The sequence below is a fragment of the Sphingomonas antarctica genome, assembly GCF_965137005.1.
GTDB lineage: Bacteria > Pseudomonadota > Alphaproteobacteria > Sphingomonadales > Sphingomonadaceae > Sphingomonas_O > Sphingomonas_O antarctica.
Window position 1 is genome coordinate 1 of sequence record NZ_CBCRXM010000010.1, and the last position, 56483, is coordinate 56483.

The window sequence follows — 56483 nt, forward strand, 5'->3', positions numbered from 1 at the left end:
GCCGCCGAACTTGAAACGCAACGGGCGGGGTTAACCCCGCCCGTTGCTTCACCCGCGCTCATGCGCAACAACACCGGTCTGTCTCTGGTTGCCGCTGGATGAAAGGCGGGGGTCACGTCACCCGCAAATGCCTATATCACATTCGATCTCGGTGCAGCGTACAATCTGGCGTCGTTCGATCTGTTCAACACATCGAACGGATTTAACGGTGATCGCGGCACCGGCACGTTTAGCATCGCTGCTTCTAACAGTCTCGTCAGTGACGGAGCTAACGGGTTCACGCTCGGTGGAACGATTGCTACCATTGCGAGCGGCACGCTAGCCGCTCAACCAACGAACAGCCCGCTCGTCGCACAGACATTCAGCGCGTCGTCGGGAGGGGGCTATCGTTATCTGCAATTTCTCCCCACCAGTGTCGCTTCGCCAAACCAGATCGTGAACGGCATTCAGAACAATTACGGACTGAATGAATTGCGCGTTTTTGGAACAGCGGTCGCCACGGGCGCTGTGCCAGAGCCCGCAGCATGGGCAATGATGCTCGCTGGATTCGGACTTGCGGGAGCAAGTGCTCGTGGCCGCCGCAGGCAGAGCGTGCGCGTCACCTACGCATAATAGATCAGAAACCTGTGGAAGCCACCGATCCACAAGGATCGGTGGCCGTTCGCTCCCTGAAAACTTCGGCAGGTTGTTGCTGTTCGAGGCTAAAAGCTGCCAATCTGCTTTCCACCCACTTCCTGGCGTTCCCGCCACGATCCGCTTTCGCCACAAGCTGACGGTCGTCCAGAGACCCGGTTGCGGTCGTCCGCTCGGCCGCACTGACGCGAAGAAAAAGGGGCCGCGTTTGCACGCGACCCCCACTCCAATTCAAAAAAGATAGTTTAGGCGAACGTGACGTTAACGCGCTGACGACGGCGTATTGCACCGCCCATCAAACCAAAGCCGCCTACCATCAGCGCCCAGCTGGCCGGTTCCGGAACGCCCGGCATCATTGGTGCGTCAAAGCCACTGATGACCACAATTTGGTTGCCGCCGCCATAGGTCGAAAACAAGAAGTCGCCCGTTACCGGATCGATGATCGCGCCTTCGGCCCCACCAAGTCCGGTGAGAAAATCGACGCGCGAACTCACCAATGGGTTGCCCGACGCATCCACTGTGTAAGAGCCAATCGAATTCGTCGAATATTCGCTGAGCAAAAGGCTATTGACGCCGAACCCGGCGTTATTGCCTCCGACATAGGCAATGCCCTCGGGGCCGCGGCCGACTTGCGCCGTCAACGTTGCCGGTCCGAGGTTGAACAGCCCGGTGGAGCCATCGGCGATCAGCCCGACGTCGTAAAAGCCGCCTGCGCTATAGCTTGTGATCTTGAAGCTGCCTGCGCCGCCAAAGCCGGTCGGGACGAACTGTAGCGTTCCGGTCGATGCCGTAATGCCGATCGAACTCAAATTGATGGCGCGGTCTGGCCCGGTGCTACCCGGCAGATACTGGAGGAGCATGTTGTCGGAATAGGTCGTGGCGAACAGCACGCCCGACGGTCCAAACGCGAGTCCGCCATCAATGTTCGGCGCGGTAGCAAAAAGCGATGATGCGCCAGAATAACCGTTAATGTGCCCGCCGCTGTCCCGCGACACACCAATCGAATAGATTGCGCCAGAACCGCCGTTAGCTGCGCCGCCGACGAGCAGCGTATTCGCGTTAAGGAACGTCAGGCCGCCGAGGTTCGCCGGAACAGTGGCCGGCGTGCCAAGCGTCGCGCAAGAATAAAGACCGGCGAACTGCGCACCGAACGTCACACCAGAACCACACGGTGCCGCAATAGCAGGTATGGCGGTTGTTGCGAGCGCGACGGCAAACACGCGGCTTAAGCGACGAGTCGTGATCATGATGAAATTCCCCCGAAAAACCCACCTACCCTGTGACCCCGCGACGCGATAAGCAACCGATCCTGCGGGCTTCCCAGGCATTATCCGTCCTAAAATGGGGCATGCGTAGCGACAGATCTAGAATATGGGCGACGCTGCGCTGAAACTCGGGTTGAGCGTCCGCTTCCCGAGAAATTGTCAAAAAAGCGGCCAGTCCGCTAACCATCTGTGGACGCCCCGAGTGACGCAAGCGGTATTTTGAGTGTCTGGCGCGTAGTCGGATGCTGCCATCTGTTCGGCCTCTGATGCAGCGATGATGGCTGCGGGCCCGTATGGGAGTTCGCGGATCGGAACCACATCACCCTAAGCGTGCTGATGAAGCACGGTGGTTAGCCCTGGTTCTTCCGACCCCGTCTCGCCGACTGTTGTGCCATACTCTCCTTCGACCGACCTACGCCCCGACGACCTCAGGCCCGCCTCGGCTTATGCCGCTGCAGCGACCGGAGCTGTGTAATCCTCGTTCTTCATCAGCAGCGCCAGACAATGCGTGCTGTCTTGTTGGCGAGCGCCACCGTGACGAGCATGCGTGGCTTGCGCGCCATCATCTGCTCGAGCCACGATCCCTTGGGCGCCCCTCGCTTGCTCGCCTGCAGCACCACGGCGCTGCTGCCGATGATCAGCAGCCGCCTGAGCGTTCGCTCGCCCATCTTCGAGATCGACCCGAGCTTCTGCTTGCCGCCGGTCGAGTGCTGCCGCGGCGTGAGCCCGACCCAGGCGGCGAAGTCACGCCCCTTGGCGAACGTGCCCGACGGCGGAGCGAGCGCCAGTATGGCGGTTGCCGTGATCGGGCCGATGCCCGGAATCGTCATCAGCCGGCGTGCAACAGCATCTTCGCGTGAACGGCGAACGATCTCCTTGTCGAGCTCAGCGATCTGACGATCGAGCATCGCCAGGCTCTCGAGCAACACCGTGCAGACCGAACGGACGCCTTCGGGTACAGCCGCCGGATCTGCCAGCAACGCGGCGAGCTTCTCCAGATGCACCAGGCCCTTTGATGCGACCCAGCCGTACTCCGCCATATGACCGCGCAGGGCATTGCTGATCTGGGTTCGCTGCCGCACCAGCAAATCACGACCACGGAACACCATCGCTGCGGCCTGCTGCTCCTCGGTCTTCACTGGTACGAACCGCATGCTCGGTCGCTGGGCCGCCTCGCAGATCGCCTCGGCATCGGCCGCGTCGTTCTTCTGTCGCTTCACGAACGGCTTCACGTAGGCAGGCGCAATCAACCGCACATCATGGCCCAGCTTGAGCAGCTCGCGCGCCCAGTGATGCGCGCCGCCGCACGCCTCCAGCACCACACGACATCGCGGCTGAGCTGCGAAAAACGGCAACAGCTTCGCACGGCTGATCTTCTTGCGAAGAAGCACATGGCCCGACGCATCGACGCCGTGCGCCTGAAAAACATGCTTGGCGATATCCAACCGATTATGCTAACTTCCGACACGGACGCCTCCCTCAAGTGGTGATCAACACCTCCACTCTGGCACATCGATGCCGTCGGGGGGCGTCCACCCCATCACCCAACATCGGACATTCGATTGGGTGTCCTATGAAAGCGTCTAGGTCTCCCGGCCGGTCGCCGGCAACGACAGACTTTTCCGGGATGACCGGAGCCTTTTATATTGCTCAAGCGACTTACCCTCGCGGGAGGCGTTGGCATCGTAAGTTCGATGCTTCAGTTTGGCCTTGTACCGCTCGGGCATTGAGTCGTTGATGAGATCAAAAATATACTGCTCGGAAATCCACTCACTGAGCCACCTTTCACGGCGCTCTGAAGTGCGTGCGCGTTTGTGCAGCGTGGCCATATAGGTCACTTCCTCTTGTGCATCATCGCGACGCTGCAGACGCTTATCCCAATCCTTCTTTTCGCGTTCGTCGAGCGGTCCCTCCGTCCGGACCGCGCCCGTGTGCATGTTGATCACGATATCATCGGGGTGAGGAATCGGCGGAGGCCTTGAAATTCCCTGTTTCTCCCAACGCTCTAGTTCCGCGGTCCATTTCTGCTTGTATTCGAAGGCGTTTTCCATCGTCGTCAGTCGCTCGCTGGACTCTCGCGCTTCAACAGTTCGAACGATCTCGGCTAGCGCAGTTTGGGAGAGGCGACTGCCTTTCATCGCAGAAATCGCGAGGGCCCGCATGGCAGCCTGAATCGCCGGGAGTTCGATTGTCGTGTCGCCCTCCCGGATCCTGACCGGACGGTAGGCTTCCTCCAGAATAAGCTTGTCTGTGGGCTTCAATGCCGGGTCGTACTGTTTTGATCGGTTTTTGCAGCCCTTCGGACGTCCACCGGGGTTGCCGGATTGCCCTTTACGAAACCTGTGCTCCACTGGTGGCCGCCCGTAACCAACAACAAGGTCTGTGCGCGACTTGTCGTCCATCAGCCCGCCTAGTCCGCAAGATGCAGTCCAAGACGCGTCTCGGTCAGCGCTTCGAAAGTATCGTTGGTTGCAGCCAACATAGCGCGCTTGCCGGTGAAGTTTTCCCAGCGGCGCACAATCGTATCGCAATAAAGGGGATCATACTCGATTAACCGCGCCAAACGCCCGGTCTTTTCAGCAGCGATCAACGTCTAGCCTGAGCCGCCAAAGGCATCGAGCACCAGTTCGCCGCGACGCGAGCAATCGCGCAATGCATCAGCAATCATCGCAACCGGCTTTACGGTGGGGTGCATGGCAAGTTCGTCCGAACGAGCAGCGCCGATCGAACTTATGCCGGCATAATCCCACACATTGGTGCGATATCGGCCGGTCTGGCCAAGCCCAAAGCTGTTGGTATGTTCCGCGCTACCGTTCTTGAACACGAACACCAGCTCATGTTTGGAGCGGTAGAAGGCCCCCATCCCGCCATTGGTTTTGTTCCAGACGACGAGGTTTTTCAGCTCGGTAAACGCCTCTTCGCTCGCCGCGAGAAGCTCGCCCATATGCCGCCAATCCATACACACGTATGCGATCGCGCCATCGCGCATAACGCCGGCGATATTGCCCAGCGTGTCTCGCAGAAACCCGGTGAATTGCGCGCGGCTCATCTCTCCGCTGGCGAAAGCAAACTCGCGGTGCTTGACGGTGCCAAGGCCGCAGACATTGCCGTCGATCTTCACGTTATAGGGCGGGTCAGTGAAGACCAGGTCTGCGTGGTCGTCCCCCATAAGCGCCGCAAAGTCGGCCGCGCTTCGGGCGTCGCCACACAATAATCTGTGGCGACCGAGATGCCATAAATCGCCTCGGCGTGTGACTGCCGGGCCTGTGGCAAATGTGACCTGTTCGTCAGGAACATCTGACCCATCGGGATCGGCCTCGCCCGCGTCTTCGATTGCGAGATCGACCTCGGCCAGACTGAACCCGGTCAACTCCACATCGAACTGGAGTTCGACGAGTGCCTGCAACTCGATGGCAAGGATGTCCTTGTCCCACCCTGCATTGAGCGCGAGTTTGTTGTCGGCCAAGACGTAAGCGCGCCGCTCGGTCGCGGAAAGATGCGACAGCGCGAGTGTCGGAACGCTCTTCCACTTGAGCAATTTTGCGGCTTCCACCCTGCCATGACCGGCGATGATCTCGCCGTCGTCGGAAACCAGCACCGGGTTGGTGAACCCAAAGCGCTCGATTGACGATGCAATCTGCCTGACCTGCTTTTTCGAATGCGTCCGAGCGTTGCGCGCATAGGGCTGCAGCGACGTAATTGCCCGCTCGACGATTTGACAGATACCCATAGCGCACCCCGAATCACAAAACCGATTTTGTGCTACTGGACTGAACGGTTGCATTTGTCAATCGTGCGTGTATCCTCACGTTATTATCGAATGAACGGAGCCACGATGAGCTTTGCTCGCAAGCTTTATGACCTGCGCCTGCAGCGCGGCATGTCGCTCCAGAAAGTTGCTGACGCGGTGGAGATCTCGAAGGCGCACGTTTTCAACCTCGAGAAGGGTCTGACGGCCAACCCATCGATGGACCTCGTGGTGAAGCTGGCCGAACTGTTCCGCGTCCGTGTCGCAGATCTCGTTGGAGACAACCCCGACGCCGAGGATCAGCCCGCCGAGATGGTCGCCATGTTTCGCGATCTGAAAAGCCTTGAAGAAAGCGACCGCGATACCATCCGGATGCTCATGGAAACGATGAAGAAGCGTCGGGAACAGCAGGGTTGACAGTCAGCCGGCTGGACCTCGACGGTGTCGGCTCAACAGCCGGCATCGCCGCCCGCATCCACGAGCTTGATCCGGATCTTCCGCTCGATTTTTCCATCGAGGCGCTGTGCAAGCAACTCGACATTGTCGACATCCAACTAACAGATACGACTGCCTTCGAAGCCGCATTAATCATGGACGAACTCAAGGCGGCCGGCTCTATCCTGCTTGCTAAGAGCAGCAATCCGAAGCGCCGCCGGTTTTCGATCGGGCACGAACTTGGCCACTTCCTCATTCCAACGCACATGCCTCGTCGAGGCGAGCCATTTACCTGTTCCCATGCCGACCTTCGGCTTGCTGACACTCGCGACAAGAACCGCCACAAGCAGGTCGAAGCTGAAGCCAACCGATTTGCCGCCCAGCTGCTAATGCCACCAAAACGAGTTCGGGCCAGTCTCACATCACGCGATCCTGACCTCGCCGAAGTCGTCCGGCTTGCCCATGAATTCGGCGTCAGCAAAGAAGCCATGGCACGTAGCTATGCCGAGGCTCACCGCCAGACGTTGGCAGTCATCATCGTGCGCGATGGTCGCATTGAGCGACTGTATCGGCCGGATGACTTTCCATGGGTTGAACCGCGCTGGGGAGATGTCGTCCCAGCAGAATCCATAGCATCGGCTCATCGGTTGTCGCCAGGAGAGATTTCCGAGATGGAAGAGTGCGAGGCAGAGACTTGGCTCGGCTATTCTGGCGCTCGAAAAGTCGAGGTATTGAGCGAGCAGGTGCTTGCCCAGCAATTTGGTTATGCGACCATCCTGCTCCACGCCGAACTTGCAGACGTCGATTGACCGACTGACCTGCAGCTCGCGATCTAACAATTGTAATAACCGTTGTTCGGCGCCCTGAAATCGCTGTTAGCCCAAACCGCTTCCCTGTTGCGCGAGCATAAATTCCCTGTTCCAGCTTTAGGGAATTGCAATCTAAAAATGGCTGATTTGTGAGGTTTTTGAGCGCCGCTACATGTGAGATAGGGCTGAAAAAGATCATTTTCCCTGTAGATTCCCTGCTAAACAGGGAAAAACGGCGCCGAGACCGGTTTGCTGGAGACTGCGCCCCGCACCGCGGGTTTCGGACACCTCGAAACCCCGCGCGGCCCGCCTCGATAAAGTCGCGGACCGGCGCGTTGGCTTTGCCCACGGGCTGCCCTAAGCCGATGCGGTACCGGGGATTGGCAACATGCGGTGGTTCGACACGATGATGGGACACGGGGCGTGGATCGCGCAGCTGTCCGGGCTGCTCCTCACGCTGTCGATGTTCGGTCGCGCGTCGATCCGGACCCGGCTCGCGGTGATCGCTGCCGCGATTGCGGCCTTATGTTACGCCTTGCTCGCCCGCCACATCCCGCCGCTCGCGTTCTGGGCGGCTGTGGTCTTGGCGGTCAGCGCGTTCAAGATCATCGAGATCGAATGGAAGGAACGGCTGACGCGCTTTTCCGTCGCCGACGAACATTTGCGCACGCGTTTGATGACCGGCCTGTCGCGGTCGCATGCCCGGGCGCTGATCGACCGTGGCAATTGGGTCAGCGGCAAGACGGGCGAGCGCCTGTTGACCGAAGGCGAGCCGGTGACCCATCTGTATTTTCTGCACTCCGGCGCGGCGGCGGTGTCTTTCGCCAAGGTCCCCGTCGGCCAGTGCGCGGCGGGCGATTTGATCGGCGACGCCACCGCGATCAGCGGTGCGCCCGCCACGGCGACCGTCAACCTGACCGCGGCGAGTGAATTATGGTGCATCTGGGCCGACGAACTGCGGCACTATGTGGCACTGCATCCGGAGGTTCGCACGGTGCTGGAACGCGGGCTCAACGAAGCGCTGCGCGGTAAATTGTCCAACGCCAATCAGCGTCTGGTCGACGCCGGGAGCAATTGATGCCGGGACCGCTCAACGGCATCCGCATCGTCGAATTCGCCGGCATCGGTCCCGGGCCGTTTTGCGGCATGATGCTTGCCGATCATGGCGCGGAGGTCATCCGAATCGAGCGCCCGGGCGGGCGGCTCGACCCGCGCGATCCGTTGTCGCGCAACCGGCGGTCGATCGTCCTCGATACCAAGAGCGAGGCCGGGCTGACGGTCGCCAAGGCGCTGTGCGCGCGCGCGGACGGGTTGATCGAGGGCTATCGGCCCGGCGTGATGGAGCGGCTGGGGCTCGGGCCGGATGTGCTGCTGGGTGACAATCCCAGGCTGGTTTACGGGCGCATGACCGGATGGGGACAATATGGGCCCTACGCTCAGGCTGCGGGCCACGACATCAATTATATCGCGCTGTCGGGGGTGCTGCACACCATCGGCCGTGCGGACGAACGCCCGGTGCCGCCGGTCAATTATGTCGGCGATTTCGGTGGCGGTGCGATGATGCTGGCGTTCGGCATGGTCAGCGCATTGCTGGCGGTGCGGATGGGCGGACCCGGCCAGGTCATCGACGCGGCGATGACCGACGGGTCTGCCTTGCTCGCGGGGATGAGCTGGTATTTCCACGCCATCGGCCAGAATGCCGACCGCGCGGGCGTCAACATGCTCGATGGCGGCGCGCATTTCTATGACACGTATGAATGTGCGGACGGCAAATTCATTTCGATCGGATCGATCGAGCCGCAATTCTATGGGTTGTTGCGGCAGGCGGCTGGGATTGCCGACGATCCGGCGTTCGACGCGCAGCACGATCGGCTGGCGTGGCCCGATCTCAAGGCGCGACTGACCGCGATCTTCCGGACGCGTCCGCGAGACGAATGGGACGCGGTGATGGCCGAAACCGACATATGTTACGCGCCGGTGCTGGGCATGGGCGAAGCGCCGGGCCATCCGCACAATGTGGCGCGTCAGACATTCGGTGAAGTCGGCGGAGTGTTGCAGCCGATGCCGGCACCGCGTTACTCGGTGACGACCAGCGACACGCCCACCGCGGCGCCGCTGGCGGGCGCCGATACCGCCGCGATCCTCGATGAGCTTGGGTTGTCCGCCGATCTGCTCGGCGCATAGTAAAAGGGCCGCCCGCGTGTGCGGACGGCCCCTTCATTCAGTCGATAGTTGGAGTGCGTTTTAGCGCACCGAACCGCGACGAACCAGATTGACGATCGCCAACAGGACAACCGCACCCAGCAGCGACACGAGGAAGCTGTAGAGCGTCAGCGGCTGGTTGTTGATCGAGCCGCCCGAAAGGATCAGGCCGCCGATGAACGCGCCGATGATGCCGACGATGATGTTGAGGAAAATCCCCTGCTGTCCGTCGGTACGCATGATGATGCTGGCCAGCCAGCCAATGACGCCGCCGATGATCAGCCAAACGATAAGACCCATGTTCCGTCCTCCTGTTCACCGGTGTTCCCTCACCGGCGTTGTGAACAGCAAGACGCGCAAATGCCCCGACTAGTTCCGAAAAAAGTTCGGAAGCGTAACGACAGGGCGCGCCGCAAGTGCGCTAAAACTCAGTATTTCTGCTGTTTTTCGTACAGCTCCTTATAGTGCTGAATTCGCGTCACGCGCAGCCCGGGCATGCCCGATCGTTCGACCGCGCGCTGCCATCCGGCGAATTCTTCCAGCGTCAGGCTATAGCGATTGCACGCGTCGTCGACCGACAACAGGCCGCCGCTGACGGCGGACACCACCTCGGCTTTGCGCCGCACGACCCACCGCGTGGTGCCAGGCGCGGGAAGGCTCGCCAGGGTCAGTGGCTCGCCGAGCGGGCCGATCACCTGTTCGGGCCGAAACTTTTGATTCTCGATCATTGAACCTCTCAAGCCATCGCTTCTACTCCCAAAGGATTAGCGAAAGGCTTTGAACGGTCCCTTCAGCGGCACGGTAAACGCCGCCGTCATCAATATTACCCGTTTTCGGCGCCGAAGCTGAAACTGGCCACGGGCGCGACGCCGCCAGCGGCGGGGCCAGTGAACAACGCGATATGCGGGTCGCCGGCGTCGTTGGCGCGCGTCGCGTGCGAGACGATCCGCACTGTGGGCGTCGTCGCCTGACGCGCGGCCGCGTCGCTGAGCAACGCCGCCAGCGTCCGCCCGGAAGCCGCAGGAAATGTCCCATCCATGAACACTGTTTCGCGGCAAATGGTGAAGAGATCGTAAACCTTCGCTACGATTTTGTTACCGCAGCACAGTCCGCCTATAGGGTGCGGCATGTCGGACCTGTTCCAATTGGGCGATCCAGCCACCAAACGCATCGTCGTCGCGATGTCCGGCGGAGTCGATTCGTCGGTCGTCGCCGCGCTCGCCGCGCAGTCGGGGGCGGAGGTGATCGGCATCACGCTGAGGCTGTACGACGATGCCGGGACACCGCGCCGCGCGGGCAGTTGTTGCGCCGGACAGGATGTCCGCGATGCGCGCACCGTCGCCGACCGGCTGGGCATCCAGCATCATGTTCACGACATGGCGAGCCGGTTTCGCGAGGATGTCATCGACCGTTTTGCCGATGATTACGTCGCGGGGCGGACGCCGATTCCCTGTGTCCGCTGCAATATGGGGGTGAAGTTTCACGACCTGCTGAGCATTGCCCGCGAGCTGGGCGCCGATTGCCTCGCCACCGGGCATTATGTCCGGCGCGTCGGCAGCGAACTGCACCGTGCGGTCGATCCGGCGCGCGATCAGAGCTATTTCCTGTTCCAGACCACCGAAGCACAGCTCGATTATCTGCGCTTTCCGCTGGGTGGGATGGAAAAGGCCGAAGTGCGTCGGCTGGCGGGCGAGGCCGGGCTGATCGTCGCGGGGAAGCCCGACAGCCAGGATATTTGTTTCGTGCCCGATGGCGATTATGCCGGGCTGGTCAGGAAGCTGAGGCCCGAAGCGGCGCGAAGCGGTGACATTGTCGATTTGGAAGGCCGCGTGCTGGGCGGACATGGCGGGATCGCTGGATTCACCATCGGGCAACGGCGCGGGCTGGAGATCGGCGGGCTGGCCGAACCGCTTTACGTCGTGCGGCTCGATGCGCCCGCCAACCGCGTCGTCGTCGGACCGCGTGAGGCGCTGGCGGTGGAGGCGGCGTTGCTCAGCGAGATCAACCTGATCGGGCCGCCGCCCGAGGGTCCGCTGACCGTCAAGGTGCGTTCGCTCGCCAGGCCGGTGCCTGCGGTGTTCGAGGGGAACCGCGTGACCTTTGCCGCGCCCGAATATGGCGTCGCGCCGGGTCAGGCGGCGGTGTTCTACGCCGGTGAGCGGTGCTGGGGCGGCGGCTGGATCGAGGAAACCGTCGCCAGCGACGCACGCCTTGCGGCCTAAAGGTTGAACATCCCCTCGATCACCGTGACGCACTGCCCGCCGAGGATGACGCGATCCCCGGCGAGGCGGCACGCGACGTGCCCGCCGCGCTTGCTCGCCTGATACGCGGAAAAGCTGTCCCGGCCGAGGATCGGTGCCCAATAGGGCGTCATCACCGCATGGGCCGACCCGGTCACGGGGTCTTCGGGAATGTCGAAATAGTCGGTGAAGACGCGGCTGACCACGTCCGTCGCATCGCCGCGCGCGCTGACGATATGGACGAAGGGGCCGAGTGCCTTGATCACGCGACCGTCCGGCTGCGCGGCGCGGACGGCGGCCTCGTCGGCGACGACGACCAGCGCATAGCCCTTGTCGTGCCAAAGCGTGGCGACCGGCTCGACGCCCAGCGCCGCGACGATCTCGGGCATGGGCTTGGGCGTTGGTGTCCAGGCGGGAAGTTCGAGCTCGTAACCTGTGTCAGCGCGGCGCACGGTCAGGATACCGGCCTGACGCGTCGAAAAACTGACCTCGGACCGCTCGGTGATGGTGTTGAGGATGAAATGCCCGCTGGCGAGCGTCGCATGGCCGCATAATGCCACTTCCGCCGCGGGCGTGAACCAGCGCAACTCGTAATCCGCCTCTGCGCCCGACGGGACGATGAAGGCGGTTTCGGACAGGTTATTCTCTTCCGCGATGGCTTGCAGCACATCGTCGTCCAGCCACGCATCGAGCGGCATCACCCCGGCAGGGTTGCCGGTGAAGGGGCGATCGGCGAACGCGTCGATCTGGGCAAAGGCGATTTCGGTCACTGGCCCGTCTCCTCGGCGAGTTCGGTCGGCAATACGCCCTCGCGGTCCACATTGCCCTCGGGATCGAGGTGGATGAGGATTTCGGTGCCGGGAAATTCCTCCTGAAGCCGTTCCTCGACCGCGTCCATCGCGTCGTGCGCCGCGGCGACGGTCAGATTCGGATCGACCCAGACATGGAACTGGACGAAATCTTGCGCGCCGCTGGTGCGGGTGCGAAGGTCATGCAGGCCCGCAAGTTCGGGATGTTTCAGCGCAGCCGCCATAAAGGCTTGTCTCTTCTCCTCCGGCCATTCGCGGTCCATCAGCTGATCGATCGCCTGTGACGACGCGCGCCACGCGCCCCACAACAGCGCGACCGCGATGCCCACGCCGAACAGCGGGTCCGCCCAGCCGATCCCGGCATATTGATCGAGCGCCAGCGCGACGATCACCGCGCCGTTGAGCAGCACGTCGGATTGATAATGGACGTGATCGGCGTGGATCGCGACCGATCCGGTGCGGCGGATCACAGAACGCTGATAGACCAGCAGGACCATCGTCGCGGCCATCGCGACGAGCGACACGCCGATGCCATATTCGGCGTGCGCGGTGGCCTGTCCCTCGATCCAGCGCGAAACCGCCCGCCACAGGATGGCGATGGCGGAGATCGAGATGACGATCACTTGAAATAACGCCGCCAGCGCCTCTGCCTTGCCGTGCCCGAAGCGGTGCTCGCGGTCGGCCGGCATCGCCGCATAGCGCACGCCGTACAACGTCACCGTCGATGCGAGAATGTCGAGCGCAGTATCGGCCAGCGATCCGAGCATCGCCACCGACCCCGTCGCGGCCGACGCCGACAGCTTCAGCGCGAGGAGGAACACCGCCATCGCGATGCTCGCCATCGCCGCGCGGCTGGTCAGGGTGCCGTGGCTTTCGGTCATGGGTTGAGCAACCGCATCGTCCAGGCGTTTGCATTGCGCTCGAACAGTTCGCGGTGGTGCAGCCGCGCGCTCCCGTCCGACCAGAATTCGATGCGCTGTGGGACGACGCGATAGCCCGACCAGTGCGGCGGGCGCGGCACGTCGCCATCGCCGAACCGCGCTTTCACGTCCTCCAGCCGTGTTTCGAGCGTGGCGCGGTCGGGCAGCGTAGCGGATTGGTCGGATGCCCAGGCCCCCAGCCGCGATTCGCGCCCGCGCGAGGCGAAATAGGCGTCGGCCTCGGCGTCGCTGACGGCTTCGACCAGCCCCTCGACCCGCACCTGCCGACGCAGCGACTTCCAGTGGAACAGCAATGCCGCGTGCGGGTTCACCGCCAGCTCCGCTCCCTTGCGGCTATGCTGGTTGGTGTAGAACACGAACCCCGCCTCGCTCAGCCCCTTGAGCAGCACCATTCGCACCGACGGTCGCCCGTCGGCATCGGCGGTCGCCAGCGCCACGGCGTTGGGGTCGTTGGGCTCGCCGACTTCAGCCTCGGCCAGCCAGACGCGAAAGCGGGCGATCGGATCATGTTCGGTCATGCCCCGCCGATAGCCCGCGCACATGCTGCGTTGCAACGCGTCGCGGGATATGGTCATGAAGCGCCAAGGGGACGGCATGAGCAACGCGCGGCCAGCACGGACGACCGACGGCGGCCCGGCAGCCGCCGATCTGCTCGCCAGCTATGCCCGCACCACCCCGCGCCCCGACCTCATCGCCCACGAACCAGACAAAGCGACGTGGGAGATTGCGCTGGGCGAGGCGCTCAATGCAGCGACGCGCGACGGACTGTCGTCGCTGCCGCTGCTGATCGGCGGTGCCGAATGGGCGACGCTGGCCGACGGACTGACGCAGCGCGCCGAACTGCTCGAACTGCTGCTCGACGACATTTACGGTCAGCAACGGCTGACGGGGAACGGCCTCCTGCCCGGCGCCCTGGTGTGCGGCAGCCCCCATTTCCTGCGCCCGCTGGTCGGGATGCGACCGCCGGGCGGGCGACATCTTCACCTCTATGCCGCTGACCTGATCCGCGATGCGCAGGGTCAGTGGCGCGTCGTCGCCGATCATACGCGCACTCCCGCCGGGCTGGGCCGCGCGCTGGCCAATCGGCTGGCGATGTCGCGCGCCATGCCCGAACTGGCCGAGCGGTTGCATATCGAGCGGCTGGCACCGTTCTTCGCCGATTTGCGTGCGGGGATTTCCGCCGCCGCCGAACGCAGCGATCCGCGCATTGCGTTGCTGACGCCGGGGCGCTTCAATCCCGATCACGCCGAACATGCCCAGCTCGCGCGCTACCTCGGGATGCTGCTGGTCGAGGGCGAAGACCTCGCGGTGCATGACGACCGGCTCTACCTCCTGACCATCGAGGGCATGAAACGCGTCGATGCGCTGTGGCGGATGGTCGATCCGCGCTTGGTCGATCCGCTGGCGTTCGACAGCCGGTCGCGCATCGGCGTCCCGGGATTGATCGACGCGATGCAGGCGGACAATCTGGTCGTGGCGAATGCGTTGGGCACCGGCGTGCTCGAATCGCCCGCGCTCGCCGCCTATTTGCCGCGGCTGTCCGTCCGGCTGACCGGCGAGGACCTGCGCCTGTCGAGCGTCGACAGTTACTGGTGCGGTGACGACGCGGCGGCCGGGCCGTGCGCCGATCCGGCTTACGATCACATCACGGCGTTCGAAGGTCCCGCCGTCCGCGCGCTGGACCGCGTGGCGCGCGAACGCGTGGCGCGCGCGACGATGCCGGTGCTGCACGGTGGCGCGCTGACCCCCCGCCCCTTCACCCTGCGCGTGTTCCTGACGCGCGACACCGACAATGTCTGGCGCGTGATGTCCGGCGGGATCGCCCGATTCGACGGCGGGGACGAGGCCGATGTGGCCATTCTGGCCAACGCCCCGGTCGCGCCGGTCAGCCTGCTGACGGCACCCGAGGCACAGCGCATCCGCCGCAATCCCGGCACGCTGCCGGCGCGCATCGCGGACAATATGTTCTGGCTGGGTCGCTATCTCGAACGAACCGAGGGCGTGCTGGCGATCCTGTCGGCCGGATGGGGCCGCAACAGCGATGGCGAGGGAAGCGCGGCGCTCGGCGGACCGCTGCACACGCGGCTGGCGGGACAATTGATCGCCAGCGGTGCGGCGTTGGCCAAGGGCGACGCCTTTGCCATGGCGCTCGACGACCGCGACCGGCCGGGGAGCGCGATCACCCTGTTCGCGCGCGCTTCGGCGATTGCCGAGGATTTGCGCGACCGGTTGCCGATCGAGATGACGCGCCTGCTGCGCCCGAGCGATGTGGCGGCGGGGCGCAATGCGCGGCTGGGGGCACTGGAGACGCGGCTGGCGGCCCTGGCCGGCATGACCGCCGAAACCATGGGCCGCAGCGCCGCCTGGCGGTTCCTCGATGCCGGACGGCGGATCGAACGCGGGGTCAGCGTCTGTCGCCTCGCGCGCGCCTTCGCCGGGGATGCCGATGCGCTCAACCTGCTCCTCCGCCTGACGAGCAACGCCATCGCGTATCGCCAGCGTTATCCGGCGGGCGTCACCGCCGCGACCGCGCTCGACCTGATCCTGCTCGATCCGACAAATCCGCGCGGGGTGGCGTATCAGGTGGCGGCGCTGCGGCGGCATCTGGACCGGCTGCCGCGCCTTGGCGACGACGGCCTGCCCGAAGCGCAACAGGCGGCGGGCGAAGCACTGGCGGCGCGCGTGCTGGCGCTCGACGCCGCGCGGCTCGACGAGGGGCAATTGCTGGGGATCGAGAACGGCCTGTTGTCGCTCGCCGATGCCATCGCGCGCCGCTATTTCCTGCGTGGTGACGAACCGGTGCGCGCCGCAGGGATGACGTTGGCGTGATGTACCGCCTGCGCCACGAGACGCGGTTTACCTACGCCGTGCCGGTGCGTTTTTCGCGCTGCAATCTGCGGCTCAAGCCGATCGCCTGGTCGGGGCAATCGTTGCTCGATCACAGCCTGAGCGTGGAGCCGGGCGGCGAAATCAGCTGGGCACGCGCCGACGCCGCACTCGCCAATGTCAGCCGCCTTTTGGTGACGGAGGCGGTCCGTGAATTGACCATCGTCAGCGAAGCGACGGTGGCGGTAGACCGGCCGATCCCCATGCCCTCCCCCGCCGACCTGACCGTCGCGCAAGTCCGTGACCTCGCCCGTCAGAGCCGCGATATCGATGCGGTCAGCCCGGCGGCGTATCTGTTTCCCTCGCCGATGATTTCGCTCGACGCCGAGATCGCCGACTGGTGCGCCCCGAGCCTTGCCGACGATCGCGGAATCCTCGACGCCGCCATCGATCTGGCGCGGCGGATCCAGACCGAATTCGACTATATCACCGACGCGACCAAGACCGAGACCCCGCCGCTCGAGGCGTTCCGCGCGCGACATGGGGTCTGCCAGGATTTCGCGCAGATCATGATCGCGGGATTGCGCGCGCACTCGCTGCCCGCGGCCTATGTCTCCGGATATATCCGCACCTACCCGCCGCCGGGCGAGGAACGTCTGGTCGGCGCCGATGCGACGCATGCCTGGGTGCTGGTGTGGACCGGGCCGGACAGCGGCTGGGTCGGGGTCGATCCGACCAACGGCATCTGGATGGCGAGCGATCACATCGTCCTGGCCATCGGCCGCGATTATTCGGAAATCGCGCCGGTCGACGGCATCTTCCTGGGGCACGGCGCGCAGTCGATGACGGTGTCGGTCGATGTCGCGCCATTGCTCGATGCGCCATTGCTAGACGCCTCCGTGTTACCTAACTGACACGGCGATGGCGCAAGACCCCTACACAACACTCGGCGTTGCCCGTGGCGCGAGCGAAGCCGACATCAAGAAGGCGTATCGCAAACTCGCCAAGGAGCTGCATCCCGACCGCAACAAGGACAACAAGGCCGCCGCCGACCGGTTCGGCCAGGTCACCAGCGCGTATGATGTGCTGTCGGACAAGGACAAGCGCGGCCGTTTCGATCGCGGCGAGATCGACGGCGAGGGCAACCCCGCCGCGCCGTTCGGTTTCGGCGGCGGGCAGCAGGGCGGCTTTCGCGGCGCACCCGGCGGATTTGCCGGAGGTGCCGGGGGCGGCGATTTCGGCGATATTTTCGAAGGGCTGTTCGGACGCGGGCGCGCTGGTGGTGGTGGCGGGTTCGGGCGGCAGGCGCCGGCGAAGGGCGCCAACCTCGCCTACCGCCTCGCCGTGCCGTTCGAGGATGCGGCGCGGCTCGATCCGCAGCGCGTGACTTTGGGTGACGGCAAGACCGTCGATCTGAAACTGCCCGCGGGAGTCGAGAGCGGCACGCAGATGCGCCTCGCGGGCAAGGGCGAGCCCGGGCCCGGCGGCGCGGGCGATGCGATCATCACCATCGAGATCGGCGACCACCGCTTCTACAAGCGCGACGGCGACAATATCCGCCTCGATTTGCCGGTATCGCTGAAAGAGGCGGTGCTGGGCGGCAAGGTCAAGGTGCCGACGGTCGATGGCCCGGTGATGCTGGCGATTCCGGCAGGCGCGTCATCGGGCAAGGTGTTGCGCCTGAAAGGACGCGGTTTCGGCGGCAAGGCGGGACGCGGGGATCAGTTGGTCACGCTGGAGATCGAACTGCCCGCGGGTGACGATGCCTTGAAAACTTGGGCGGAGGCGGCTCCCGAAAGCAACCCGAGAGCCCGCCTGGGCGTATAGCCCTCGTGCAGCAAGTTTCCCCCGTCGCGCCCGAACAGCGCCGCGAAAAAGAGAAAGCGGGGGTGCGCGAGGTCATCGAACATCGCCTGACGCGCCTCGGCCCCGGATCGCGCGTGTGGGAAGTGGTCAAACGCACCATCGTCGGGGTCTACAGCGACGGCTTCATTCACGCGGGCAACCTCGCTTATCTGACGCTGATCACGCTGTTTCCGTTCTTCATCCTGATGGCGGCACTGGCATCGTTGTTCGGGCGCAGCGCGGACACCGCTGCCGCGCTGGCGGGATTCCTGACGACGTTGCCCAAGGGCATTCGTGTGGTGGTCGAAAAGCCGGTCACCGACGTGCTCCACGCGCGGTCGAGCGGGACGCTGTTGTGGCTCGGCGGCCTTGTCGGGCTGTGGACCGTCGGCAGTTTCATCGAGACGATCCGCGATATTCTCCGCCGTGCCTACGGCACGCCGTTCAGCAACCCGTTCTGGCAATATCGCCTGACTTCGATGGGCATCATCATCGCGTCGGTCGTGTTGTTGATGGCGGCATTTGCCGCACAGGTCGTGGTCGTGGCGGCGGAGCAGTTCGTCTATCACCTGTTCCCGTTCGCCGAGCGGTGGCTGGCGATCCTCAATTTGTCCAAATTCATCCCCGCGGTATTCCTGTTCCTCGCGCTTTACGCGCTGATCTGGTCATTGACGCCGAGCCGTTACCGCTATTCCAAAAATCCCAAATGGCCCGGGGCGCTGTTCGTCGCCTTGTGGTGGTACATATTGATCTATGCGTTGCCGATCATCCTGTTCGGGTTGAGTCATTACAGCATGACCTATGGCAGCCTGGCGGGCGTGATCATCTGCCTCATCTTCTTCTGGTTCATCGGGCTGGGCTTTACGTTCGGCGCGCACCTCAACGCGGCGCTGGCGGAACCCGACCCGAAGGCGCTAAAGCCCGCGCCCGAAACGGTTACGGAGGCAATATGAGCGGATTGATGGCGGGCAAACGCGGGCTGATCATGGGGCTCGCCAACCATATGTCGCTCGCCTGGGGCATCGCGCAAAAACTGCACGAACATGGTGCGGAGCTGGCGTTCAGTTATCAGGGCGATGCGCTTGAAAAGCGCGTCCGCCCGCTCGCTGCTCAGGTCGGCAGCGATTTCCTGATCGATTGCGACGTGTCCGACATGGCGGCGCTGGACGCGGCGTTCGCGACGCTCAAGGATCGCTGGGAAACGATCGACTTCGTCGTCCATGCGATCGGTTTTTCGGACAAGAACGAGCTGCGCGGGCGTTTCGTGGACACCAGCCTCGATAATTTTCTGATGACGATGAACATCAGCGTCTATTCGTTCGTCGCGGTGGCACAGCGCGCGGCGGCGATGATGCCGGCCTATGACGCGGAGACGGGCACCGGCGGCGGCAGCATGATCACCCTCACCTATCTCGGCGCCGAGCGCGTCATTCCGCATTACAATGTGATGGGCGTCGCCAAGTCCGCGCTGGAAACCGCGGTTAAATACCTCGCCGTCGACCTCGGGCGCGACAATATCCGCGTCAACGCGGTGTCGGCGGGGCCCATCAAAACCTTGGCGGCGAGTGGCATCGGCGACTTCCGCTACATCATGAAGTGGAACGAATATAACGCGCCATTGAAGCGCAACGTGACAATCGAGGATGTCGGTGGTGCGGGACTATACCTGCTTAGCGACTTGGCGAGCGGCGTAACCGGCGAGACGCACCATGTCGATGCCGGCTATCACGTCGTCGGCATGAAGGCCGAGGACGCGCCGGATATCGGGCTCGAAAAGAACTAGGCTTTCGCCCGGCTTTTCATCAGCGGCTGGATGCGCGTCCCGAAATTCTCCACGCCCTCGATAAAATCGTCGAACGTCAGCAGCACGCCTCCGGTGTTCGGCACTTCGGCCATTTCATCGAGCATCCGCGCGACGCTTTCGTAGCTGCCGACCAGCGTGCCCATGTTGATGTTCACCGCGCCTTCGGGAGCGGCGAGCTGGCGGACGTTGGTCGTCGCATTGACTTTGTCCGCCGCACCCTGATCCTTGAGCCAGGCGATCGCGTCGTGATCGACGCCGTCATTATACGATTGCCACTTGGCCATCGCCGCCTCGTCGGTTTCGTCGGCGATGATCATGACCAGCACGAACACCGATACGTCGCGCCCGGTCTTGGCGGTGGCCTCCGCTAGGCGGGTATTGTTCGAGGCGAAGGCAGTCGGCGTGTTGACGCCTTTGCCCAGGCAGAAGGCGTAGTCCGCCCATTTTGCCGAGAACGCCAAGCCCTCGTCCGACGACCCCGCGCAGATGATCTTCATGTCGCCTTCGGGTTTCGGACGGACGAGGCAATCGTCCATCTGATAGTATTCGCCCTTGAAATCGCTGCGCCCCCTCTCCCACAATTCGCGGAGGATGCGGGCATATTCGTCGAGCATATGGTAGCGGTTGCGGAAATGCTCGTCGCCCGGCCACAGACCCATTTGCGAGTATTCGGGACGCTGCCAGCCAGTGATCAAATTGAGCCCGAAACGGCCGTGGCTGATGCTGTCGATGGTGTTGCACATCCGCGCCGCGAAGGCGGGCGGGATGACGAGCGTCGGGCACGTCGCATAAATCTTGATCTTCTCGGTCACCGCGGCGAGCCCGGCCATCAGCGTGAAGCTCTCCAGCCCATATTCCCAAAACTCGGTCTTGCCGCCGAACCCGCGCAGCTTGATCATCGACAGCAGGAAATCGAGGCCATGCTTCTCGGCGGACTGGGCGATCTGTTTGTTCATGTCGAACGACGGCATGTATTGCGGCGCGTTCTCCGAAATCAGCCAGCCATTATTGTTGATGGGCACGAAAACGCCGACCTGCATGATCTCTACTCCTCGGTAATCGGTTCGTCGGCGAGCCACAGGAGGACAATTTCCTCGAAACGCTCGGGATCGGTGACGTTGCAGGCGTGCGCGCCCGCCCGCATGAAAGCGTAAGTGGCGTTGGGCAGTCCGTCATGCAGCCGCCGGGTGCACTGCCAAGGCACCAGCAGATCGTCATAAGCGGCAATCAGTAGCACCGGACAGGTGATCTCATGCAGCCGATCGGCGACATCGGACGCGGCGAGCGCGTCGATGCGCTTGTGCATCGTTTCGACCGCCGGGAAGTGCGCGAGATGGCCCGCCGCGTCGGCATCGAGCGCCACCTGATCTTTGCCGTAGAACCAATAAGGCGGGTACAAAAACAACGGCTGCGCGCGGACATAAGCCTCCGGTCCCGCCCCATCGAGGATCGCCTTGCGTAGGCGGAAGACGTTGAGGAAATGCGGATCGGCCTTGGCCCAACCATTGACGACGATCAGCCGCTCGACGCGTTCGGGTGCGATCAGCGCGAGCGCCAGTCCCGCGACACCTCCCGCCGCATGGCCGATGATAACTGCCTTGGCGATTTCCAGCGCGTCCATCAGCGCGAGCATGTCGCGGCCCATGTCCTCGACCGTGACCGTATCGGGCAGCGCGCGGTCGCTTCGCCCGGTGCCGCGATGGTCGTAGACGATGACGCGGTTAGCGCCGCGATACCCCTTAGCCAGATGGTCGATGTTCGGCGCCCAATACGCCCCGGATCCGCCCAATCCAGCGGACAGGATTAGCGGCGTGCCACTGCTCTCGCCAAATTCTTGGTAAAAAAGACCGTTCGCTTCAGGCAAGGTGCGCAACGCTCGCGATTTCGACGAGGCAGTCGGGCTTCACCAACTCGCATTTGATGCAATAACGGGCTGGCTTCGCGCCGGGGAAATACCCGGCATAGACCGTGTTGAAGGCGGCGTAGTCGGCCAGGTCCTTCAGGAAAATATGGTTCATCGCGATGTCCGCCATCGTCGCGCCAGCAGCTTCGAGCGTGGTTTTGATCACCTCCAGCACATGCCGCGTCTGCGCGGCAGCATCGCCGATATGAAGCACCGCCCCGCCCTCGCCCAGCGCCAGCACGCCCGAGACGTAGACGGTGTTCCCCGCTTTCGCCCCGGCCGAATAAGGTGCGATCGGCGTCGGGAATTGCGGCGGGTTGATCGGTTCGAACGGCATCAAAGTCTCCTTAGTCCGTCATGCCGGACTTGATCCGGTATCCATTGGCTCTCCGCTTCATGCAGAGGAGGAATGGACCCCGGATCAAGTCCGGGGTGACGAGGTGGTGGTCTTTCACTTCGGCTGCTGCCCGACGCTGCCGCAGAAATCGCCGACGGTGCTGACCCAGCCGAAGAATTTCTCGACGTTGTAGACCGTCGCGGCCTGGATGAAGTCCGGCCCCAAATGATGCGTCGCATCCTCCAGCATCACCCCGAAATATTCGAGGTGGAACGCGTCGCGCAGCGTGCTTTCGACGCAGACATTGCTGGCGATCCCGACGAACACCAACGTGCGGATGCCGCGCGCGCGCAGCACGCTGTCGAGCTGCGAATTGAAGAACGCACTGTAGCGCGTTTTGTGCACGCGGATGTCGCCCGGCTGGGGTTTGAGCGCGTCGACCAGTTCGTAATCCCAGCCGCCGCGCGCCAGCAATTGCCCGTGCAGTTCGGGTCGCGCGCGCATCGTCTTGAGCGCGTTGGACTTGTGCCAATTGGGCGACCCAGGCCCGCCCGCCTCGACATAGTCGGCATCCCAGCCGTTTTGCAGGAACACCACCGGCATCCCCGCCCCGCGCGCGGTGTCCAGCACTTGCGCGATCCGCCCGATCACGCCGGCCGAACCGGCGATGTCGAAGCCTGCCAGATCGACGTAACCGCCCTGGGTCGCATAGGCATTCTGCATATCGATCACGATCACCGCTGTGCTGGCGGGATCGACGCGGATCGGCTCGGGCCGGGCGGGCAGCGTCACCGTCACGGTGCCGGTGGCAGGTGGTTCGACGACAGGTCCCAAACGAGCGTCCTCAACAGCGTAAACGACCAACCTTCCCGAAATGGCGCGTCGAGGCAAGGGTCGCCCGGGCGGCGTCAGCCCCTCGCGTGGCGGCTGGCGATCTCGTGGATGACGGTCGCGTCGATCGCCCATTCGGCAGGGTCTGCCTCGCCCAGAATCGCATCATGGGCTAGATCGTCACCGATAGAAACTGCCACCGGATCGATCATCCGGCGATCGATCGTGGAATAGAAAGCCAGCACTTTGGGACGGGGGGATCGCGGCCCGTTGTCGACGACGACACCCAGCCGATTGGTTCGCAGCCGGACGAACGTGCCCGGCGGAAAGATGCCGACGACTTTCATGAAAGCGAACAGCAATTCGTGATCGAACTGCCCGTCCCATTCGCGCATCCGGGTGACGGCCTCGACCGGCGACCATGCCGCCTTATAAGCCCGGTTCGACGTCAGCGCGTCATAGACATCGCAGATCGCGCCCATGCGCGCGGCCAGGCTGATCTCGGTGCCGCGCAGGCGGTGGGGATAGCCGGTGCCGTCGATCTTTTCGTGATGATGACGGCACACGTCGAGCGCCATCGGCGGCAAGTCGCCGCTGCGTTCGAGCAACCGATGGCCTTTTTCAGGATGCGTCTGCATCAGCGCGAATTCTTCGTCGGTGAGTTTCGCGGGCTTGTTGAGCACGTCGAGCGGCACCGCCATCTTGCCGATGTCGTGAAGCAATCCGGCGGTGCCCAGATCGGCGGTGGTCTGCGCGTCGAGGTCGAGCTGGCGGGCGAGTGCGACCATCAGCGCGCACACCGCGACCGAATGGAGATAGGTATATTCGTCCTTGGTCTTGAGGCGCAGCACCTTGAGCAAGGCCGCGCGGTTCTTTTCGACCGCGGCCGATACATTGTCGACGACCGCGAGCACCGCTTTGGTCTCCACCGCCTTGCCCAGCCGAGCGCCGTCCAGCACCCCGCGAATGGCGTGTTTTGCGCCGTTGACCGTCCGGACGGCCTCGGCGCGGGCTATGTCCTCGCCGTGAAGCGGTGTGGTCGGCGACGCTGCGTAACGCCGAAGCTTTTCGCGCACGGGCGGCCGATATTCGGCCCGGGGCGGCTCGGCGGGCGGCGCGATGTCGAGGTCCAGCCCCTTTGTCGTGTCGATCAACACGCCGATGACGTCGCTGTCGAGCAGGGCCGTCAAGTCGGCCGGTTTTTCGAGCAAGAACCGCCGCCGCCAGAACGGGTGGTTCAGCCACGACCCTTCGAACCCGTGGAGATACATCCCGAGCCGAACCTGATCTCGACGGATGCTCCTTAGCATGAACGGCATTTTCCCGGCGACGCGCGAGCTGTGGTTTACGTCCCAAATCGTTACAAACGCGTAACTTCGCGAGCTTAACGCGCGCGCTATTCGTCGCGCTTGCCGGGTCGCCGCGCCGGTCATAGGCTGACCGCCATGATCAAACAGCTCACGCGCACGGCGCTTCTCGCCACCAGCCTCCTCACTGCCGCGTCGGTTGGCGCGCAGGACTCCGCGCGCGTCACGCCGATGACGCCCGACGTCGTGGACAAATACGAACAGACGCTGCCGTCCGCCGACTTCATTCGCCGCGAAGCGATGGTGCCGATGCGCGACGGGACGAAACTGTACACCGCGATCGTCATGAAAAAGGGCACACGGAACGGTCCGATACTCTTGTCGCGCACGCCCTATGACGCGCACGGGTCGACCCATCGCGTCGCCAGTCAGCGGATTGTCGATGTGCTGGAGGCGATGGACGCCGAATTCGTCACCGACGGTTATATCCGCGTCTATCAGGATATTCGCGGGCTGCACCGGTCGGAGGGTCAGTACATCATGAACCGCCCGATCGTCGGGCCGCAGAACGACACCGGTATCGATGAATCGACCGATGCCTATGACACGGTCGACTGGCTGGTGAAGAACGTGCCGGAATCAAACGGCAAGGTCGGCGTGATCGGGTCGTCCTATCTCGGCTTCACCACATTGGCAGCGGAGATCAATCCGCACCCCGCCCTGAAAGCCGCGGTGCCCGAGAGCCCGATGGTCGATGGCTGGATGGGCGACGACTGGTTCCACAATGGCGCGTTCCGGGTGAGTTCGCTCGACTATGCGGTGGGCCAGGCGACCAACAAGGCCGATGGCGGTGGCGAGTTCGCGCTGGGCAGCGGGGACGATTACACGCGCTATCTGGAGGCCGGATCGGTCGCGGACTTTTCGAAGATGCTCGGCATCCAGACATACCCGGGCGTCCGCAAATTCCTCGAAAATCCGGCCTACACCGATTTCTGGTCGTTGCAGGCGGTGGACAAATGGCTCGGCGCGCGCCCGCTGACCGTGCCGACGATGCTCGAACTGGGCCAATGGGACCAGGAGGACAGTTATGGCGCGCCCGCCGCCTATCGCGCGCTGGAGCCCAAGGACACCCGCAACGACATGGTCACGCTGGTGATCGGCCCGTGGCGCCATTCGGGGGCCAACCACACCGCCTATGACCTGGGTGCGCTCAACTTCACCGGCGACACCGCGCTCGAATGGCGGACGCGTTATGTGAAGCCGTTTTTCGACCATTGGCTGCGCGGGACGCCCGACCCGCACACGCCGCCGGTGCTGACCTATGCGACCGGCGTAAACCACTGGAACGAGTCGCCGCGCTGGCCGATGGGGGTTGCCACGCCGCTTTATCTCGCTGCGGATGGCAAGGCGGCTTTCGAGCGACCGGCAACGGCCGGGCATGACGATTATGTCAGCGATCCCGCGCGTCCCGTCCCGTTCATTCCGCGCCCGATCAACATGAGCGACGCGAAACAGTGGAAGCCCTGGCTGGTCCACGACCAGCGCTTCGTGTCCGACCGCCCCGATGTCGTATCGTGGAAGACCGACACTCTGGACAAGGCGGTGCACATCATGGGCGCGCCGCAAGTCGATTTATATGCCGCGACCAGCGGCACCGACAGCGACTGGGTCGTCAAGCTGATCGACGTCTATCCAAACGACGTGCCCGAGGGCGCGGAACAAGGCGGCAAGCCGTCAATGGCGGGATATGAACTGCCCATCGGTATCGAGATTTTCCGCGGACGCTATGTCGCCAGCTTCGCCAAACCCCGCGCGCTGAAAAGCGGCAAGGTCGAGCATTACACATGGGCCTTGCCGAACGTCGATCATGTGTTCCTGCCCGGCCACCGCATCATGGTGGAAGTGCAGTCGAGCTTGTTCCCGCTGTACGACCGCAACCCGCAGACGTTCGTCGACAACATCATGTACGCCAAGCCGGGCGATTATCGGAAGGCGACGCAGAGCATTTGGCGCGGCGGCGCGAACGCCAGTGCGGTGATGCTGCCGATCGCGCCCTGACGCACCGGTAGACACCGACGTCCCCTAACCAAATTCCAGCCCGACGAGGATCACCATGGCCGAAGCTTATATCATCGACGCCGTCCGCACGCCGCGCGGGATCGGCAAGCCCGGCAAGGGTGCACTGTCGCATCTGCATCCGCAGCACCTCGCCGCGACGGTGCTCAAAGCGCTGAAGGATCGCAACCATCTCGACACCGCCGATGTCGATGACATCGTCTGGTCGACCTCGACGCAAAAGGGCAAGCAGGGCGGCGATCTCGGTCGCATGGCCGCGCTGGCCGCGGGTTACGACACCAAGGCCTCAGGCGTCACGCTCGACCGGTTTTGCGGCGGCGGCATCACGTCGGTGAACATGGCCGCCGCGTCGATCATGAGCGGCATGGAAGATCTGGTCATCGCCGGCGGGACCGAGATGATGAGCTACACAACGCAGGTCGGGGCCGAAGAAGCCAATGCCGGCATCAAGCCGATGGGCATGGGGTCGGGCAACTTGGCGCTCGACGCGCTGCACCCGCAATCGCATCAGGGCGTGTGCGGCGATGCGATCGCCGCCAAGGAGGGCATCTCGCGCGAAGCGGTCGATGCGCTCGCGCTCGAATCGCAGCGGAAGGCCAAGCGCGCCATCGACGAGAACCGCTTCGCCAAATCGGTCGTGCCCGTGATGAACGAGGATGGCAGCGTCGCGCTCGACCGCGAAGAATTTCCGCGGCCCGAAACCACCGCCGAAGGTCTGGCCGGTCTCAAGGCGAGCTTCGGCGCGATGGCCGATTTCGATCTGGGCGGCGGCGTGACGTTCAAGAAGCAAATTCAGCGCGTCTATCCCTATCTGGAATTCGAAGGCGTCCACCATGCCGGCAACAGCTCGGGCGTGGTCGATGGCGCAGCGGCGCTTTTGCTGGCATCCAAGGATTACGCCGAGGCGCACGGCCTGAAGCCCCGCGCGCGCATCGTCGCTTATGCCAATATCGGCGATTGTCCGACGCTGATGCTCAATGCGCCGGTCGCCGCAGCGAAAAAGGTGCTCGCCAAGGCCGGGCTGACCAAGGATGACATCGACGTTTACGAAATCAACGAGGCGTTCGCCGTCGTCGCCGAAAAGTTCATTCGCGATCTCGATCTCGACCGCGACAAGGTCAACATCAATGGCGGCGCGATGGCGCTGGGCCACCCGATCGGCGCGACCGGATCGATCCTGATCGGCACCGCGCTCGACGAGCTCGAACGCTCCGGCGGCCGCTACGCCCTGATCACGATGTGCACCGCGGGCGGCATGGCGCCGGCGATCATCATCGAACGCATCTGAAAACGATCGGGACGGCGCGCCAGGATCGTCGGATCACTCTGCCGTGGCCGTCATGGTGACGGTGCCATCCTCCTTCGCGATCCACAATTCATCGGCCGCGCAGCGAACGAAGAAACGCTCGTTGGCGTAAAGCGGCGAGCGCCCTCGATACGCAAAGCGGCCGAGCGGCATTGCCGCGTCACGCGCGAGCAGCATGGCTTGAAGCGGGCCGTGGACGACGAGTGCGGGATACAGTTCCACCTCACGCGCGAATGGCAGGTCGTAGTGGATGCGATGGGCGTTGAACGTCAGCGCCGAAAACCGGAACAGCAGCCGCTCGTCGACGACCATGGCGCGTTCCGACGCGGGCACCGGACGCGCGACCGGGCGCGTTGCGGCGGGCGCCGCGATCGGCAGATATACGATATCCTGTTCCTCGACGATCGCCTGCCGACCGTCCACGGCGATAACGTGACGCAGGGTGAGAAGGGTCATGGAGCCCGACGCAGCGCGCTTTTCCTCGATCGAGGCGATGGTCGTCGTCTTGTGCATCGTCGCACCGACAGGGATCGATGCGAGCCATTCGACCCGACCGCCGGCCCACATCCGACGCGGCTGTTCGATCGGCGGCAGGAAGCCGCCCTTGCGCGGGTGACCGTCGGGTCCGAGCGCGGACTGCGGCTCCTGCGGCACATGGAAGATCCAGTGCGCGAGCGGCGGGAGTTCGCCGGGCACGGACCATTCGCCGATCGTCGCCGCCAACCGCCGCAACGGCGCCTCGCCGGCGACTTCGGTGGTCTCGATCGAGCGGCCGATCCAGGCGTCGAGAGGTTCGGCGCTGACCTACCCGTCTTTGACATCATGTCGCATGCCCTGCGCATAGCCGCGGAGCATCAATGCGGGAACAGCGACGCGGTTCGATACTGTGGCGCTAGGTTCGCGAGCGCGGACCTGTCGAAGCCAACAGGATCGTTGGGTGTCCAACTTCGCCGGCGAAATGGCTTTGCCCCAAGTCCTGCTCCAGATCGCGTGCGCCGGCCGTGTCGGTCAGGGCGACGACCGCGCCACCAAACCCCCCGCCGGTCTGACGTGCGCCGCCACGGGTGCCCAACCGGGTGTTCATGAAATCGGCCAGCGCGTCGGTCATCGGCACGGTGATCTCGAAATCGTCACGCATCGATACATGGCTCTCACGCATCAGCTGCCCCAGCCTAGCGTAGTCGGCCCGGCAAAGTGCCGCCGCCGCGGCAAGAACGCGATCGTTTTCCGAGATGACGTGCCGCGCGCGGCGAAAGACAGTGTCGGGCATCGCCGCCGCGTCGAGCATCGCCATGTCCGCATCGCGCAGGGCAGCGACGCCGAGGATGCGCGCGGCGTCTTCGCATTCGACGCGCCGTTGATTGTACGCACCATCGACAAGGCCACGCTCGATCCCCGATTGGACGATGACGATCGCGCAATCGGCGGGCAGTGGAACTTGCGTGATCGCCAGGCTGCGGCAGTCGATCAGCAGTGCCGCGCCGGATTGTGCGCCCGCGACCGCAAGCTGATCGAGATTGCCACAGCGGACGCCGACGAAATTATTTTCCGCCGCCTGACCGGTCAGCGCGGCCACGACCGGATCGAGCTCCGTCGCGCACAGCGCCTGTATCAACGCGATCTCAAGCGATGCGGAGGACGACAGCCCGGTTCCCCGCGGGATATTCCCGGCAATTGCCAGGTCCGCACCGGCGAGCGGGATACCGCGATATGCCAATTCGCCGACGATCCCGCGCAGGTAGTCGCGCCAGCTGCCAGTCCTGCTATGCGACGCGCCGATGTCGAAGCTGTCGGTTTCGTCGGCAAAGTCGAGCGCAATGGCGCGGATTTCCCGATCGGCGCGTGGTCGGGTGGCGACGCGCGTCTCGGCGGCGACCGGGACGGGTAGCGCAAAACCGTCATTGTAATCGGTGTGCTCGCCGATCAGATTGACGCGGCCCGGCGCGATAGTCACACGCGCGGGATTACCGCCATAGGCCTTGGCGAACCCGGCGCGGAGGCGGGTGTCCAGATCGGTCAAAGCGCGGCGCGAAGGCGCTGGGCAGCCTGTTCGGGGGTGAGATCGCGCTGCGCCTCGGCCAGCAATTCGAAGCCGACCATGAATTTGCGCACCGTCGCCGAACGCAGCAGCGGCGGATAGAAGTGGGCGTGGAGACGCCAATGCTGAATATCGATGAATTCATGCGGCGCGCCGTGCCATCCCATCGAATAGGGGAAGCTGGTCGCAAACAGCGCATCGTAGCGTTTGGTGAGTCGCAGCAGAATGTCAGCCAGTGCCTCGCGGGCGGTTGCGCTCAAATCTTCGAGCCGGGCGGCTGGATCGCGCGCAATCACCAGCGTTTCGAACGGCCAACCCGCCCACCACGGCACGACGATCAACCAGTGATCGTTGGATTCGACGACACGCTCGCCCGATTTCAATTCGGCTTCGGCATAGTCGGCGAGCAGGTTCGGTCTTTCGCGCTGTGCCGCGTCTTCGCGCGCAGCGAGCGTCGGCACGAAATCGCTGGCCCAGATCTGGCCGTGGGGGTGCGGGCTGGAGCAGCCCATCGCCGCACCCTTATTCTCGAAGATCTGGACGTGTGCCCAGCGCTGACCGAGTTCGGCGGAGTGGTGGCACCATGTCTGGACCACCTGTCGCGCGGCTTCGGGTGAAAGCGTTGCGAAGGTCGCGGCGTGATCGGGACTGTAGCAGACTACGCGTGCTTCGCCGGTCGCGGGTTGCGACTGGAAGAATGGGTCTTCGCGCGTCGGGCCGCCCTCGCCCAGCAACGCGGGGAAATCATTGGGGAAGACGAAGGTGTCCGCGTAATTGGGGTTGCGCGCGCTGGCGCTGCGGGCGTTGCCGGGGCAGAGATAACAGTCCGGATCGTGGTGCGGCAGGGGCGCTTCGTTGATCGTCTCAACCGCACCCTGCCACGGTCGCGCGGCGCGGTGGGGGGAGACGAGCACCCACTCGTTGGTCAGCAAGTTGCGGCGGCGGTGCGGCTTGTCGGTCATGCAGGGCGATAGGCGTAAGGCGGGACCGCGCTATTCTCGCCGGTTGGGTTGAAAGCGAAGTTTTCGGTGCGGCCATCGGCGTGGCGAACGCGCTGTTCGATCAATGCGGCACCATTGCCGAGGTGCGGATAGTCGCAGCCGGTCACGTCGTTGCGCAGGGCATCGGCGAAGAGCTTTTGCCGCGCCTCGCTCAACTGGCCCAAATGATCGCTGGTCATCAGTACGCCGCCGGCATTGGCCGCGAACTGCGCCAACGAGCGGACCTGCTCATCGCTCAGATCGTGATAGCGATCGCGCAGCAGGATACAGTCGGGGTCGGCTTGCCACAGGATGTTCGCGGCGTGATTGCGGGTGAGCTGGTCGCGCAGCAGGCTTTCGGCGGAATACTCGCCGTGCCACGTCACGCCGATGTCCCGGCCGATGCGCATCGCGTCGACGGTGCCGACCGACGCCCAGAGCGGGCAGCCGCAGCCGAGCCACAGTGCATCCTCGCCGATTTCTTCGCGGATCAGCGTCGCCATGCGCCGCCAGATGGCGATGCGGCTGAGTCCGGGGGTGTGCCAGCGCGCGGTGTCGGGGCCGTGTTCGCTGCCGAACAACATGAAATCGGTCTTGAAGTAGCGCGCGCCCCAATCCTCTGCCCAAGTCCGGAAGACGCGGCGGATATAAGCTTCGGCCTCGGGGTGGGTGACGTCGAGGATGTGATATTCCTCGCTCCGCTTGTGCCAGCGGAACTCGCCGTAAAACCGCATCTGGACCAGCGGATCGCCGGTGGTTGCGTCCTTGACCAGCCAGTCGGGATGCGTTTGCGCCATCGTGCTGCGATTGCCGACCATGAACGGCGCGATCCACAGGCCGGGGCGGAAACCCGCGGCGGCGACATCGGCAAGCAGTGGCTTCATGCCGCGCGGAAATTGCGGTTTGACGTCGAGCCAGTCGCCCATTTCGGGAGTAAAGCCGTCGTCGATCTGGAAGACTTTGAGCGGAACGTGATGCGCGTCACGAAACCCGCGCGCGGCGGCGAGGTGATCGAGGATCGCCGCTTCGTCGATCGCGGCGTAGAGATTGTACCACGAACACCAACCGGTCATGCGGCGTTCGGGGATGCGCGGAGCACGTGGTGAGCCGGCGGCGACCGCTGCGCTCCAGCGGCGCAAGGCGGTTTCCACCTCGTCGCCATCGAATAGCAGGAGCGTTTCGCCCGCGGTCGCGCCGGTGCGGTCTAGCAGAGTTTCGACATCGATCGTCCCGTCGGCATAACGGAAGCGGGTCTGGAAACGGTCGTGGCGTTCGAATCCGAGAACCAGCGCGCCGGTGCCTTGTTCGGGGAGCAACGCGGTCATCGCGAAACCCAGCGTGGGGGCTTTGCCGGGAGGGCCATCGCCCACGGGGGTGCCGGGGGTGACGAAAAAGCTGCCGTCCCAGCTGTGATAACCGTTGCGCAGATAGCTTCGCGCGCCGCTGTAACTCAGGCGCAGGCCGAGACTGTCGAGCGGGCGGTCCACGCCCTCGACGCGGACGGTGTAGCGCCCCAGTTGAACGTCGAGCAGAACACGACCGCCGCTATCCAGCGCCCAGCCGCCGCCGATGGCACGGTGCGGCGGCACTTCGCCATCAACCAGCGGGGCAAGGATTTCGACCTTGAGGGCGCCGTTAGCGTACATCGATTTCACGGCGTTCATCGGCCGATTGGCGCGCGGCGAGCGCCAGCCGCAGTGTCGTGACGCCTTCGCGCAACGGGATCAGTGGCGTGCGTTTGCGGCGGATCGCGGCCGCGACATCCTCCATCTGCGTGACGAAGGGGTTGGCGGGACTTGTCACCGGCTCGGGTGTCGCGCCGACTGTCGTCGGGGTGAACACCGCCTCGTTCCAGCTGGTGAAGCGGCCCGTCAGCTTTTGCGCAAAGAGGTTCCATTCCTTGTGCCACACGCCGGGCGTCGCGATGTTGGAGGCGTTGAGCGTCGCGATGCGGCCATCGTCCCAACCGAAGACGATCGCCGAGACGTCCTCGACCGAATAGCCGGGCGTATCGCCGTGAAACAGATTGGCGCGTCGGGCGTAGACCGTGGCCGGTTCGCCCATCAAATGGCGGATCAGGTCGATCTGATGGATCACCTGTTCGAGGATTTGGCCGCCCGATTGCGCCTCGTCGCGCCACCAATCGGCGTGGAGCGCGTTGCAATGATAGGCGCCGGCATAAAGGCCGACCGGGCCGGTGTCGCGCGCCTTCCAGTCGCGCACTGCCGATCCGTGGCGATACATAAAGCCGATCGCGGCGGTGACTCCGGAGGCTTCTGCCGCATCGGCCATCCGCGTAGCGGCCGCTATGTCGAGCGCGATAGGCTTTTCGACCAGCAGGTTCACACCGCGCGACGCAGCCTGTTCGGCCTCGCCTTGACGACCGAACGGCGGTGTCGTGACGACAAGCAGGTCGAGCCCGGCGTCGATCATCCGGTCGAGATCGTCATACGGCATGCCGCCATGTTCGGCGGTGAATGCCTGGGCTTTGGCCATGTTGCGACTGCACGCCGCGACCATTTCGAGACCCGCTGCCTTGGCCGCGTTGGCATGGCGCACGGCGATCCCGCCACATCCGAGAATGCCGACGCGCATCAGAATTCGAGGACCGACTGCATCACGCCCGGCGCGCCTTGGTCAAGGCGATCGAACAAGGCCGGGGCGTCGGCAAACGCGACGGTGTCGGTGATCAGCGGGATGAGATCGAGGGTCCGCGCCGCCTGTAGATCGATTGCGGTGCGCCACAGCCGCGGCTTCGACCAGCGGTGCATCGCTTCCGGCGCAGTGCCCGAGATTTGCGAGCAGACCAGCTCGACGCGGTTGTGGTGGAATTCTTCGCCCAGCCGGACGCCGGACAGTTCGCCCTGAAAAAACCCCATCGCGACGACGCGCGAGGAATAGGCCACGGCGCGGATGGCTTCGGCGAGTGCCGGCGGTGCGCCCGAGACTTCGATGCAGACATCGGCGCCGCGACCTTTGGTCATGGCCTTGATGCTTTCGGCGGCGTGCTCGGGGCCGATAGCTTCATGCGCGCCGAGTTGCGTGGCGAGGCTGCGGCGCCCCGCATCGGGATCGACCGCAATGACATGCGCGCCCGAAGCGCGCGCCGCCTGCGCCACGATCTGGCCGGGAACGCCGAGGCCGAAGACGGCGACGACATCCCCGATACGAATGCGCGCATCGTGCACACCGTTGAGCGCCACCGCGCCGATATGGCTGAAAATCCCCGCGCGCGGATCGAGTCCGTCGGGCATCAGACGGTCGCGCGCCCATTCCTGATCGGCGACATGGTGCGAGCGGTGGTGCCACGCACCGTAAACGCGTTGGCCGATGTCGAGGCTCGTCACCCCGCTGCCGCGTTCGACGATCTCGCCGGATTCCTCATAACCCAAATTGCGGACGGGATAGTTCCAGCTCGCCTCACCTTCGACGAAAAGGCGGCGCGCTTCGTCCCACTGCCGGTTCATGAACGGGCTGGTGCCGCGATATTGGGTGAGTTCGGTGCCCGCGCTGACCCCCGAAAACAGCGTGCGGATGCGCACTTCGTTCGGCGCCAGCGGAACGTCCGGCGTGTCCTCGAACGCCAGTTGGCGCGGGCCGGTAAGGATCAGCGACCTCATGCCGGTTGCGCGTTGGCGAGGACGGCACGGCGGCTGCTGGTGCGCGTCATCAACAGGATCACCACCGCGACGAAATACAGCGCCGCCATCGCGACGATCCCGGCGCCCATGCCCGCCGCGTCGGCAATGCCCGACACCATCAGCGGGGTAATGCCCGCGCCAAAAAAGCCGATCATCGTCATCATGCCGACCGCGGTGGCGCGCGCATGCGGCGGAACGACGTCCTGCATCGCGGCGTAAATGCAGCCGTCGAACAGCCCCTTGGCGACGCTGGTCGCCACCAGGACGATGCCGATTTCGGCCGCGGTCTTGGCACCGAGCAGCGGCAGGAGCAGCAGCCCCGCCGTCCCCAGCCCGATGGCCAGCGTGGTGAAGCGGCCGAGCGGGCTGCGCTTGGCCAGCGTATCGGCCAGCAATCCGCCGAGCGGCACCGACATGAAGCCCGCAATATTGATCGTCGCCGACCCGACCCAGGCCGAATTGGCGAGGTTCAGGCCCAATTGTTCCTTGACGAAAAAGGGCGCCCAGAACGTCACCCCGGTCGATGCGCCGGTGGCCAGCGCAAATACCACGCACAGCATCAATGCCGGCGGAATACCGAGAACGATGCCGATCGGTTCGGCCGTCTTTCCGGTCTCGGCCGCGGTGTGCGCGATCGGCGCATCCTTGAGCATCGTGAACAGCACCACCGCCCAGACCAGGCCGATGCCGCCGAAGATCAAAAATGGCGCGTGCCAGCTGATCGCGTCGGCAATATATCCCGTCGCGACCGCACCGAGCCCCGCCCCCGCAAACACCGCAGTTTGATGCAGCGACAGCGCGCGGCTGCGCATCGTCGGTTTATGCCAATCCCCGATCAATGCGGTGGCGGTGGGGTAATAGGCACTCTCCCCGACCGCGACGATGCCGCGCATCGCGAGCAGCAAGGCAAAGCCGTTGGCAAGGCTGGATGCCCCGGTGGCGATGCTCCAGAACGCCAGGCCAAAGATGATCACGCGGCTGCGCCGGACGCTATCGCCTAGACGTCCGGCGAGGAACGCGCCAACGGCATAGATCCAGAAAAACAGCGATCCGAGCAGCGCGAGCTGCGCATTGGTCAGGCCGAACTCGGCCTTTAACGACGGCAGCACGGCGAGCAGAATATTGCGGTCTGCGGCATTGAGGAACGCGACGACCCAGAGCAGACCGATCAACACCCACGGATAGCGATCTTGCCGTTCGGTCATGCGCGATCACCCTCGATAAGGATCGCGCGAAAATCGTTGACGTTGGTCAGCGTCGGACCGGTAACCACCAGATCGCCCAGTTTTTCGAAGAAGTCGTAGGCATTGTTGCGATCGAGATGCGCGCGGGCGTCGAGGCCGAGGGCGGCCGCGCGGATGAGCGTGTCGGGCGTAACGACCGCCCCCGCCGCATCCTCGGTGCCGTCGATGCCATCGGTGTCGCACGCTAATGCGGAGATTTTGGGAGCGCCATCGAGCGCGATGGCGAGGCCAAGGAGATACTCGAGATTGCGCCCGCCGCGTCCGGTCTTGTTGACCACGGTCACGGTGGTTTCGCCGCCGGACAGGATCGCGCGGGGCGTGCCGTCCTTGGCCAGGCGGCGGGCCAGCGCGGCGTGGCTTGCACCGAGATGGCGCGCCTCGGCCTGAAGCTGGTCGCCCAGATCCATGACCTGATAGCCGAACTCACCGGCCTGCGACGCGGCGGCGACGAGCGCGTCGCGGGCACGAGCGATGACGCGCGTCTCGACTCCGGCAAGACCCAGCGAATCCGCGGCCGGCGTCTCGTTCGCCGGATCGGCGAGTATGGCGGCAATCTGTGGCGAGGTCTGGACACCGTATTCGGCAATGATGTCGCGCGCCTCGGCCAGGCTGGTGGTGTCGGCGACGGTTGGGCCCGACGACACGAAGGACGGATCGTCGCCAGGCACGTCGCTGATGATCCAGGTGGTGACTTGCGCCGCGCCTGCGGCCACTGCCAGGCGCCCGCCCTTGATCGCCGACAAATGTTTGCGGACGCAATTAATCTCAGCAATCGTCGCGCCCGATTGAAGCAAAGCGCGGGTAACGCCCTGCTTGTCATCGAGCGTCAAACCCGCCGCTGGGGCGGCGAGCAGCGCGGAGCCGCCGCCCGACAGCAGCAACAGTAACCGGTCGCCCGCGTCGAGTCCGTGCGCGATGTCGAGCACCTTGGTCGCCGCCGCGACGCTGCGTTCATCGGGATAGGGATGACCGGCCTCGATCACCTCCACCCCCGGCCAGCTGGTTCCTTCGGGCGGAAGATGCCCGTAGCGCGTGACGATGACGCCTTCGAGCGGCTTCGGGCTGCGCGCCTGTGCCACGGCCATCATCGCCGCCGCGGCCTTGCCCACCGCGACGACGACCGTGCGACCGTGCGTCGCCAGCGGCAATGCCCTGAGCATCGTCACTTCGGCCGAAACGGCGTGGACGGCGGCGTCGAACAACACGCGCAGATCGTCGCGCACAACGCGTGTCGTCGGTGCAGCCATGTCGGCGATCACGTCCTCCCCGGCCGGCCTTTGCCGGTTCGCGAACAAGGCTGACGCGACAGGCACAGATCGCCAAGCCGCGATTTGCGGAACGCATTGTTCCGTCACGCGCAACGTCAGTGGATTTCCCAGGATAAAGACGGGCGCAAATTCTCGACCAGAAAGTCGACCAACGATCGCACCCGCACTGGCATTTCGCGCGGTTCGGCGAACAAAGCGAAGAAATTGAGTTCGGGCGTCTGCCACCCCGGCAAGACCTCGAGCAGCCGTCCGGCGGCGAGGTCGTGCTTGCACAGGAATGCGGGCAGACTGGCGATGCCGAGTTCGCTCACCGCGGCATCGCGCAACAGGAGCAGGTCGTTGCAAATCAGCTTGGGACTGAACTCCACGGTCACTGCCTGATCGTCCGCATGCAGCGTCCAGCGCTGGCGACGATCGACGGTACCGGCGGCAAGCAGGTCGAAGCGCGGCAGTTCGACATGGGTTTGCGGATTGCCCTTGCGTTCGAAATAGCCGGGCGCACCGAACAGGCCGCTTTCGGTGGTGCCCAGCTTGACCGCGATGAGGCCGGAGTCCGCCAGCGGGCCGATGCCGATGGCGACGTCGAAGCCACCCTTGAGTAGCGCCACCGCATCGTCGCTGACCACGCTGACAAGTCGCACGTCGGGATATTGCTCGAGAAACCGCGCGAACAACGGGCCGAGCAGGCTCTGCCCCAGCATGGCCGGGACGGCGACACGCACGACGCCGCGCGGTTCGTGCTGGCGGCTTTGCAGGGCGCGCTCGCCATCGCGCAACACGCCGATCGACCTCAGACAATATTCGAAGAACAGGGCACCGTCCTGCGTCACGGTCACCGCGCGGGTCGAACGGTTCAGCAGGTGCACACCGAGATGTTGTTCCAATCTGCTGATCCGCCGGCTGACCGTGGATTTGGGCAAGCCGAGCTGCGTACCCGCTTTGGTCAGGCTTTCGGTTTCGACGACTTTCGCGAATACCATGAGGTCGCCGAGATCGAGCATGCCGCAACCTAGCGTTGGTTGCGACACACGCAACAGATTGTTGCAACATTAGCGGCTATGGTGCGGCGGGGCTTTGCGCGATTTTCATCGGACGAACGCGCGGCACAGCGCGGGCCGATTGGGGAGGAATGAGATGATTTCGACGAACGCTCGTCTGTTGGCCGCGACCGCGCTGTTCGCGCTGGTCCCCGTTGCCGCGCATGCCCAGACTCCTGCCGACGCGATTCCTGCGGCGCCCGCGCCCGACGCGGCGGCGCCCGCAGCCGGTCAGGAAATCATCGTCACCGCAACTGCACGTCCGCGGATCGCGCTCGACACCCCGTTGGCGGTGACGCAGGTCGGTGCGCAGGCGCTCGCACGCCTCGGCACCAGCGGCCAGGCGGATATTCTCAACTCGATCCCGACGATCAAGGCCGATGCGGGTGGCGGTGAAGTCGCGGCCAACGTTTTCGTGCGCGGCCTGCCCTCGGGCGGACAATTCCAGTTCACGCCACTTCTGTACGACGGCATTCCGGTGCTTTCGACGTTCGGGCTGAACTCGTCGGCCTATGACGTCTATTACCGCAACGACCTGGGCATCGACCGGCTCGAATATGTTCGCGGCGGCGTGTCGAACTTGTTCGGCCCGGGCTCGGTGGCGGGCCTGATCAACTATATCTCACGCACCGGCGGCCCCGAGCTGCGCGGCACCGTCCAGGCCGAATATGCCGAGCGCGGGCGTTACAAGGGCGATGCGGCGGTCAGCGGACCGTTGGGGAACGACCTGTTCTTCGCGGTGTCGGGCTGGTATCGCAAGGATGACGGCCCGATCAAAACCAACCTGGATACCGAGGGCTATCAGGTTCGCGGCAATTTGAAATGGCAGCCCGACGATCAAACGACGATCACGCTGTACGGCCAGTATATCGACGACAAGACGCAATTCTATCTGCCCGTCCCGCTCGACGGCAAAACACGCAACCGCATTGCCGGCAATGACGGCAACGAGGTGTTCTCGGTCCAGAACAACTTCAATTTCGCGAACCTGGCGTTCAACACGCCCGACGGGCTTTATACGCCCTCGGAAATTTCCGACGGGGTGAAGAGCCGCGGCGGCGAGGTTGCGCTGACGTTCGACAAGAAGTTCGGTGACGGCAATTGGGGCCTTAACGGCAAGGCGAAATACTCGCGTTACCACCATCAATTCGCTCTGTGGTCCGACGGCGACGGCTTGGTCAACGTCCCCGAAACACTGACCAGCTTCATTGCCAATGGTCAAAATCCGGCCGCCGGTCGCGGGGCGGCGATCCCGCAACTGGTCGGCGCGACCAACCCGGTGTTCACTTATGTCGGCGGCGCCGCGGTCCCCGCCAACGCGTTGCTGTTCGCCAACCGCTTCACCCAACGCGACCGCCCGATGCGTGACTACACCGCCGAATTGAACCTGACCGGCAATGTCGCAACCGGCGGCATCGATCATGCGCTGACGCTCGGCGGGTTCTACGCCAATGCGCGGGCGAGCGATTTCAACGTTACCACGACGTATCTTGCGGCATTCAACAACCAGCCCCAACTGGTCAATCTGACGGTAACGACTCCGGGCGGCGGCACCGCGATCATCTCGAAGAACGGGCTGCTGGATGCGGGCAGCGGTTACACAAACAACAGTGCGAAGGCCGAACGTTATGCGGGCTATTTCGCCGACCAGATGAAGATCGGCAGCCGCTTCAACTTCGATATCGGCGGGCGCATCGAGCATTATAATGGCGACATCCGCCGCGAACGGACTTCGACGACGATCACCGATGCGACGACGCCGAACCTGTCGACCGCATTGCGCAACGTTATCTGGGGCAATGACGGCTATCTGACCGGCAAGGTCAGCACGACCGAATGGGCGGCGGCATTCGGCGCGTTGTACAAGGTTACCGACCGGGTCAGCCTGTATGCCAACGGTTCGCGCGGTTATTTCTTCCCGGAAATCCGCGCCGTCGCCTTCCGTCCGCTATCCGCAGGCACGGCGGCGAATGCCAGCCTGTCCCCGGGCACCGCGACGTTCGACGGCGAAATCATCAAACAGGCCGAAGCCGGGATAAAGGTGGCGCAGCCTTGGTTCAGCTTTACTGCGGCAGGTTTCTACACCAACCTCAAGAACAGGCGTCAGGTGTTGTTCGTCAATGACGGCGTCGGCGGGTTTCGCGAGGCGGTCAATTTGATCGGCACCGAGAGCTTCGGCATCGAATCCACGCTGGACCTGAAGCTGACGCGGTCGCTGCATCTGAGCGGCAATCTGACGCTCCAGCATGCCAAATACACCACGTTCACCGCGCTGGACGTGAACAACAATCCGATCCCGAACCCGGCAATCATCGGCAACGAGTTGGAGCGCCAACCGAACATTCTGTACAATGCCGGGCTCTATTATGACGACGGTCACCTCGATGCATCGTTCTTCACCAACTACACCGGCGACAATTACGTCGCGTCGAACAACGCGATCCTGCTCGACGGGTTCAATATCGTGAACCTCAACGCCGGCTATAAAATCCCCGTCGGCGGACGAGCCAGCGTACGTGTCGGGGTCAACGTGTTCAACCTGTTCGACACCGATGCGGTGACCGAAGGTTCGCCGCGCCAGGACAACAACCAGACGGCAGGGGGCGCGTATTTCGTCGGTCGTCCGGTCCTGCCGCGCCGGATCAGCGGCACCATCGCGTTCAACTTCTAACCATGGCGAGGCGCGCGTGGACTTGAACGAAGCCGCGCGCGCCACGCTGCGCGCGAACGACCGGGGCGGCTATACCGTCCCCAACGGGCAGGTTTACCCGTTCCAGTGGAACTGGGATTCAGCATTCGTCGCGCTCGGGTTCGACACGTTCGACCGCGACCGCGCGTGGGCCGAAGTCGAAACGCTGTTCGAGGCGCAATGGTCCGACGGCTTCGTCCCGCACATCATCTTCTGGGTCGACGATGCGGGCTATTTCCCCGGTCCCGACGTGTGGGCGGCAGGCGAAAACGGCATCCGCACGTCGGGCATCACCCAGCCGCCGGTCGCGGCAACGGTGGTGAGGATGCTGTGGGACTCAGCCGTCGCGGCGGGCCAGGCGGACACATTCCGCCCGCGCGCGGAAAAACTGTTCGACCAGTTGCTCGCCTGGCACCGCTGGTTCGCGACGCATCGCGATCCCGAAGGACGCGGCGTGGTCGTGGCGGTGCATCCGTGGGAAACCGGCCGCGACAATTCGCCCGAATGGGATGCGCCGGGCGAGCCGATCGATGTGTCGGGCGTCGGCGCCTATACCCGCCGCGACACCGGGCATCTCGACGCCAAGATGCGCCCGACCAAGCTGGAATACGATCGCTACCTCGCGCTGGTGCAATATGGCCGCGCCCAAGGGTGGGAGCATCACAAGATCGCCGTCGGCAGCCCGTTCAAGGTCGCCGATGTCGGCATGTCGATGATGATGATGCGCGCCAATCGCGATCTGGCCGCGCTGGGCACTCTATTGGGCAAGGACGTCAGCGCCGTCGACCGCCTGATCGAGCGCGCCGAAGACGGGATCGACTGGCTGTGGGACGCCGACCGGCAAAGCTGGTGCTCGCGCGACCTGATCTCCGGCAAGTCGTCGGGTTTCGTCACCAGTGCATCGTTCCTGAGTTTTTACGCGGGCATTCGCGACGCGACGAAAGACGCGGCGACGCTCGCGCATTTCGACCGCATCGGCAAAGTCGTGAAGTATATGGTGCCGAGCCTCGATCCAGAGGACCCCGGGTTCCAGATGGTGCGTTATTGGCGTGGACCGGTCTGGGCCGTGGTCAACACGATGATCGGCATCGGGCTGGCCGAAGCCGGCCACGATGTTCGAGCCAAACGCGTCAAGGGCGATACGCGCACGATGATGAACCAGACGGGCTTTTTCGAGGCCTATTCGCCCGTCGACGGTACGGGCAGTGGGGGCGACGATTTCTCTTGGACGGCGGCAATGTGGCTCGCCTGGGCAGGACAGGACTAAACGATGACCCCCGAACAGCGCGAATTCTATGACGAGAACGGCTATGTATTGGTCCCCGGGATGTTCAGCCCGGAGGAAGCCGCCGATTACCGCGCGCGGATTCACGCGATTGCCGACAAACAAGGCGAAACCGACGCGACCTGGGCCAGCGTTTCGGGCGACACCAAGATCCAGCACAGCCACGATATCCAGTTCAAGGATGCGGCGTTCACGCGGTTGCTGACCGACCAGCGCCTGACCGACATGGCACAGGATATCATTGGCCCCAACGTCCAGCTTCACCACAACAAGATGTTCATCAAGCCACCGGAAAAGGGCTCGCCTTTTCCGATGCATCAGGATTTTCCGTACTTCCCGCACCGCGACCATTCGATGATCGCCGCGATCCTCCATTTCGACGATGCGCCGGTCGAAAAGGGTTGTGTCTGCGTCTACCCCGGCACGCACAAATTGGGACCGTTGCCCGCCGAAGGGTCCGACCATCACGTGTCGACCGAACTGTATCCGATCGAGCGGGCGACGCCGATCCCGGCCAAGGCGGGCGATGCGTTGTTCTTTCATTATCTGTTGGTGCACGGGTCGGGCGTAAACGTGTCGGACGAGGCGCGGACGACGTTGCTGATCCAACTGCGCGATCCCGCCGATCAGCCGCTGGAGGAACGCCATAGCTCGCGCGGCCAGGGGATGATACTGGCCGGCGTCGATCCGGGGCGCAAAGCCTTCAACTTCGCCTGGCAGGACAAGGCCGCCTGAGCGCATTCGCCGCCTTGTGCGCCGCGCTGACGCTCCCGGGAGCGACGATCAGCGCGACGCATGATGGCAAGATTTGCCGCGTCGAGGGACGGATCGCCGGCCGCGTCGGGTTTCAGCTGTGGCTGCCCGATGCGTGGAACGGGCGGTATTACCAGATCGGCACCGGCGGATTTGCCGGACAGATTTTCCCGGACTCGCTCGCCTGGGATGCGGCCAAGGGTAACGCCGTGGCGATGTCCGACGCGGGACATCGCGGCAATCCGATGGACGCCGGCTGGGCAAAGGGCGACCGGCAGGCGGTAATCGATTACGGCTATCAGTCGATCAAGACGACCAGCGACGCTGCGCGGATTTTGATCCGGCGTTATTACGGACGCGTCGCGCACCACCGTTATTTCGCGGGCTGTTCGAACGGCGGGCGGCAGGCGTTGATGGCGGCGATGCGCTGGCCCCAGGATTGGGAGGGGATCGTCGCAGGATCGCCCGCCGCATTGTGGACGCGGCAGCACGCCAGCTTTGCCGCGCTCCAACAGCAAGTCGAGCGATCGCTCCCGATCGACCCGGCAAAGGTGCAGCGCGCGGCGTTGGCGACCTGTCCCAAAGGCACCGTCGCGAACGACGTCGCGCTCGATCCCGAGCGTTGCCATTATCGCCCCGCCGACCCGTTGGTGCGGGCGATCGTCGCCGCCGGATACGCGCCGACCTCCACGGGCGACTGGGGCAAGTGGATCGTCAATCCCGACCGCGCCGCGCCGTCGCAGCGGCGCTTTGCCGAAGGCGGGTACCGGTATTTGCTGCGCAACAATCCCGGCTGGCAAGTCGCCAGGGTATTGTCAGGCTAATGCTAACTTGTCTCTGTCAGGAGGCGATGATGCAACCGATTTCCTACAAGCGGCACCGGTTTCCGCCGGACACAATTCGGCTCGCGGTGTGGCTGTATTTTCGCTTCACCCTGAGTTTTCGTGACGTCGAGGAACTGCTCGCCGCGCGTGGGATCGAGGTGAGCTACGAGACCGTCAGATGTTGGACGATCAAGTTTGGCCCGGCCATCGCAGCTAACATTCGGCGTCGCCGCGGGCGTGCCGACAGCGTCTGGCATCTTGATGAGATGGTGGTGCGGATCAGTGGCAAACGGATGTACATGTGGCGTGCCGTGGACAAAGAGGGCGAGGTCCTCGACGTCCTGGTTCAGAAGCGCCGCAACAAAGCGGCGGCATTGAAATTGTTGCGAAAACTGCTGAAGAACCAGGGCGCCATGCCCGAGGCGATCGTGACCGATGGCCTGGCCTCGTATCCTGCGGCGATGAAGGTTCTGGGATGCCTGGCCCGGCATAATCCCGGCCGATTACGCGACAACAACCGGGCCGAAAACTCTCACCTGCCGGTCCGGCGACGAGAGCGAAAAATGCAGCGGTTCAAGTCCCAGGGACAGGCGCAACGCTTCGTTTCCACCCACAGCGCAATCTACAACACCTTCAATATCCAGCGTCACCTGATCTCCCGAAACACGATGCGCCTCTTGCGAACTTCCGCGATGGCGGAGTGGACCGCCGCGTCCGCCGCCGCTGCATGAAACGACGGAATCACGGTCTATTGCCGCTCCCGAAAGTTAACCTGACAACACCACGGCGGTTTAGCCCGCAAAAGTGGCGCAAACCCGCGCTGACTTTGCGGGGTCCCTGATCGGGAGACCTGTGCTGGGGGTCCATGGCGGAGAGGGTGGGATTCGAACCCACGGTACCGTTACCGGCACGCCGCATTTCGAGTGCGGTGCTTTCGACCTCTCAGCCACCTCTCCGCGAAGAGCGGCGCGCATAGCGGGGTCGTGGGCGATTGCCAAGCCGGTGCTTGCGTTTGGCGGCACGCACCCTAGATTCAGTCCATGGACCTCCGCACCGCGATTCCTGAAAACCCCAAGGCACCTCCAGTTGCCAGTGCGCGCTTCGACATCGGCGATGTCGTGCGTCACCGCCATTTCGACTTTCGCGGTGTGGTGTTCGACGTCGATCCGGTGTTTGCCAATAGCGACGAATGGTATGCGGCGATCCCCGAGGGCATCCGCCCGCGCAAGGATCAGCCGTTCTACCACCTCCTAGCCGAAAATTCGGACAGCAATTACGTCGCTTATGTCAGCCAGCAGAACTTGCTGCGCGACGACAGCGATGAGGAGATCGACCATCCGGCGATCGACGGGCTGTTCGAAGCGTTCGAGCCGGGACGGTATACGCTGCGCTCAGTGCACCGGCACTGAGCAAGGAGCGGGCGGTAAGCCAAACGGAGCGTAGCGAGTGCCGCTTATCGCCGACTCCGGCAGCGCGGCCGGCGGGCAATAGCCCGACCGACGACGCGGCTTTGCCGCGGCACTAAGCCGCCGCCTTCTCCCGCGCATAAGCCTGCGTCCCGCGCGTAAACAGGCGATCCGCTGGCAACACGGTCTCCACCGCCAGATCCGGTTGTCCCTCCAGCTCGTCGTAAATCGGCGCGAAATCCGTTTCGACGGTGATGCGCAGCAATTCCTCGAACGACGGAATGACGAAATAGGTCTGCTGGAAATCGTCGATGCGGTAATCGGTCTGCATCACGCGTTTGAGGTCGAAGGCGATGCGATTGGGGCTGGGGTCATCGAGCGCGAACACACTTTCAGCGCGGCTCGAGACGATGCCCGAGCCATAGATCCGTAACGCCCCGGCTTCCTCGACCAACCCGAATTCGACCGTGTACCAGTAGAGTCGTGCGAGCTTTTTGAGCACGCCCAGATTCCCCGCCCGCTGCCCGCCGCGCCCATAGGCCGCGAGGTAATCCGCGAACACCGGGTCGGCCAGCATCGGCACATGCCCGAAAACATCGTGGAACACGTCGGGTTCCTGCAGATAATCAAGCTGGTCGGCGCGGCGGATGAAATTGCCCGCAACGAAGCGGCGATTGGCCATGTGATCGAAAAACACGTCGTCGGGCACCAGTCCCGGCACCGCGACCACCGACCAGCCGGTCAGCGTGCGCAGGCGTTCGGACAATTCCTCGAAATCGGGAATGCCTGGCTTGGACAGGCGCAACACGTCGAGCCCGCGCAGAAACGCTTCGGACGCACGCCCCGGCAGCATTTCTGACTGACGCGCGAACAGCGTGTTCCATACGTCATGCTCTTCTGCCGTATAGGTCGACCAGTCCTGCGGAATCGTCCAGTCGCCGCCGCTCATACGGTGTCGAGCACATTGCGCCCGCGCCGCACGCCGACACGGTGCGACGGTTTGGTGTCGAGCGACACGCGCTTGACCGTGTCCATGAACACATATTCGTTGGTCACCGCTTCGGCCGTGACGGTGGTGTGCATGTAACCACGGTTCGACGTGTCGCACCACCGGAGCTCGGCGGTGCTGCCCGCGAGGATCGTGCGCTGGACGGTCGCCGGATCGACGCCCTTGAAGCTTTGTTCCATGCCCGACGAGGTCACGCTGGTCCCGCCGAATTCGACACCCGCCGCGCGGCCATCGTTTTTCAGGTCGAATGCCCAGGCATTGTGGCTGTCGCCGGTCAGCACGCACAAATTGCTGTCCGCCGCCTGCGCCGCGCCGAGCAAGCGCGCCTTGGCCGCCGGATAGCCGCCCCAATTGTCGAGATTATAGGGCAGGCCCGCTTTCCCGGCGGCAATGCCCTCGCGGATGTACGACCGTCCGCGCTCCGAAGCATCGACGGGCATCAGCGCCATCAGCGCGTCGGTCGGCGCATTATAGCCGACATTGGTGCCGACGCCGAGCAACTGCCACGTCGCCGTGTCGCGCTTGAACGCGTGGCTCAGCCAGCTCTCCTGCTCGGTTCCGAACATCGTCCGCGCCGCATCGCGCCACGGCCCGTCGCGGAATTCCGCCAGCGCCTTGGGGATGTCGTTGCCACGTTCGATATCCTTGTAATCGTCCTGCCGCGACCGCGCGATCTCGCGCGTGTTGGTGCGGTAATAGGTTGCCAGATCGCCGATCTGATACGTCTTCCACGGCGCCTCGCCCACGGGCAGCCATTCATGCCATGCCTGAATCGCCGCGAGTTTGCGCATGGTGAAATCGCCCTCGTCGGGCTGATGATTTTGGGCACCGCCTTCCCAGCTGTCGTTCGACACTTCGTGATCGTCGGTCGATGCCAGCCAGGGGTGCGCGCGGTGCAGCGCCAACAACTGCGGATCGGTGCGATAGGCGGCGTAGCGCAGGCGATAATCGACGAGGTTGAGCAATTCTCCTGCGGGGAAAATGCGCGCCGAGAATTCGGGACCGAGATCATAGCCGCCGCGGCCATATTCATAGAAATAATCGCCGAGGTGGAGCACCGCATCGACATCGTCGCGCGCAGCGGCGTGGCCATAAGCGTTGAGTTCGCCATAGCCGATGTTGGAACATGAAAACGTCGCCAGCCGAAATGCGCCGACCTTGCCCGCCGGTAAAGTCTTGGTCCGCCCGATCGGCGATATCGCGCCATCGGGGGCGATGAAGCGATAGAAATAACGCGTGCCGGGCTGGAGGCCGTCGATGGTCAGCTTGACCGTATGGTCGCGCCATGGCCCCGTGGTCATCGCCGCGCCGCCGACGGGCCTGGCGAAATCGGTGGTCAGCGATATTTCGGCCGCAACGCGCGCCGGACCGCCGGTCTGCGGCTTGAAACGGGTCCACAACAGCACCGAATCCTGCGCCGGCTCACCCGACGCAACGTCGTGCGTGAAGCCGGTCAGCCCGAGCAGTGCCTGTGCCGCGAGTCGCCCGCCCGGCAGCATCAGGCTGCCCAGTCCGAACATCCCCGTCTGGATCATTGCGCGGCGGTCGATCTGGATCACGTGGCTTACTCCTCAACAGGCCCGGCAATGCGTCAGCGATAGCGGCGGCTTGTGACGAACGAAAGGCGGGGAATCAGGCGGTAGGCACGGTCGCCGCGCGAAACTCACAATTGGGTCCTGAGCGTCCATAATTCGGGGAATGCCCGCTTGCCCAACGTCGACTGGAGGTATGGCACGCCCGCCGTGCCGCCGGTGCCGCGCTTGCCGCCGATGATGCGACTGACCGTCAGGACGTGCTTGTGCCGCCACGTCGCCATCGCGTCGTCGACATCGACCAGTTTCTCCGCGAGCTGGTACAAATCCCACCAGCGCTCGGGATCGCGATACACCTCAAGCCAGGCCGCCTCGACCGCTGCATCGGGCTCATACGCTTGCGTCCAGTCGCGCGACAATGCGTCGGGTGGGACGGCAAAGCCCGCGCGCGCCAGCGCCGCAATCGCTTCGTCCCACAGGCTCGGCGCGTTCAACGCCGCGCGCATCGCGGCCTGCGCTTCCGGCCGGTCCTCCTGAAACCGCAAATGCGATCCGTCCTTCACGCCCAACAGGAATTCGAGCGTGCGGAACTGGTCCGACTGAAACCCGCTCGACGGGCCGAGGACGTGACGAAATTGGGTATATTCGCTGGGCGTCATGGTCGCCAGCACGTCCCAGCTGAGCGTCATCACGGCCTGAATGCGGCTGACCCGCGCCAGATATTTATAGGCCGGCACCAACCGATCCGTGCGCACCTGCGCAATCGCCATCTGCACTTCTGCAATGGCCTGTTTGAGCCACAATTCCTTGGTCTGGTGGATGACGATGAACAGCATCTCGTCATCGAGGTCGGACTTGGTGTGCTGTGCCGACAGCAGCGTGTCGAGATCGAGGTAGCGCGCATAGGTCATCGGAGCGTCAGCCATGCGTCATGCGTAGCAAGCCCTTGGACGCGCGTCGAACATCGCCTATATCAGGGGCGCCGGCTTGTCCGGAGATGGCGATGAATGATGCCGTGTAATAGATGCAGCGGACCCGGGGGCGGTACCCGGCGGCTCCACCATAGTCCCCGTTCGCGGGGCCTTTGACGGGGCCGAACTAGGATCGACGTGTATTCAAAGACGATGTTTTTGCCCGGCCTGAATGCGCCGTAAAACCGTTCAAAACGATAAGTGCCAACGATAACCAGGCGCTCGCGATTGCTGCGTAACTGATCCCTTCGGGGTTAGGTTATAAAGCTTAAGCGCGGTCGGACCGAACCGGGCAACAGAATCGGATTCCAGCGGGCTGGGGAGCCCCGGGCAACAGAAGCTCCCCACTTTTCCGCGGCGAGCGGTGATTAGGACAGCGGAGCGCAGCGAGCGCGGCCCAATTACGACTCGCGAAGGAACGGCCGGCCGCGCAACGCAGGACCGACGACGCGGCTTTGCTGCGGCGGCCAACCCCACCGCAAAAAAGCACCTGAACCTCGCACATCGAAACGTTGTGTTTCGTTCATGCAACGATTCTTGCCGACGCGCGCTTTCTCCATGTTAATTCAAGGGAGCACCAACATGCGTAAATTCATCATGGCACTCAGCGCGCTCAGCGTTGCCCTGCCCGTCGCGACCGTTCTGCCCGCCACGTCGGCATCGGCGCGGTCGGCACGTTACTACCCCGCCTATCGCGGTTCGGACGGCCGTTATCGCTGTGCCCGTCGCGGCGGCACGACTGGTGCGTTGATCGGTGGCGCCGGCGGTGCCTTGGTCGGCAGCGCGCTGGGTGGCACCGCGGCCACGCTCATCGGCGCAGCCGGTGGTGCGCTTGCAGGCCGCGAAGTCGAGCGCAGCCGTTCGACGCGTCGCTGCCGCTACAACCGTTAAGTCGGTTTAAGTCAGGAAGGGTGCCGCCACGTCAGGCGGCACCCGCTTGATCCTGCCCGTCGCCTTGTCGACGATCGCCCAGGTCGTCCTGGCGCGAACCAGCACACGCCCGTCGCGGCTGAATTCCACATTGCGGTCGAAACGCGCCCCGCGCGGCGCATCACCGACCCAGGTCCGCCCTTCGGCACACTCGCCCGGCCCCATATTCCCGACATAATCGATCTCGTGGCGCACCACGACCCAGATATACGCGTCGACATGATCGGGTGCCGCAACCGCGCGCCAGTGATTGACCGCAATCTCCTGAATCCATCTGACCCACACCGCATTGTTGACATGACCCAGCTCGTCGATGTCGCCCGGCTGCGGCATGAAGGTTTCGGTGAAGCTCACGCGCAGCCCATGCAGTCGAGGAAAAAGGCAAACTCCTCCGCGGTTTCGTACAGGCTTTCGAACCGCCCCGATTTGCCGCCATGCCCCGCGCCCATATTCGTCTTGAGCAGCAAGGGCGCGTTTCCCGTGCCGACTTCACGCAGCTTCGCGACCCATTTGGCTGGTTCCCAATAGGTCACGCGCGGATCGGTCAACCCCGCCGTCACCAGCATCGGCGGATAGGCCTGCGCGCGAACATTGTCGTATGGCGAATAAGCACGGATCAGGTCGAACGCGGCCTCGTCCTCGATCGGATTACCCCATTCGGGCCATTCGCCCGGCGTCAGCGGCAGATCGGGATCGAGCATGGTGTTGAGCACATCGACGAACGGCACATGCGCCGCGATCGCGCCCCATAATTCGGGCGCCTCGTTGGCGACGACGCCCATCAGCTCGCCGCCCGCCGAACCGCCCGCCGCGCAAATCCTGCCCGCCGACGAATAGCCGAGCGCGATCATCCCCCGCGCTACATCGATGAAATCGGTGAACGCATTCCACCGCTTGGTCAGCTTGCCGTCGAGCTGCCATTGCTGCCCCAGGTCGTCGCCGCCGCGGATATGGGCGATGGCAAAGGCGAAGCCGCGATCGACCAGGCTGATCCGCCCCGTCGAAAAACCAGGCGGGATAGCAATGCCGTACGCGCCATAGCCGTAAAGGTAGAGCGGCCGGCTGCCATCGAGCGGAAAGTCCCTGCCGTGGACGACCGACACAGGAATGCCTGTGCCGTCGCGCGCCGGGATCGTCAGCCGCGTCGTGGTGTAGCGCGCGCCTTCATAGCCCGAAGGAATTTCCTGTTCCTTGAGCACCGCCATGGCACCGCCCGCCACCGCGCGTTCCAGCACCCGCGCGGGCGTAACCATCGATTCATAGTCGAACCGCAGCGTGTCGACATCATATTCGGGATTGTCGCCCAATCCCGCAGCATAGCTCGTCTCGGGCCAGACGATGCGCTCGCGCAGACCGCCCGCATAATCGTGCAGCTCGACCTGATCCAAACCATCTTCGCGGCCCTCGACGGTGAAAAAGCCCGCGAAACAGGTCACATCGTTGAGGTAGAAATTGTCCTTCGGCGCAATCAGTTCGGTCCATTCCCCGGGCGTGGCCAGCGGCGCGGTGACCAACCGAAATTGCGGGCTGGTGTCGTTGGTCGTGATGAACAGCGTGCCGTCATGCTCGTCGAGGTCGTATTCCAGCCCAGCCTGCCGCGCGCGCACCAGGATCTGTTCGGCGAACGGATCGCTCGCGGGCAGCAGCCGCACTTCGCTGGTGGTATTGTCGCCCGTCGCCAGTACGATCCATGCGCGGCTCGACACCATGCCGACGCCACACTGAAACCCCGGATCGGCCTCGTGATACAGAAGCTCCGCCTTCGCCGGATCGTCGCCCAGCCGATGCGCCATGATCCGGTCGATGCGCCATTGATCGTTGACCAGCCCGTAAACCAGCGTGCCGCCGTCCGCCGAAAACACCACATCGCCCATCGTGCCGGGGATCGTATCAGGCAGATCCGCACCAGTGTTCAGATCGCGGACCTTGAGCGTGTACCGCTCCGAACCGTCGGTATCGGTCGCATAGGCGAGCAATCGCCCGTCCTCGCTCACATGGATCGCGCCCAGCCGGAAATACTCATGCCCCTTGGCCAGCGCCGGCTCATCGACGATCAGTTCGTCCGCGCCGCCCGCAACCGGCCTGCGCCACCATTTGCGATACTCGCCGCCTTCGTAGAACGACCGCCAGTATAGCCAGTCGCCGTCCTTCACCGGCACGCTCTCGTCCGCTTCCTTGATGCGTCCGCGCAGCTCGGCATAAAGCTTGTCGATCAGCGGCTGCTGCGTCTCCTTCCATGCCTCGAACCAGCGGTTTTCGGCCGCAAGATGCGCGAGGATCGCCTGATCCTTGACCTCGGGATAGTCGGGATCGCGGAGCCAAGCGTAATCGTCGGTCAGTTCGACGCCGTGATGGGTGGATGAAACGGGGCGACGGAGCGCGACGGGAGCTTGCATCGGGTGGCTGTAGCGGCCCATCCCCATACTGTCGCCCCTGCGCAGGCAGGGGCCTAGACAGGCTTGCCACTAGCGGTTTCGCCTCAATTTGAGAGTTCATCTAGGCCCCTGCCTGCGCAGGGGCGACAGGCTTGGATGAAGCCGTTAGCTTTCATATAAATGCGCGCCCTCCTGCCCCTCCTCCTCCTCTCCGCCTGCGCCACCCGCCCGGCGGAAGTGCGCGTGGCATTCGACGCGGGAAGTGTGACGTCGATCCACGCGAGCGGCTATGCCGATCGCGCAACGCACCGCCGCGTCACCGCCGATGATCCGGTGCGCGTGGCAAGCATTTCGAAAATGGTCACTGCGCTCGGCGTCATGCGGCTGGTCGAAGCGGGCAAGCTCGACCTCGACCGCGACGTGTCGGATTATCTCGGTTGGCGCGTTCGCAACCCCGCTTTCCCCGACGCCCCGGTGACGCTGCGCCTGCTGCTGTCGCATCGCTCGAGCCTGACCGACGAAGCCGATTACGCCATCCCGCTCGGCAAGACGCTCCACGACACCCTCGCCAATCCAAAAGCGTGGAATGCCGCCCATGCACCGGGCAGCTGGTTTCGCTACACCAACCTCAATTTCCCGGTGGTCGCCAGCGTGATGGAATCCGTCACTGGCGAACGTTTCGACACCCTCATGGCGCGCCTCGTGTTCCAGCCGCTTCAACTCGACGCCTGCTTCAACTGGACGACCTGCAGCGACGCGAAGCTGGCCCGCGCGGTCCTGCTGTATGATGACAAAGGTGCGGTGCTGCGCGACGATCTCCACGGTCAGCGCCCCGCCTGCCCTGTCCTCGCGCCCGACGGCTGCGACCTCGCCGCTTACCGCCCCGGCAACAACGGCGCATTGTTCAGCCCGCAAGGGGGGCTGCGCATTTCGGCGCGCGATCTGGCGCGCATCGGCCAGATGGTGCTCCAAAACGACGGCAGTTTCCTCAAACCCGAAACGGTCAACATGCTCGAAGTCGGCGAACCCGGCACCGCATTCATCACTGGCGAAACGGAGAATGGCTTTTACTGCCAATACGGCCTCGCCTGGCAATCGCTGCCCAGCTTCCCTCAAGGCTGCCGCGACGATCTGTTCGGGAACGGCCACGAATGGCGCGGCCATGCCGGCGAGGCTTATGGCGTGCGCTCGGGCCTGTGGCTGAGCGGCGACAAGGGAATTGCCTTTTTCGCTACGGCGGTGCCCGATGGGCAAAAGGGAAAACATTCCGCATTCAGCGCCGCCGAAGAGCGCTTGACCAAAGGAAAATAAGCATGAAGCGCGTTCTGATCCTGACGGCGGCCCTGACCCTCGGCGCGGCACCTCCGGCCTATGACACCATCATCAAGGGCGGCACGATCTACGACGGATCGGGCGGCACCCCCTTTGTCGGCGATGTCGCGATCGCCAGCGACCGCATCGTCGCCGTCGGGCGCGTCACCGGTGGGGCGAAACGTATCATCGACGCACACAGCCTCGCGGTCGCGCCGGGCTTTATCAACATGCTCAGCTGGGCGAACCAAAGCCTGATCGCCGACCCGCGCTCGATGAGCGACATCAAACAGGGTGTGACGCTGGAGGTCATGGGCGAAGGCTGGTCCGAAGGTCCGCTCAACCCCAAGATGAAAGCTGACGCAGCGAAGCGTCAAGGCGACATTAAATATCCGATCCAATGGACGACGCTGGCCGATTATCAGAACTGGATCACCCGGCGCGGCATCACGCCCAACATCGCCAGCTTTGTCGGCGCGACCACCGTCCGCATCCACGAACTCGGCGAAGGCGATGTCGACCCGACCCCCGCCCAGCTTGCACGGATGCAGGCGCTGGTGCGGCAGGCAATGAACCAGGGCGCGATGGGTGTCGGCTCCAGCCTGATTTACGCCCCCGCGACGTATGCCGAAACACCCGAACTGATCGCCTTGATGAAGGCCGCCGCGCCCTGTGGCGGCATGTACATCAGCCACATGCGCAACGAGAGCGACGACATCGGAGGCGCGATCGATGAGGTCATCCGCATCGTTCACGAGTCCGGCGCCAAGGGTGGCGAAATCTATCACCTGAAACAGGCCGGGGCGGCCAATTGGGGCAAGCTCCCCGCCGTAATTGCGCAGATTGAAGGCGCCCGTGCCAAAGGCATCCGCATCACCGCCGACATGTATACCTATCCTGCCGGTGCGACCGGCCTAGACGCCGCAATGCCGACATGGGTCCAAGCGGGCGGGCTCGAACAATGGATTGCGCGGCTTAAGGACCCGCAGACGCGCACCAGAGTCGCCGCCGAGATGCGCCAGCCCGGCAAGGGATGGGAAAACTTGCTGCTCCAGGCAGGTAAGCCGGAGAACGTGCTGTTCCTCGAATTCAAAAATCCAGCGCTCAAGCCGCTTGCCGGCAAAACGCTCGCCGAAGTCGCCGCGATGCGCCACCTCTCGCCCGAGGAAACGGCAATCGACCTCGTGATCGAGGACGGCAGCCGCGTCGGCACCGCATACTTCCTGATGGATGAGAAGAACGTCGCGCGACAAACGGCTTTGCCCTGGGTGGCGTTCGGCTCCGACGCCGCCAGCCAGGCGCCCGAGGGCGTTTTTCTCAACTCCAGTGCACACCCCCGCACCTATGGCAATTTCGCCCGCTTCCTCGGCGAATACGTCCGCGACGAACACACCACCTCGCTCGCCGATGCCATTCGCCGCCTGTCCAGCTTCCCTGCCAAAAACCTCGGCATTGCCGATCGCGGCAGCCTCAAAACAGGCAATTACGCCGACGTCGCAATCTTCAATCCCAAAACGATCGGCGACCGCGCGACCTTTGCTCAACCGCAGCAATATGCGGTCGGTATGCGTCATGTCTTCGTCAACGGCGTTCAAGTGCTGAAAGACGGCGAACACACCAACGCGACGCCCGGGCGCGTTGTGCTTGGCCCCGGCACGGGTCGCTGCCCTGCAGTGCGTTAAGCGATCGAGGCGATCTTCGGCGACGACTTGCCCAGATTCGGGCGCGCGCGGCCCATCGACCAATTGCCCTGCATCCGCACCTTGGGATTTGGCGCGCACCAGATTTCACCGCTGGCGTCGAGCGCCACGACCCAGAGCAAGTCGAACTCCTGTCCATAATCGATCACCGCGACAGCATAGCCGTCGCCGCGGTCCTCGACGGTCATGGGCAGCGGCGGATCAAGCTGGGTGAAGGCCATGTCGCTGAAACGACAAGATTGCATTCGCGTTCCCGCCCTGGGGTGGCGAAATTCGCGCTCAGCCCGTAACGCGCGCGCATCATGACCGACCTCCGCGACGCCGCCCTGATTTCTAAAGCCTGGCCCTTCGAAGAAGCGCGCAAGGTCCTGAAGCGCTGGCGCGACGGCAAGCCGGGTGGCGCATCGATCGTCTTCGAAACCGGCTATGGCCCGTCAGGCCTGCCGCATATCGGCACGTTCAACGAAGTCTTGCGCACCACAATGGTCCGCCGCGCCTTCGCCACGATGAGCGATCAGCCGACCAGGCTGATCGCGTTCAGCGACGACATGGACGGACTGCGCAAAGTGCCCGACAACGTCCCCAACCAGGCGATGCTGACCGCACATCTCGGCAAGCCCTTGTCGGCGATCCCCGATCCGTTCGGCACGCATGACAGTTTCGCTGCGCACAACAATGCAATGCTCCGCGACTTCCTCGATCGCTTCGGCTTCGATTATGATTTCGTCTCGGCGACCGAGCGCTACACATCCGGCGCGTTCGATGACGCGTTGAAGAACGTCCTGCGCCATTTCGACGCGATCATGGACGTGATGCTGCCGACGCTGCGCGCCGAGCGCCGCGCGACCTATTCGCCGGTGCTGCCCGTTTCGGCGAGGAGCGGCGTGGTACTGCAGGTTCCCGTCACCGTAGTCGATGCGGACACTGGCGTGATCCGTTTCGAGGACGACGGTGAGATAGTCGAACAGTCGATCCTCGGCGGCGCGGCCAAGCTGCAATGGAAGGTCGACTGGGCCATGCGCTGGGTTGCACTCGGCGTCGATTACGAAATGTACGGCAAGGACCTGACCGACAGCGGCATCCAGTCGGGCAAGATCGCCAGCATTCTCGGCAGCAAAAAGCCTGAAGGCATGATCTACGAAATGATGCTCGACGAACATGGCGAGAAGATCTCGAAGTCCAAGGGCAATGGCCTGACGCTCGACGAATGGCTGCGCTACGGCACGCAGGAAAGCCTCGCGCTGTTCGCCTATCGCGAGCCCAAATCCGCCAAGCAGCTGCATCCGGGCGTGATCGCGCCGGCGGTCGACGATTATTACAAGTTCGTCACCAGCTACCCGGCGCAAAAGGTCGAACAGCAGCTCGGCAACCCCGCGCACCATATCCACAACGGCGCGGTGCCGGACGCCGTGCCGCCGGTGACGTTTGGGCTACTCCTGAACCTCGCCGGCGTGCTCGGGCCCGAAGCCACGCCCGATGGCATGCGGGCCTATCTGGCGAACTATGTCGAAGGCGACATCACCGCCGAACTCGACGCGTTGATCGGCCACGCCCTCGCCTACAACCGCGATTTCGTCGCGCCGACGCTCAAGCGCCGCAAGCCCGCAGGCGTCGAGATCGCCGCGCTCGAACGGCTGGACCGCGAACTGGCAGGCGTCGCCGGGGCCGATCCAACCGACATCCAGACACTGGTCTACACCATCGGCAACGAAGGCGGGTTCGAGTCCCTGCGCGACTGGTTCCGCGCGCTGTACGAAACCCTGCTTGGGTCGTCGCAGGGACCGCGCATGGGCAGCTTCATCGCGCTCTATGGCGTCGCAAACACCCGCAAACTGATCGCCGAAGCCTTAAGCTAGAGCCGCAGCGCGTCTGCGCATCGAACGCCGGGTCGCGCCTGCAAATCCGAACCCGCCGATCATCATCGCCCATTGCGCCTGCTCGGGCACCCCGCCCGCGCCGATCACCGGTCCACCCGCTGGGCCTGCGGCATTGGCAAAGCCAGGGGTCAGCACCAGCGGGCTGCTCCACGCAAAGCCCGAATTGAGTGAAATTACAGGATCGACCCACGCCTCGGCGCGATCGCACGCGCCGGGGGTCTGCGGATAATAGCAATAATAGGATCCGCCATCGGCCCGCGCAAAGGCGGTCAACTCCAGCGTCCCGCGAAAGTCGA

At 64.0% G+C, this 56483-nt stretch carries 54 protein-coding genes, 1 tRNA gene, 1 other RNA gene and 2 pseudogenes (1 of these 58 running past the window's edge); 25 read left to right on the plus strand and 33 right to left on the minus strand.

Annotation, left to right across the window (positions count from 1 at the left end; all coding sequences use genetic code 11):
- The first annotated feature begins 507 nt into the window (after window positions 1-507).
- Window positions 508-612, plus strand: coding sequence for a PEPxxWA-CTERM sorting domain-containing protein (locus tag ACM9ME_RS10680; protein WP_415643544.1), 105 nt, complete (start codon window positions 508-510; stop codon window positions 610-612).
- A gap of 266 nt (window positions 613-878) precedes the next feature.
- Here ACM9ME_RS10680 and ACM9ME_RS10685 read toward each other — a convergent pair whose 3' ends face one another.
- From ACM9ME_RS10685 to ACM9ME_RS10705, 5 genes and pseudogenes are all read right to left on the minus strand, one after another.
- A complete protein-coding gene (locus ACM9ME_RS10685; RefSeq protein WP_415643451.1) occupies window positions 879-1880 on the minus strand; it encodes a PEPxxWA-CTERM sorting domain-containing protein in 1002 nt (333 codons plus the stop codon).
- 462 nt (window positions 1881-2342) lie between these two features.
- Window positions 2343-3343: pseudogene (locus ACM9ME_RS10690) on the minus strand (IS110 family RNA-guided transposase).
- Between the two features lie 138 nt (window positions 3344-3481).
- Complete coding sequence (locus ACM9ME_RS10695; protein WP_415643452.1) at window positions 3482-4300, minus strand: DUF5681 domain-containing protein; 819 nt, start codon at window positions 4298-4300, stop codon at window positions 3482-3484.
- 8 nt (window positions 4301-4308) lie between these two features.
- Window positions 4309-4488, minus strand: a complete 180-nt coding sequence (locus ACM9ME_RS10700; protein WP_415643453.1) for a hypothetical protein — start codon at window positions 4486-4488, stop codon at window positions 4309-4311.
- 3 nt (window positions 4489-4491) lie between these two features.
- Window positions 4492-5682, minus strand: a complete 1191-nt coding sequence (locus ACM9ME_RS10705) for a site-specific DNA-methyltransferase (RefSeq protein ID WP_415643454.1) — start codon at window positions 5680-5682, stop codon at window positions 4492-4494.
- Between the two features lie 51 nt (window positions 5683-5733).
- On the opposite strand from ACM9ME_RS10705, the gene ACM9ME_RS10710 reads away from it, so the two are divergent.
- From ACM9ME_RS10710 to ACM9ME_RS10725, 4 genes are all read left to right on the plus strand, one after another.
- Entirely contained in the window at window positions 5734-6063 is a 330-nt protein-coding gene (locus tag ACM9ME_RS10710) for a helix-turn-helix domain-containing protein (protein WP_415643455.1), read from the plus strand.
- Window positions 6060-6890 (plus strand): ImmA/IrrE family metallo-endopeptidase, encoded by an 831-nt coding sequence (locus tag ACM9ME_RS10715; protein ID WP_415643456.1) that lies wholly within the window; start codon window positions 6060-6062, stop codon window positions 6888-6890. Before ACM9ME_RS10710 ends, ACM9ME_RS10715 begins: the two co-directional genes overlap by 4 nt.
- 388 nt (window positions 6891-7278) lie before the next feature.
- A complete protein-coding gene (locus ACM9ME_RS10720; RefSeq protein ID WP_415643457.1) occupies window positions 7279-7968 on the plus strand; it encodes a Crp/Fnr family transcriptional regulator in 690 nt (229 codons plus the stop codon).
- On the plus strand, window positions 7968-9074 hold the full coding sequence (locus ACM9ME_RS10725) for a CaiB/BaiF CoA transferase family protein (protein ID WP_415643458.1): 1107 nt from the start codon (window positions 7968-7970) through the stop codon (window positions 9072-9074). Before ACM9ME_RS10720 ends, ACM9ME_RS10725 begins: the two co-directional genes overlap by 1 nt.
- Before the next feature lie 60 nt (window positions 9075-9134).
- Here ACM9ME_RS10725 and ACM9ME_RS10730 read toward each other — a convergent pair whose 3' ends face one another.
- From ACM9ME_RS10730 to ACM9ME_RS10740, 3 genes are all read right to left on the minus strand, one after another.
- Complete coding sequence (locus ACM9ME_RS10730) at window positions 9135-9392, minus strand: GlsB/YeaQ/YmgE family stress response membrane protein (RefSeq protein WP_415643459.1); 258 nt, start codon at window positions 9390-9392, stop codon at window positions 9135-9137.
- Window positions 9393-9520: 128 nt separating this feature from the next.
- Entirely contained in the window at window positions 9521-9820 is a 300-nt protein-coding gene (sciP, locus tag ACM9ME_RS10735) for a CtrA inhibitor SciP (RefSeq protein WP_415643460.1), read from the minus strand.
- Window positions 9821-9915: 95 nt separating this feature from the next.
- Window positions 9916-10131 (minus strand): hypothetical protein, encoded by a 216-nt coding sequence (locus ACM9ME_RS10740; protein ID WP_415643461.1) that lies wholly within the window; start codon window positions 10129-10131, stop codon window positions 9916-9918.
- Window positions 10132-10219: 88 nt separating this feature from the next.
- On the opposite strand from ACM9ME_RS10740, the gene mnmA reads away from it, so the two are divergent.
- Window positions 10220-11314, plus strand: coding sequence for a tRNA 2-thiouridine(34) synthase MnmA (mnmA, locus tag ACM9ME_RS10745; RefSeq protein ID WP_415643462.1), 1095 nt, complete (start codon window positions 10220-10222; stop codon window positions 11312-11314).
- On the opposite strand, the gene ACM9ME_RS10750 is transcribed toward mnmA, so the two are convergent.
- The 3 genes from ACM9ME_RS10750 to pdxH are packed head-to-tail and all read right to left on the minus strand — an operon-like array spanning window position 11311 to window position 13600.
- Window positions 11311-12102, minus strand: a complete 792-nt coding sequence (locus ACM9ME_RS10750) for a PhzF family phenazine biosynthesis protein (RefSeq protein ID WP_415643463.1) — start codon at window positions 12100-12102, stop codon at window positions 11311-11313. The two genes, mnmA and ACM9ME_RS10750, sit on opposite strands and share 4 nt — an antisense overlap.
- Window positions 12099-13022, minus strand: a complete 924-nt coding sequence (locus ACM9ME_RS10755; RefSeq protein ID WP_415643464.1) for a cation diffusion facilitator family transporter — start codon at window positions 13020-13022, stop codon at window positions 12099-12101. Before ACM9ME_RS10755 ends, ACM9ME_RS10750 begins: the two co-directional genes overlap by 4 nt.
- The gene (gene pdxH / locus ACM9ME_RS10760; protein WP_415643465.1) at window positions 13019-13600 is read right to left on the minus strand and encodes a pyridoxamine 5'-phosphate oxidase; all 582 of its coding nucleotides are present in this window, start codon (window positions 13598-13600) and stop codon (window positions 13019-13021) included. Before pdxH ends, ACM9ME_RS10755 begins: the two co-directional genes overlap by 4 nt.
- A gap of 76 nt (window positions 13601-13676) precedes the next feature.
- Here pdxH and ACM9ME_RS10765 point away from each other — a divergent pair, with 76 nt between their 5' ends.
- From ACM9ME_RS10765 to fabI, 5 genes are read left to right on the plus strand one after another with little or no spacing between them, the layout of a single operon-like run.
- Entirely contained in the window at window positions 13677-15911 is a 2235-nt protein-coding gene (locus tag ACM9ME_RS10765; protein WP_415643466.1) for a circularly permuted type 2 ATP-grasp protein, read from the plus strand.
- On the plus strand, window positions 15908-16822 hold the full coding sequence (locus ACM9ME_RS10770) for a transglutaminase family protein (protein WP_415643467.1): 915 nt from the start codon (window positions 15908-15910) through the stop codon (window positions 16820-16822). The genes ACM9ME_RS10765 and ACM9ME_RS10770 overlap by 4 nt, the downstream gene beginning before the upstream one ends.
- 7 nt (window positions 16823-16829) lie before the next feature.
- On the plus strand, window positions 16830-17735 hold the full coding sequence (locus ACM9ME_RS10775) for a DnaJ C-terminal domain-containing protein (protein ID WP_415643468.1): 906 nt from the start codon (window positions 16830-16832) through the stop codon (window positions 17733-17735).
- A 5-nt stretch (window positions 17736-17740) separates the two neighbouring features.
- Complete coding sequence (locus ACM9ME_RS10780) at window positions 17741-18706, plus strand: YihY/virulence factor BrkB family protein (RefSeq protein WP_415643469.1); 966 nt, start codon at window positions 17741-17743, stop codon at window positions 18704-18706.
- On the plus strand, window positions 18703-19536 hold the full coding sequence (fabI, locus tag ACM9ME_RS10785) for an enoyl-ACP reductase FabI (protein ID WP_415643470.1): 834 nt from the start codon (window positions 18703-18705) through the stop codon (window positions 19534-19536). Before ACM9ME_RS10780 ends, fabI begins: the two co-directional genes overlap by 4 nt.
- On the opposite strand, the gene rutA is transcribed toward fabI, so the two are convergent.
- From rutA to ACM9ME_RS10810, 5 genes are all read right to left on the minus strand, one after another.
- Entirely contained in the window at window positions 19533-20597 is a 1065-nt protein-coding gene (gene rutA, locus ACM9ME_RS10790; protein WP_415643471.1) for a pyrimidine utilization protein A, read from the minus strand. The genes fabI and rutA overlap by 4 nt on opposite strands.
- A 5-nt stretch (window positions 20598-20602) precedes the next feature.
- A complete protein-coding gene (gene rutD / locus ACM9ME_RS10795) occupies window positions 20603-21421 on the minus strand; it encodes a pyrimidine utilization protein D (protein ID WP_415643472.1) in 819 nt (272 codons plus the stop codon).
- Complete coding sequence (rutC, locus tag ACM9ME_RS10800) at window positions 21414-21797, minus strand: pyrimidine utilization protein C (RefSeq protein ID WP_415643473.1); 384 nt, start codon at window positions 21795-21797, stop codon at window positions 21414-21416. Before rutC ends, rutD begins: the two co-directional genes overlap by 8 nt.
- A 114-nt stretch (window positions 21798-21911) precedes the next feature.
- On the minus strand, window positions 21912-22631 hold the full coding sequence (gene rutB / locus ACM9ME_RS10805) for a pyrimidine utilization protein B (protein ID WP_415643474.1): 720 nt from the start codon (window positions 22629-22631) through the stop codon (window positions 21912-21914).
- Between the two features lie 74 nt (window positions 22632-22705).
- The gene (locus tag ACM9ME_RS10810) at window positions 22706-23938 is read right to left on the minus strand and encodes an HD-GYP domain-containing protein (RefSeq protein ID WP_415643475.1); all 1233 of its coding nucleotides are present in this window, start codon (window positions 23936-23938) and stop codon (window positions 22706-22708) included.
- Between the two features lie 135 nt (window positions 23939-24073).
- Between ACM9ME_RS10810 and ACM9ME_RS10815 the strand changes: the two genes are divergently transcribed.
- Both ACM9ME_RS10815 and ACM9ME_RS10820 read left to right on the plus strand, forming a co-directional pair.
- Window positions 24074-25993, plus strand: coding sequence for a CocE/NonD family hydrolase (locus ACM9ME_RS10815; protein WP_415643476.1), 1920 nt, complete (start codon window positions 24074-24076; stop codon window positions 25991-25993).
- A gap of 55 nt (window positions 25994-26048) precedes the next feature.
- Window positions 26049-27299 carry an acetyl-CoA C-acetyltransferase gene (locus tag ACM9ME_RS10820; protein ID WP_415643477.1) on the plus strand — a complete coding sequence of 417 codons (1251 nt, stop codon included), beginning with the start codon at window positions 26049-26051 and terminating at the stop codon, window positions 27297-27299.
- A 33-nt stretch (window positions 27300-27332) separates the two neighbouring features.
- Here ACM9ME_RS10820 and ACM9ME_RS10825 read toward each other — a convergent pair whose 3' ends face one another.
- The 5 genes from ACM9ME_RS10825 to ACM9ME_RS10845 form a co-directional block, all read right to left on the minus strand.
- Window positions 27333-28049 carry an HTD2 family dehydratase gene (locus ACM9ME_RS10825; protein ID WP_415643478.1) on the minus strand — a complete coding sequence of 239 codons (717 nt, stop codon included), beginning with the start codon at window positions 28047-28049 and terminating at the stop codon, window positions 27333-27335.
- A 160-nt stretch (window positions 28050-28209) separates the two neighbouring features.
- The gene (gene galK / locus ACM9ME_RS10830) at window positions 28210-29337 is read right to left on the minus strand and encodes a galactokinase (protein ID WP_415643479.1); all 1128 of its coding nucleotides are present in this window, start codon (window positions 29335-29337) and stop codon (window positions 28210-28212) included.
- A complete protein-coding gene (locus tag ACM9ME_RS10835; RefSeq protein ID WP_415643480.1) occupies window positions 29334-30317 on the minus strand; it encodes a UDP-glucose--hexose-1-phosphate uridylyltransferase in 984 nt (327 codons plus the stop codon). The genes galK and ACM9ME_RS10835 overlap by 4 nt, the downstream gene beginning before the upstream one ends.
- A complete protein-coding gene (locus ACM9ME_RS10840) occupies window positions 30314-31999 on the minus strand; it encodes a glycoside hydrolase family 36 protein (RefSeq protein ID WP_415643481.1) in 1686 nt (561 codons plus the stop codon). The genes ACM9ME_RS10835 and ACM9ME_RS10840 overlap by 4 nt, the downstream gene beginning before the upstream one ends.
- Entirely contained in the window at window positions 31971-32930 is a 960-nt protein-coding gene (locus tag ACM9ME_RS10845) for a Gfo/Idh/MocA family protein (RefSeq protein ID WP_415643482.1), read from the minus strand. Before ACM9ME_RS10845 ends, ACM9ME_RS10840 begins: the two co-directional genes overlap by 29 nt.
- Here ACM9ME_RS10845 and ACM9ME_RS10850 point away from each other — a divergent pair.
- Complete coding sequence (locus ACM9ME_RS10850) at window positions 32813-33061, plus strand: DUF982 domain-containing protein (RefSeq protein ID WP_415643545.1); 249 nt, start codon at window positions 32813-32815, stop codon at window positions 33059-33061. The genes ACM9ME_RS10845 and ACM9ME_RS10850 overlap by 118 nt on opposite strands.
- A 102-nt stretch (window positions 33062-33163) precedes the next feature.
- Here ACM9ME_RS10850 and ACM9ME_RS10855 read toward each other — a convergent pair.
- The 4 genes and pseudogenes from ACM9ME_RS10855 to ACM9ME_RS10870 form a co-directional block, all read right to left on the minus strand.
- Window positions 33164-33955: pseudogene (locus ACM9ME_RS10855) on the minus strand (zinc-binding dehydrogenase); the annotation flags it as partial.
- Window positions 33952-35181, minus strand: coding sequence for an MFS transporter (locus ACM9ME_RS10860; RefSeq protein ID WP_415643483.1), 1230 nt, complete (start codon window positions 35179-35181; stop codon window positions 33952-33954). The gene ACM9ME_RS10860 and the pseudogene ACM9ME_RS10855, both read right to left, overlap by 4 nt.
- On the minus strand, window positions 35178-36479 hold the full coding sequence (locus ACM9ME_RS10865) for a glycerate kinase type-2 family protein (RefSeq protein WP_415643484.1): 1302 nt from the start codon (window positions 36477-36479) through the stop codon (window positions 35178-35180). The genes ACM9ME_RS10860 and ACM9ME_RS10865 overlap by 4 nt, the downstream gene beginning before the upstream one ends.
- A gap of 104 nt (window positions 36480-36583) precedes the next feature.
- Window positions 36584-37489 (minus strand): LysR family transcriptional regulator, encoded by a 906-nt coding sequence (locus ACM9ME_RS10870; RefSeq protein WP_415643485.1) that lies wholly within the window; start codon window positions 37487-37489, stop codon window positions 36584-36586.
- 133 nt (window positions 37490-37622) lie between these two features.
- Here ACM9ME_RS10870 and ACM9ME_RS10875 point away from each other — a divergent pair, with 133 nt between their 5' ends.
- The 5 genes from ACM9ME_RS10875 to ACM9ME_RS10895 are packed head-to-tail and all read left to right on the plus strand — an operon-like array spanning window position 37623 to window position 43807.
- Window positions 37623-40196 carry a TonB-dependent receptor gene (locus ACM9ME_RS10875; RefSeq protein WP_415643486.1) on the plus strand — a complete coding sequence of 858 codons (2574 nt, stop codon included), beginning with the start codon at window positions 37623-37625 and terminating at the stop codon, window positions 40194-40196.
- Between the two features lie 16 nt (window positions 40197-40212).
- Window positions 40213-41481, plus strand: coding sequence for an MGH1-like glycoside hydrolase domain-containing protein (locus ACM9ME_RS10880; protein WP_415643487.1), 1269 nt, complete (start codon window positions 40213-40215; stop codon window positions 41479-41481).
- A gap of 3 nt (window positions 41482-41484) precedes the next feature.
- The gene (locus tag ACM9ME_RS10885; protein ID WP_415643488.1) at window positions 41485-42234 is read left to right on the plus strand and encodes a phytanoyl-CoA dioxygenase family protein; all 750 of its coding nucleotides are present in this window, start codon (window positions 41485-41487) and stop codon (window positions 42232-42234) included.
- Window positions 42235-42248: 14 nt separating this feature from the next.
- Window positions 42249-43076 carry a tannase/feruloyl esterase family alpha/beta hydrolase gene (locus ACM9ME_RS10890; RefSeq protein ID WP_415643489.1) on the plus strand — a complete coding sequence of 276 codons (828 nt, stop codon included), beginning with the start codon at window positions 42249-42251 and terminating at the stop codon, window positions 43074-43076.
- A gap of 29 nt (window positions 43077-43105) precedes the next feature.
- Window positions 43106-43807: an IS6 family transposase gene (locus ACM9ME_RS10895; protein ID WP_415643490.1), complete on the plus strand. Its 702-nt coding sequence runs from the start codon at window positions 43106-43108 to the stop codon at window positions 43805-43807.
- 135 nt (window positions 43808-43942) lie between these two features.
- Here ACM9ME_RS10895 and ACM9ME_RS10900 read toward each other — a convergent pair.
- A tRNA-Ser gene (locus tag ACM9ME_RS10900) sits at window positions 43943-44032 on the minus strand.
- A gap of 84 nt (window positions 44033-44116) precedes the next feature.
- On the opposite strand from ACM9ME_RS10900, the gene hspQ reads away from it, so the two are divergent.
- Window positions 44117-44485 carry a heat shock protein HspQ gene (hspQ, locus tag ACM9ME_RS10905; protein ID WP_415643491.1) on the plus strand — a complete coding sequence of 123 codons (369 nt, stop codon included), beginning with the start codon at window positions 44117-44119 and terminating at the stop codon, window positions 44483-44485.
- A 112-nt stretch (window positions 44486-44597) separates the two neighbouring features.
- Here the strand turns inward: hspQ and phhA are convergent, their stop codons facing one another.
- From phhA to ACM9ME_RS10920, 3 genes are all read right to left on the minus strand, one after another.
- Window positions 44598-45431 carry a phenylalanine 4-monooxygenase gene (gene phhA / locus ACM9ME_RS10910; protein WP_415643492.1) on the minus strand — a complete coding sequence of 278 codons (834 nt, stop codon included), beginning with the start codon at window positions 45429-45431 and terminating at the stop codon, window positions 44598-44600.
- A complete protein-coding gene (locus ACM9ME_RS10915; protein WP_415643493.1) occupies window positions 45428-47050 on the minus strand; it encodes an alkaline phosphatase D family protein in 1623 nt (540 codons plus the stop codon). The genes phhA and ACM9ME_RS10915 overlap by 4 nt, the downstream gene beginning before the upstream one ends.
- Window positions 47051-47154: 104 nt before the next feature.
- The gene (locus tag ACM9ME_RS10920) at window positions 47155-47949 is read right to left on the minus strand and encodes a tryptophan 2,3-dioxygenase (RefSeq protein WP_415643494.1); all 795 of its coding nucleotides are present in this window, start codon (window positions 47947-47949) and stop codon (window positions 47155-47157) included.
- Window positions 47950-47965: 16 nt separating this feature from the next.
- Here ACM9ME_RS10920 and ssrA point away from each other — a divergent pair.
- Window positions 47966-48304, plus strand: a transfer-messenger RNA (tmRNA) gene (ssrA, locus tag ACM9ME_RS10925).
- 272 nt (window positions 48305-48576) lie between these two features.
- The gene (locus tag ACM9ME_RS10930) at window positions 48577-48885 is read left to right on the plus strand and encodes a glycine zipper 2TM domain-containing protein (RefSeq protein WP_415643495.1); all 309 of its coding nucleotides are present in this window, start codon (window positions 48577-48579) and stop codon (window positions 48883-48885) included.
- A 6-nt stretch (window positions 48886-48891) separates the two neighbouring features.
- On the opposite strand, the gene ACM9ME_RS10935 is transcribed toward ACM9ME_RS10930, so the two are convergent.
- Complete coding sequence (locus ACM9ME_RS10935) at window positions 48892-49284, minus strand: acyl-CoA thioesterase (RefSeq protein ID WP_415643546.1); 393 nt, start codon at window positions 49282-49284, stop codon at window positions 48892-48894.
- Window positions 49275-51347, minus strand: coding sequence for a S9 family peptidase (locus tag ACM9ME_RS10940; RefSeq protein ID WP_415643496.1), 2073 nt, complete (start codon window positions 51345-51347; stop codon window positions 49275-49277). The genes ACM9ME_RS10935 and ACM9ME_RS10940 overlap by 10 nt, the downstream gene beginning before the upstream one ends.
- A gap of 132 nt (window positions 51348-51479) precedes the next feature.
- Between ACM9ME_RS10940 and ACM9ME_RS10945 the strand changes: the two genes are divergently transcribed.
- Together ACM9ME_RS10945 and ACM9ME_RS10950 are read left to right on the plus strand one after the other, a co-directional pair.
- Window positions 51480-52610 carry a serine hydrolase domain-containing protein gene (locus tag ACM9ME_RS10945; RefSeq protein WP_415643497.1) on the plus strand — a complete coding sequence of 377 codons (1131 nt, stop codon included), beginning with the start codon at window positions 51480-51482 and terminating at the stop codon, window positions 52608-52610.
- Between the two features lie 2 nt (window positions 52611-52612).
- Window positions 52613-54292, plus strand: a complete 1680-nt coding sequence (locus ACM9ME_RS10950; RefSeq protein WP_415643498.1) for an N-acyl-D-amino-acid deacylase family protein — start codon at window positions 52613-52615, stop codon at window positions 54290-54292.
- Here the strand turns inward: ACM9ME_RS10950 and ACM9ME_RS10955 are convergent.
- A complete protein-coding gene (locus ACM9ME_RS10955; RefSeq protein ID WP_415643547.1) occupies window positions 54289-54531 on the minus strand; it encodes a hypothetical protein in 243 nt (80 codons plus the stop codon). The two genes, ACM9ME_RS10950 and ACM9ME_RS10955, sit on opposite strands and share 4 nt — an antisense overlap.
- Before the next feature lie 81 nt (window positions 54532-54612).
- Between ACM9ME_RS10955 and ACM9ME_RS10960 the strand changes: the two genes are divergently transcribed.
- A complete protein-coding gene (locus ACM9ME_RS10960; protein ID WP_415643499.1) occupies window positions 54613-56166 on the plus strand; it encodes a lysine--tRNA ligase in 1554 nt (517 codons plus the stop codon).
- On the opposite strand, the gene ACM9ME_RS10965 is transcribed toward ACM9ME_RS10960, so the two are convergent.
- Window positions 56158-56483, minus strand: the 3' end of a protein-coding gene (locus ACM9ME_RS10965; RefSeq protein WP_415643500.1) for a hypothetical protein. Its footprint extends 568 nt past the window's final position; the window shows 326 of its 894 coding nt (coding positions 569-894); its start codon lies off the right edge, out of view; it ends in the stop codon at window positions 56158-56160. The two genes, ACM9ME_RS10960 and ACM9ME_RS10965, sit on opposite strands and share 9 nt — an antisense overlap.

Bases quoted from the DNA above. Each gene is read 5' to 3' on its own strand.
- sciP (WP_415643460.1), bottom strand. From the start codon at position 9,820: ATGATCGAGAATCAAAAGTTTCGGCCCGAACAGGTGATCGGCCCGCTC.
- ACM9ME_RS10725 (WP_415643458.1), top strand. From the start codon at position 7,968: ATGCCGGGACCGCTCAACGGCATCCGCATCGTCGAATTCGCCGGCATC.
- ACM9ME_RS10835 (WP_415643480.1), bottom strand. From the start codon at position 30,317: ATGACCGACAAGCCGCACCGCCGCCGCAACTTGCTGACCAACGAGTGG.
- ACM9ME_RS10695 (WP_415643452.1), bottom strand. From the start codon at position 4,300: ATGGACGACAAGTCGCGCACAGACCTTGTTGTTGGTTACGGGCGGCCA.
- ACM9ME_RS10765 (WP_415643466.1), top strand. From the start codon at position 13,677: ATGAGCAACGCGCGGCCAGCACGGACGACCGACGGCGGCCCGGCAGCC.
- ACM9ME_RS10775 (WP_415643468.1), top strand. From the start codon at position 16,830: ATGGCGCAAGACCCCTACACAACACTCGGCGTTGCCCGTGGCGCGAGC.
- ACM9ME_RS10875 (WP_415643486.1), top strand. From the start codon at position 37,623: ATGATTTCGACGAACGCTCGTCTGTTGGCCGCGACCGCGCTGTTCGCG.
- pdxH (WP_415643465.1), bottom strand. From the start codon at position 13,600: ATGACCGAACATGATCCGATCGCCCGCTTTCGCGTCTGGCTGGCCGAG.
- ACM9ME_RS10810 (WP_415643475.1), bottom strand. From the start codon at position 23,938: ATGCTAAGGAGCATCCGTCGAGATCAGGTTCGGCTCGGGATGTATCTC.
- ACM9ME_RS10955 (WP_415643547.1), bottom strand. From the start codon at position 54,531: ATGGCCTTCACCCAGCTTGATCCGCCGCTGCCCATGACCGTCGAGGAC.
- rutA (WP_415643471.1), bottom strand. From the start codon at position 20,597: ATGCAGGTCGGCGTTTTCGTGCCCATCAACAATAATGGCTGGCTGATT.
- phhA (WP_415643492.1), bottom strand. From the start codon at position 45,431: ATGAGCGGCGGCGACTGGACGATTCCGCAGGACTGGTCGACCTATACG.
- ACM9ME_RS10755 (WP_415643464.1), bottom strand. From the start codon at position 13,022: ATGACCGAAAGCCACGGCACCCTGACCAGCCGCGCGGCGATGGCGAGC.
- ACM9ME_RS10845 (WP_415643482.1), bottom strand. From the start codon at position 32,930: ATGCGCGTCGGCATTCTCGGATGTGGCGGGATCGCCGTGCGCCATGCC.
- ACM9ME_RS10740 (WP_415643461.1), bottom strand. From the start codon at position 10,131: ATGGATGGGACATTTCCTGCGGCTTCCGGGCGGACGCTGGCGGCGTTG.
- ACM9ME_RS10895 (WP_415643490.1), top strand. From the start codon at position 43,106: ATGCAACCGATTTCCTACAAGCGGCACCGGTTTCCGCCGGACACAATT.
- ACM9ME_RS10705 (WP_415643454.1), bottom strand. From the start codon at position 5,682: ATGCAACCGTTCAGTCCAGTAGCACAAAATCGGTTTTGTGATTCGGGG.
- ACM9ME_RS10885 (WP_415643488.1), top strand. From the start codon at position 41,485: ATGACCCCCGAACAGCGCGAATTCTATGACGAGAACGGCTATGTATTG.
- ACM9ME_RS10720 (WP_415643457.1), top strand. From the start codon at position 7,279: ATGCGGTGGTTCGACACGATGATGGGACACGGGGCGTGGATCGCGCAG.
- ACM9ME_RS10930 (WP_415643495.1), top strand. From the start codon at position 48,577: ATGCGTAAATTCATCATGGCACTCAGCGCGCTCAGCGTTGCCCTGCCC.
- ACM9ME_RS10730 (WP_415643459.1), bottom strand. From the start codon at position 9,392: ATGGGTCTTATCGTTTGGCTGATCATCGGCGGCGTCATTGGCTGGCTG.
- ACM9ME_RS10850 (WP_415643545.1), top strand. From the start codon at position 32,813: ATGCCTGGGCTTTGGCCATGTTGCGACTGCACGCCGCGACCATTTCGA.
- ACM9ME_RS10920 (WP_415643494.1), bottom strand. From the start codon at position 47,949: ATGGCTGACGCTCCGATGACCTATGCGCGCTACCTCGATCTCGACACG.
- ACM9ME_RS10940 (WP_415643496.1), bottom strand. From the start codon at position 51,347: ATGGGGATGGGCCGCTACAGCCACCCGATGCAAGCTCCCGTCGCGCTC.
- ACM9ME_RS10870 (WP_415643485.1), bottom strand. From the start codon at position 37,489: ATGCTCGATCTCGGCGACCTCATGGTATTCGCGAAAGTCGTCGAAACC.
- ACM9ME_RS10710 (WP_415643455.1), top strand. From the start codon at position 5,734: ATGAGCTTTGCTCGCAAGCTTTATGACCTGCGCCTGCAGCGCGGCATG.
- ACM9ME_RS10950 (WP_415643498.1), top strand. From the start codon at position 52,613: ATGAAGCGCGTTCTGATCCTGACGGCGGCCCTGACCCTCGGCGCGGCA.
- ACM9ME_RS10820 (WP_415643477.1), top strand. From the start codon at position 26,049: ATGGCCGAAGCTTATATCATCGACGCCGTCCGCACGCCGCGCGGGATC.
- ACM9ME_RS10960 (WP_415643499.1), top strand. From the start codon at position 54,613: ATGACCGACCTCCGCGACGCCGCCCTGATTTCTAAAGCCTGGCCCTTC.
- ACM9ME_RS10815 (WP_415643476.1), top strand. From the start codon at position 24,074: ATGATCAAACAGCTCACGCGCACGGCGCTTCTCGCCACCAGCCTCCTC.
- ACM9ME_RS10860 (WP_415643483.1), bottom strand. From the start codon at position 35,181: ATGACCGAACGGCAAGATCGCTATCCGTGGGTGTTGATCGGTCTGCTC.
- ACM9ME_RS10685 (WP_415643451.1), bottom strand. From the start codon at position 1,880: ATGATCACGACTCGTCGCTTAAGCCGCGTGTTTGCCGTCGCGCTCGCA.
- ACM9ME_RS10840 (WP_415643481.1), bottom strand. From the start codon at position 31,999: ATGAACGCCGTGAAATCGATGTACGCTAACGGCGCCCTCAAGGTCGAA.
- fabI (WP_415643470.1), top strand. From the start codon at position 18,703: ATGAGCGGATTGATGGCGGGCAAACGCGGGCTGATCATGGGGCTCGCC.
- rutC (WP_415643473.1), bottom strand. From the start codon at position 21,797: ATGCCGTTCGAACCGATCAACCCGCCGCAATTCCCGACGCCGATCGCA.
- hspQ (WP_415643491.1), top strand. From the start codon at position 44,117: ATGGACCTCCGCACCGCGATTCCTGAAAACCCCAAGGCACCTCCAGTT.
- ACM9ME_RS10945 (WP_415643497.1), top strand. From the start codon at position 51,480: ATGCGCGCCCTCCTGCCCCTCCTCCTCCTCTCCGCCTGCGCCACCCGC.
- mnmA (WP_415643462.1), top strand. From the start codon at position 10,220: ATGTCGGACCTGTTCCAATTGGGCGATCCAGCCACCAAACGCATCGTC.